This window comes from Acinetobacter sp. ABJ_C5_2 (assembly GCF_044538485.1).
GTDB classification, from domain to species: Bacteria; Pseudomonadota; Gammaproteobacteria; order Pseudomonadales; family Moraxellaceae; genus Acinetobacter; species Acinetobacter nosocomialis_A.
Genome location: NZ_JBIUCS010000003.1, coordinates 229,040 through 284,880 on the forward strand (window position 1 = coordinate 229,040; position 55,841 = coordinate 284,880).

Genomic DNA, 55,841 nt, shown 5'->3' on the forward strand with positions numbered 1-55,841 from the left:
CCCCATGTAAAATATATTTGTGTGCCACCCATTCAAATGCATTTGCAACCGCAATTCCGGCAATAAAACCTTTTAACATCACCTAACTCCTTTTTCTTTTTATTGAGCATATAAAATTCGTTATGCTAGGTATTGACCAGAATTTATGGTTTCATTGACAAATCACGACAAGAAAGAGGTGGTCACGGATGCCACAACTAAAAAATTATACAGGCTCGGTGTATGGAGGACTGGGACATCTATTAAAAGCTTATTGTGAAGCCAACCAGTTAACTATTCCTGAGCAATTAGAACAAATTCAAAATCTGGAACGCTTTGACTATGTGGTTTGGCGTGACTTGTTAGAAGTGATTTATAAACTGGACCCTAAGCCGGGATTAGGCCTAGAAATTGCCAAATATGTGCAACCCAAACACTTAGGAATTATTGCTTATCTAGCGCTCTCTTGCGATAACCTAGGTGAAGCCTTAATTCGCTATCATGACTTTCACCGTCTGATTTATGACGGTAGCCCATTAGTGGTTGAGCTATATGAACAATATGCTTCTATTCGCTGGGAGGCGACTGAACTACACCCTACTCAGCTTACTGATGAAATCGCAATTGCCCTGGTAATTCAATTCTTACGTCTTTTTATGTCTCATGAAGATGTACATGTACATGAGGTACATTTCTTAAATACTGCCCCTAAAAATATCAGGGTTTATGAACAATATTTTCAATGTCCTGTTCGTTTTAGCCAGCCGCGTACAGAGTTACTTATTCCAATTACCGAAATTCATAAACCACTTAGCAGCGCTGACCACACTCTACAACAGTTATTGGTTCAGCAAGCCCAAGCACTGTTAGAACAATTACCAAATTCGACTCAACTCGATCAGCGTTTACAGCACTCCATTTTAACTGGCTTACAAAAGAATCAATATCACATTGAATATATTGCTGCTCAATTAGGCCTATCTGTTCGCCAACTCCAACGCCATTTACAACAGCAAAACACCACCTTTCAGGAACGCGTGCAACAAGTGCGCTTTATGCTCGCAACCGAGTATCTAAAAGACCCGCATTTAAGCTTGCAAGAGATTGCACTTTTACTGTGTTACTCAGAACAAAGTGCTTTTCAAAGAGCATTTAAACATTGGACCAATCAAACACCCCAACAATGGCGAGTTCAATTTTTAGACAAAGAATAACCAACCAAAACTTACAAATCTTTTCTTGATTAAAACAACACTGAAAACAAAAATTTCATATAGTCACATGCTTAATTTTTTGTGACATATTTCACATTAATTAAAAAATAGATCAATAGATGAGTAATCACAATGAATAAATATTTTGCTGAATTCTTAGGTACGTTTTGGCTAGTCTTTGGTGGTTGTGGTAGCGCAGTGTTAGCCGCAGCTTTCCCTGAACTTGGTATTGGCTTTGCAGGTGTAGCCCTTGCCTTTGGTTTAACCGTACTCACTGGTGCTTATGCTCTCGGGCATATCTCTGGTGGCCATTTTAACCCCGCGGTCAGTGTCGGTCTTTGGGTCGGCGGCCGTTTCGATATTAAAGATTTAATTCCTTATATTGTTGCACAAGTGGTTGGTGCAACTGCTGCTGCATTTGTTCTCTATATTATCGCTCAAGGTCAAGCTGGCTTTACTGGTGTGGGCGGTTTTGCTTCAAATGGTTTTGGTGATTTATCTCCAAATAAATTTGGTCTAGGTTCTGCTTTTATTATTGAAGTGGTACTTACTGCGTTCTTCTTAATCATTATTTTAGGATCAACACATGGTCGTGCACCTGCTGGTTTTGCACCTATTGCGATTGGTCTTGCATTAACGCTTATTCACTTAATCAGTATTCCAGTGACAAATACTTCGGTGAACCCTGCACGTAGTACAGGTGTTGCATTCTTTGCTCAAACTGGTGCTTTAAGTCAGTTGTGGTTGTTCTGGGTAGCGCCGATTTTAGGTGCTGTGATTGGGGCAATTATTTATAAGGGGGTTGCTGGGGATAAGGATTAACTTTACCTAGATGTAATCTACTATCGCGGAGGGTGACATGGATGTCACCTGTTGAGCAGGGGTACATGGATGTACCCTCTGATCAACAAAGCCTTTTGTTTACTTTTGGGCTTTCAAAAGTAAAAAATGTCTATACACATTCAATAAAATTCAACGTGGTATTAAAGACTGTATGGCAGCATGATCATGCTAAATATCATGTATAGCATACATAAATTATAAAAACGGATTATTCACTTCTTGTTCAGCTGGTCGTTCAATTTTCTCAGGCAATTCTTCTTTTTCCAAAGCTGCAACCACATCGTTTAAAAAGCTCTGTAGTGCCTTTGCTTGCTCTAAGCCGACTTTGTCTTTGGTAATTTGCAAATTGCCATAAATGCTCACGCAATCGACATCATTTTCTAATGTTAAATCTTCAATTGAAGAAGACTCTGTACCCTTTTCAAATGGCTTAAACATAAGTATGGTCTCGTTGTTATATCTTCACAGTGTAATACGATCAATTTAAAAAAAATCAATCAAAATTAAAAGTGCCGATAAAATTAAAAAAGCGCCCATCAAGATATTAAAATATTTCAAACGGTTGCCTTGGTTTAGCACCACTGAAAATTTATCGCCGCAAAATCCCCAAAAGAACAAACATACATAACAGGTGAAAAAATAAATAACAATAAAGACTGGTAATGCCTGCGGGTTTTCAATACTGGTAAACATGGTAATACCCGATACACAAGCCAACCATGCTTTAGGGTTCAGCCACTGTAACAAGAACCCATCTTTAAAATTGGGAATAATCATCTGTTCTACAGGAACACTGGAAATAGAAATATTTGCAGCAGAAAGAATAATTTTAATCCCGATATAGCAAACAAATAGCGTTCCACAAACTGCAAGAATTTTTAAGACAACTGGAAATTGAGTTAATACACTTTGCAGGCCAAATGCCATAAAAATCAAAAGCAAGGTAAAGCCAATGGTGGCACCTGAAATATAGGGAAGCGATCTTTTTAGACCGTGATTTAAGCTGGTCGATAAAATAACGGTATTGACGGGACCTGGAGTAATAGACATGGCAAAAGAAAAAAGAAACATCGAGGCAAACATTGTTATTGTCCTTATTTGAATAAGATGAACAGACAGATCTGTATATTCATCTTATTGTATTGAATAAGAACTGCGCAATACTTCCTACAAATACTTATTTAATGATTTGCAAGAAATAGTTCACCAAAGCTTCTACCAATTGTTTCACAATGGCTTTTCTGGTTTCTTCATCAATACTTGGAACTTTTGATTCCATAGGTTCAGAAGAAGTACTTTTCTGCTTTTTAAACTGGTCTTGTAATGCGTGAATCTGATCTGTACTTAAGTCTCGTTCACACTGGCTTTCTCCATCCCAGTGTAAATAATCTAGCTTCTGGTTTGGCTTAACTTGGCTAGATGTTAACGGCAGACGATAGACATTACGCTTTTGTTGTTCGGTGAGTTGAGGGAATAGGTTAATTCCCAGCTTTTCTTCTAAATAACAAACACTCACGACCTTAACCTGCTGCGAGTTGTTATTTGGTGCGTAGTAAGCGCCAATTGCGCCAGTTTTAGGATAATAAACAGCCTTATACACTGCGCTTGGAACGAGGACACCACGACCAATCGTTTTGAGTCGTTGACCTTCGAAAATTGGTCCCGTCACGATATAAGCATCTTGCTTTTGCTTAGTAACCACAGCGCGCGTAGCATCTTCAAGCTTACGCCAAACTTCCTGATTATTTTTAGGTGCCTGCGGAACCATATTACTGAGCGAGAAGCTATCGTACTGAGAGTCCTTAGTCGGCATATCACCATTTGGTGACATGTGCCCGCGGTCATAGCCTGAACCACGATAATCGCTTAACAGTGAACGGTGACGCTCAGGAACGCGAGTTTCTTCGTGGAAATTATCTTCACGTTTAATTTTAGTGCTTAAACGTTCTGGACTTAGATATTCAGCTGACCATAACGGCGTTTTAGACATACCCGAGTACAAGACATTGAAACCATTAAAGCACAGCGGATAACTGTCTTTTTTTAAGCTGTCTTTATTTAAAGCAGGTGGAATTTCGCGATAAAACTGGTTTAGACAAGTCGAGTTGGTGCTTAAAGGCGAAAACCACTGTGAAATTTTTTCACCGCCAAAAGCGAAGGCAAAACTTCCTGCTGCCACTCCGGCAAGTACAATTTTGCCAAAATGCTCACTTAAAGAAAAATCACCGAAGATGCCTGAACTACTTTTTTTACTAGCCATGTTTCTATCAATACCACTGTCCACACGCAGCTTAACAATCCTGCTTTTTTAAGTATATCGCTTATCTTTCAAATGGTTAAAACATGGTCATCTTTTTTGTAACTCCATTTCTTGTTCGGTAACAGTTTGTTGGCATTGTGAGGAACTTTCACTATTGAATTGGGTTAATTGCGTATCTTTCATTGAAAAGCCCTCATGCCTTATGACATGGTTAGCTCCACAAATTTGGATAAAAATATAAACGGAGTCCATTTAATGATCCATTCAAAGATTATTGGTATTGGCGTAATTGCTGGACTGTGCAGTATGGCAGCCCTAGCTGAACCTGCTGTTCAACCAGGTGAAACTTTAGAAAGTTTGTCTAAAGTAAAAGTCACTACAACCGTCAATGGGCAACCTGGCTCTATTAGTGATTTAGTGAATAGTGGGAAAGTACAACCCGTTTCTGCTCCGCCAACAGGTGCAGCCCCTACTGGTGCCCCTATTCCAGCTGATGTCCCTCCTGCTCCTCCAGCAGATGTACCACCAGCACCTCCTGCGGGCGGTGAAATGGCTGCTCCAGCGCCACAAGACCCAAATACACCACCGCCACCAGCTGACCCAAATCAGTCAGCAGACCCAATGGCAAAAGATGGCGCATTGCCAGCAGATGCACCGATGTCACAAGCTCAATAATCAGAGCCATAAAAAAACCAAGACTTATGTCTTGGTTTTTTTTATTACATCAAATTTTTATATTTCGATTTGACTACCTAACTCCACCACACGATTGGTTGGAATTTGGTAGAAGTCGCTCACCGGACTGGTGTTACGCTGCATCGAAATAAACAGCTTTTCTCTCCACGGCGACATACCATCACCCACCGAGTGAACAATACGGTCACGAGAAATAAAGAAGCTGATATGCATTAAGTCATATTCAAGACCTAACTGCTCATAAGCTTGCATAAGCGCTTTTGGCACATTCATTTCATCTTTAAAGCCGTAGAAAATTTTAATACGGTAGAAATGTTCAGCTAAAGCTTCTGTCGTAATACGCTCTTCTGGTGGAACGAATGGCACATCTTCAATCACCACAGTCACCAAGATATTACGCTGATGCAGCACTTTGTTGTGCTTAATGTTATGCAGCATGGCATGTGGCACAACGTTTGGTGTACCTGTCATAAACACGGCATCACCCGGCACCCAGTGCACGCTATTACCAATACTTTTCACAAACAAATCTAAAGCTAAAGTGTCATGTTCAAGTTTGGCAAAAGTAAGCTCACGACCACGTTTCCATGTCATTAAGATGGTAACCGCAATACCACCAATGAGTAACGGCACCCAACCACCTGATAACACTTTAAGTGAAGTTGCTGCGACTAAAACCGATTCTAGAATGAAGAATGGAATAATCAGTAACACCACTTTTGGCCAGCTCCATTTCCACGCTGAGTAGATAAAGATGGAAACCAAAATCGTGTCACAGAGCATGGTTAAAGTTACTGCTAAACCATAAGCACTTGCCAAGTTTGAGCTGGTTTTGAAAATCAGAATTAAGATAATAATTGCGATTAAAAGTAACCAGTTTAAGAACGGTACATAGATCTGACCTTCTTCAGACTCAGAGGTATGTTTAATACTTAAACGTGGTAAATAACCCAATTGAATCGCTTGACGAGCAAGAGAGAATACCCCAGAAATTACGGCTTGAGAGGCAATCACTGTTGCCATAGTCGCCATAATAATCATTGGGTAAAGTGCCCACTGAGGAACCAGTAAATAGAACGGGTTTTCAATTGCCGCAGGGTCGCGTAGTAACAATGCGCCCTGTCCTGCATAGTTTAAAACTAGGCATGGCAACACCACAAAGAACCACGCAAGACGAATCGGAACTGGTCCAAAATGTCCCATGTCGGCATAAAGTGCTTCACCACCTGTCACGGTTAACACCACAGCACCCATCACAAAAAACGTCATGACTGGATGATGGTAGATAAACTGAATTGCCCAATGCGGGCTAAACATGCCGAGTACAATTGGTGTTTGAATAACGCTATGAAGGCCTAATGCGCCTAACGAGATAAACCACACAAGCGTAATAGGACCAAAGAACTTACCTACAAAGGCCGTACCATGTTTTTGCACTAAAAATAGCGTGATGATAATGGCAATTGCAATTGGCATAATGAACGGGTCAAAAACGTTGGTTGCAATGGACAACCCTTCGACCGCAGACAATACCGAAATTGCAGGGGTAATAATACCGTCACCAAAGAACAGTGATGCCCCAATAAAACCAATGGCAATCATGTAGATTTTTTTGTTGTCGGCAATTTTTGCTTTACGCAAATTCAATGCGAGTAAGGCCATAATACCGCCTTCGCCATTGTTGTCTGCACGCATGACAATTGCGACATACTTGATGCTGATGATCAGCATTAAGCACCAAAAAATAATGGATAAAATTCCTAATACGTTTTCAGGCTGAATTCCCAAACCATGGGCAGCATGGAAGGACTCTTTCAAGGCATAGAGCGGACTCGTTCCGATGTCTCCAAAGACCACCCCAAGAGCTGCCAAAGCCGTGGCAGGCAAGGTCGCTTTTTTGGCCGTATTTTGCATTGTGTAATTAAACCAATAGATTTTTAGCGCAATCTTATCACCTCTATTATTTTTTTTCTGTAATGCTCGTCTTAAATCTTGGCAGAACCTGATTTTTTAGTTACTATCGCACGCCTTGGTGAGGTGTCCGAGTGGCTGAAGGAGCACGCCTGGAAAGTGTGTATACGTTTGCGCGTATCGAGGGTTCGAATCCCTCTCTCACCGCCAGAATTCAAATTTAAAAAAGCTTAAACTTAATCGGTTTAAGCTTTTTTATTGGCTCAAACATTAAAAAATAGCCCAAAAAATATTGATAATTTTTACATCCATGACAACGCCTAAATTTTATTAAGCATTTAAATTCAATGAAGAATCTTATTTCTTTAGCTAAAAAAAGCCTGCTCGAACATAGCAACTTAAACCTGCCTTTTGCGGTCTATTCAGCTTACCAAGAGCAAAAAATCACAAACGTTCCGATTTCTAAACCCTTACTCATTATTGTATTAAGTGGATACAAAGAACTTGGAAAAACTGAAAATATTAAGTGTGATGCTGGTTCTTTTATTTTTTTAGCCAACAGCTCCAGCATTGATATGCGTAATATTCCAGATCAGGAAGAATATTTCGCTCTTCTTATCGAATTTGATTTTGAAGATTTTAATGACTTGCCTCAAAACGCGAGAGCTTCTCGAAACTATGTTCAAGGCCAGCTTAATTCTCTTTTAGAAAGTGCCCTGTATCAGTTTATAGCCTTCTCTTTAGTTGCCCCTCCTTCTGCGTTTAAATTTAGAAAAAGGGAGCTTTTAGAGCTTATTTATTATTCGGGCTATACCGATATTGCTAAACTCAATATGAATACAAGCTTGAGTGAAAAAGTTCAGGCTTTCATTTCTGATCATTTGTCTACAGAACTCACCGCTGAATTTATCGCGGCTCAACTTTTTATGAGTTCATCGACGCTACGAAGAAAACTAAAAAGCGAAGGAAACAGCATTCAAGACATTCGAAATAGAGTAAGGCTGGGACACGGATTACACTTACTTCAAACCACCAATGACAGCATTGGAAATATTGCTTTTGAATGTGGCTATCAATCTCAATCCCGATTTACTGAACAATTTAAAAACTTGTTTGGGATTACCCCACGTGAGCTACGCAAAACCAAAATGCTCACTTAGGGCGAATATATGGCAAATCTGCGTATAAAAAACTTTTAGAAGAAAACTTAAGATCTTTTGCACACTTTAAAAGGTCGTTAAGAAAGTAAATGAAAAAAGTAGCAGTAATTTTATCGGGTTGTGGTTATTTAGATGGTTCTGAAATTAGAGAGTCTGTTTTAACCCTGTTAGCCTTAGATACAGCAAATATTGAATATCAAATTTTTGCACCCGATGAGCCTTTGTTCCATGTTATTGACCATGTAAGCGGCGAAATAAACATGACTGAACAGAGAAATGTTTTACAAGAAGCGGCAAGAATTGCCCGAGGTGAAATTTCACTACTTCATAAACTCGATGCAAATGAATTTGATGGTCTTATTTTGCCGGGTGGCTTTGGTGTCGCAAAAAACTTATCAACTTTTGCGTTTAAAGGCGCAGAGGCACGTGTACATGGTACGGTAGCTTCAATTTTAAAAGCGTTTCATCAGAACAAAAAACCGATTGGGGCAATCTGTATATCCCCTGCGCTTTTAGCGCTTATGTTTGGAGAGTTACACCCAACTATTACGTTAGGGTCTGACTTTAACATTGCTAAGGAAATTGAAAAAACAGGCTCGATTCATCACGTCTGTCAAACCTCAGAATGTGTGGTCGATCAACAAAATTTATTTGTTACTACCCCTGCCTATATGGATGACCAAGCCCATTTAAAGGATATCTATACAGGAATTACAAGCTTGATTGATGCCATGACAGCTTTAGCAAATTAAGATGTTTGATGAGGGATAGAAATAGCTATCCCTTTATTTGATTGCGTTCTTTAAATCTAATCAACGATAAGTAACTTCGCACCATTCAAGCTAAAAGACTGATGGGGTTCCGAGTTATCACCTACTTGATAACTCATGCCTGAGGTTAAAGTAAATGTTCGCCCGTCTTTCAATCTGCTTTCTAGCTCACCTGCTAGGCAAAATAATATGTGTCCTTTTTCACACCAATGGTCTGCTAAATAGTTTGCTGAGTACTCGACAAGTCTTACTCTAATTTTATTTGTTTCTTCACCAAAAAATTGGGTTTTCCAATAAGCTTTTCCTGTTTCACCGCTATACTCAGTAACTTCTATTTCTTCCCAGTTTGTAATTTGAAATGGAAAAGGCGCGATATTCATAGTTTTTCCAAAGATGCATTATTGTATTTTCAACTTATAGACAAAATTGGGTTTTGCAAAGGATTTAAAAATAATTATTTATTAGGCCCCACTACCTAACTCAGTGACTAACCAATTAGATTTTGGATCCTTTTTTACAACAGTTACAAACACAATATAGGTTCCCGCAGGGTTACCAGCAAGATCCGCATGTACTGTTTTTATCTTTATGGTAAGTGAAATCATTTTATAAAATTGTTGATAGTAGTCAGGTCTATTTTTTGCTGAGTCGTAACGAACTTTTAGCACTTCTAAAATTTTTGAGTCTTTATAGACCTTAGCTATTTCAGCACTTCGAATATTTAAGTTCTCACCGGACCAAACATGTTTATATGCTGTGGCTAAATCTCCATTAGAAAGTGAATTAAAAAAGGAAATAGCCACTCGACTCGCTTGTTCTTTTTCAGAATTAACCTTTTTCTCGTATGCCTTAAAGGCTGCAAATAAACATAATCCTGCAAGAAGTAGTCCGATAGTTATAAAGATTCTAGACTTTAGCATTTGGCTTCCTTTTAATCTTAAAAATATTAAATTTATAAATAAAATTAATCACTTAATATATTTATTTTCTCTATGTAATATAGAGAATTTGTTACTTCATTTTTTCAAAATTCATCAATTACTCTTGATTTATATCTCTAAAATTTTTAATAGACTAACTTAAATAAAGATATTGTTGAAATTTCATCTAACATTACCTAATATAAAAAACAAACGTTTGTTTGTTTTTTATATTAGGTAATGTTATGGGTAAAAGCGCCGATAGAATTATTTCAGAATCAACCTCTATCTTTAAAAATAAAGGATTTAATGCAACAACTGTTGGAGATATTGCTACTGCAACTGGACTTCTAAAGGGAAGTTTATACACTCACTTTGCAAGCAAAGAGGAGATATTATTAGAAGTTATCGCTACAGTTGAATTAAATTTTTTTGAATATATTCAAATAAAAAATTCTAAAAAAATTTATGAAATTTTAATAAGAACAGCAGATTTTTTTATTAAGGAAGAGGCTTGTTTAATGGCCAATCTTTTATCAGAAAATCTTCCTGCCTCTGCACAGACTAAAGTTCTTGCCTTTTTTGAAAGTTGGAAAGAATTTTTAATCAATTCAATGGATGAAACTATCAATAACCATTCAAAGAATATTTTTGCTGAAGATGTAATTTCTTTATTTGAAGGAAGTGTAATTATGATGAAAGTTGTAAAAAATCCAAATCCCGTGAACAGATGCTTAAATCAGTTAATTAAAAAATATGATTCTCTAGTACTGTCCACAGATCTAAATAAACCACTTATAAAAAAACAAGATTATGATTACAGAGAAGTCTCAGACAATGGTAATGATGACACACTCGTTTGTGATATTTATGATTCAGATAACTTTGTAGAATCATCAAATAATGAGAAAAAACCATTATGAAATTTATAAATGATGGTTTACCCGATTTAATAAAAAAGATTAATTTCCTGTCAAAAAAAACAGTTCTAAGTATTGAGGACAGAAACCTAATATTAAAAAAAATTGCTGAGGCAATTCAGATAGAAAGACAGACAATTATTGATCTTAGTAAAGATGATTATGAACAAGCCAAAGCACAAGGCATAAACGAGTCCTTATTAGACCGCTTAGAGTTAAATGAGAATAAGATACAAAGCTGTATTCATGGCTTAGAAAAATTAATAAATCTTGATGATCCAGTTGGACAAATTGAGTTTGCTAAAGAATTAGATGATGATCTTCTTCTCATTAAAAAAACTTACCCAATTGGAGTCATAGGGGTCATTCTGGAAGCCAGACCTGATGCTTTTTTGCAGATTATTGGCATCGGCATTAAAACCAATAATTTTATGATTATAAAACCTGGTGTAGAAGCACAGAGTACATGTAACTATCTAATGTCAATTGTTCACCAAATTCTTTCAAAAAGACAGATTCCTCTAGAAATGCTCACCCTTTTGCATGCAAGATCTCAAATAGATATTTTATTGAAAGAGGATGAATATATTGATTTGATTATTCCTAGAGGCTCGAAAACATTAGTTGAATATATTCAAAAAAATACAAACATCCCTGTTATGGGCCATGCAGATGGAGTTTGTCATATTTATGTTGATGAGATTGGTGATATTGAGCAATCATTAAAAATGATCATAGACTCTAAAGTTCAATATCCAGCAGCATGCAATGCTGTAGAGACTGTTCTAATTAACCGATCTATTGCTGCTGAGTTTCTTCCTCTTTTAGCTTTAAGACTAGATCAGCTTCAGGTAAATATTTATGCATCTCAACAGATTTCCAGAATTTTAAACAGGGATTTTCCTTCACCTGAGTCGTGGTCAATTGAATATGGCGACCATAGTATCAATTTGAAGATTGTAAACAATCTGGATGAGGCTATTACTCATATCAATCAATATGGTTCACACCACACCGATTCAATCATTACAAAGAATGCTCAAAATGCTGAAATTTTTATGCAGCAAGTAGATTCCGCAAATGTGTATCACAACTGTTCAACCCGCTTTGCCGATGGTTATCGTTATGGCTTTGGAGCAGAAGTAGGAATAAGCACTAATAAAATTTTGCCACGGGGACCAGTCGCAATAGAAGGCTTAATGACCTATAAATATCATTTGGTAGGGCAGCTACATACTGTAGATGACTATGTCAATGAAACTAGGAAGTTTAAGCATTCAATATAAAGTACACCCAATAAATTGCTTCATTCTCGTATGAAGGAAATTATTTAAAGGCCTAAATCATATCGATTTAGGCCTTTCTATCTTTAAAGCTATTCAGACAACGCTAATAACTTCTGAACATACTCAATCGCATTATTTGCTACGTCTTGTTGAGTCGGAACATCATCATCTTCAGAAGGATTTGTGTCTATACCATAAAATGCATGAAGCGGTTGATAGTCTGCCCCAACATATAAAGCTGTTAGCTTAAATGGAGTAAAAATTTGCTCTAAAGAAAGCTTATATTCACCATACTCTGAATAAACTTTTTCTTTCACACCAGCAGACACAGCTAACATAAATTTCTTATTTTTAAGCTTGTCACCTGTTGAACCATAAGCCCAACCATATGTTAAAACTTCATCAAGCCATTGTTTCAATAGCGGCGGACAGTTAAACCAATACACTGGAAATTGAAATACTAGATTTTCGTGCTCTTCGACCAGTGCTTGTTCTTTGGCAACATCAATCACCCCATCTGGGTAGGCTTGATAAATTTGGTGAACCGTAAATTGGTCTGGGTGTTTTTCTAATTCTTCTACCCATCTTTTATTTACAACAGACTGGTCTATGTGAGGATGGGTAACAATGACTAATGTCTTTTTCATTATGAAAACACTCTTATCAGGAAGTTGATAAATCGATTATAGAAGTGTGCTTTCCTAAATATAAGTACGGTAATTTGTGTTATATACTATACTAAAAGATAGTGTAGATTTTAAAAATGGATGAATGCGTACCATCAAATACTTCATTAGAAGATACGGGTTTTGGCTACACCCTTTCTTTGATTAATGGCAAATATAAAATGATTATTATGTATTGGCTGTATGAAAAAAATGTCATGCGTTTTAATGAGATGCAACGCTGCATTGGCAATATTTCATTTAGAACACTCAGCAATACACTTAAAGAATTGGAAAGAGATGGACTGATTACCCGCAAGGAATATCCTCAAATTCCGCCAAAGGTTGAGTATCGACTTTCAGAAAAAGGGCAATCTTTAATTCCTTTATTAGATATGATGTGCCAATGGGGCGAGCAAAATAAGCCGTCTTAGTTTTATAGACTTGAAGTGATACTAAATATGAGAAATGAATTAAGAGAAATTTTTATTAAGGGATGCGACGATAAAATTGAAAAGAAGGGAGACAATGTCGGTCTATCTTTTTATGCTTTTTTTAAAAATAAGAATGATAACCCTGAGCTACTCATGGAAGCAGCGCATTGGTGGATTATGGAGCATAAATTAGATCACTTTGAGAAAGCTGTGAAGATTAAAGAATTGGTTTTGAGTGAACAATAATTAGAGTTATTCGAAAAGGCTTAAATTTAAATAGTTTAAGCCTTTTTATTATTTTAAAAGCATTTACTTAACATATGGCCAAACATCAGGATCTGTATATTCTTCATCGATATGATAGCCCTCAGTCTTAGCTTTTCTCTCTTCCTTTTCCCGATATTTTTGATTTTCAATTACTCTCTTTTTAAATGCTTGCTCGAATTCATCAGGTGTCATTTTATCAGAGTCAGGAATTGAGTCTCTTTCATTGTAACGAACACTCTGAAAGCTAAATCTAAGCATATATTGCTCTTCATTCCGCTCATTTTTAGCTGTTCTTTTTAAACTTATATCTAAAATAACTCCATTAGCATATAGACGATATCCTAATGATTTTGTAGGAATATTATTTATTATATTTTTCCATTCTTCAAAACTAAAAATATAGCTTGGATCAATAACATCACGACTTTTCGATAGATGCTTAATATTATCTTCTTTAGCGATACGCGGAGCATCTGTGAAGAAATAGTTTTTCCAACCAGCCTGATTAATACGTTTCATTAAAGCCACATAGTTTTGATAAGCTTGTTCTGGAGTATTAAATTCTTCTTTTGTTAAGCCAGCATCTATATCTAAAACTTGAATACCTTCATTCTTATCATATTGAGTACCTAATACAGAAAAAACATGCTCAATTAGCAAACTGTTAGGACCATTATCTATAGTTAATTTTCCTAAGTTAGGAGGAGAAAACTGAAGTTCTCTAAAGCTAACGCCAGCTGGGTGATTATCGACATTGCCATCATTATAATTTGAAAAATTTTGAATACCTTTTTCACCCATATACAAAGTGTAGGCCTGCTGATTCATAATCAAATTCTCATTATGTTCTAATGTTGGCTGACAAGCCGATAGTAATAATCCAAAAATAACAATTAAGAAATGTTGTCTAAATTTTTCCATCATTACAATCTTCTCTACTTTGCCATTTCCCTACTCTGCGATATTTTTTAGTTCTTTTCTAAGGATTCTTTACATTAAATGAAAATATTTTAAATACCTTAGCTAAACCCTGAATTAATTTTAATCCTGGACAATAAGGTTATATATCTTGTCAATTTCAGCACCACCCCCTCCAAAAAAATCGGCCCTGATATGAATGGTATATTCTCCTTTGTGCTTGGGAATACCTTTGATTTGTATAACATTGTAGCCATCTAAATCATTAGGCTTGACTATTACGCCTAGATCTTCAGGAATATCAGTTTCTAATTTAGCGTACTGGTCGACAACCTTGCCACCAGAAATCTTAATAATTTTTTGATATTCTTTATTAATATATGCAACTGGTAATTCCTCTGGAGTAATCGTATATTTTTTCCCACAACCTGTAAGTATAAGAATAATTGAAAAAATAAATATTAACTTGTGTTTCATTACAAACTTTCCTTTTAAGGAGAAAGCAAAATACTTTTACTTCTGTTCCAAAGATAGAATATAACTTTTAGAAAACAATAAGCTTTGATTAGTTATCAAACATGATAGATAAACCAGAACAGTATATTATGTTAGTTTATAAAAATTGAAAGAATAAACATGTTTATAAATGCTTTATCTAGTTTTCTTGAAAAATTAGCCTCAAAAGAAGAATTGGATGAATGGTATTTATCTACTTTCATTGATGAAAAAGTTTATTCACTATCAGCCGCAGAAGCTTTTGAATTTTCTTCCCATGTTATAAAGCTTCTTAAAAATGACGCTCAACCAGACTATACATATGAATTACTAACTATTTTATTAGCTCTACAACGTCAGTCTGACACAACTCAGGTGTCTGAAATTCTAAAAATAGTCCTAATTTTTTTGATGAAATTATTAAAAAGAATCCTGAAAAATATATTCTAAATTTAGCTCATGAGTTGGCTCAAAATTATCGAATCATGAGCTCCCCACCTTAAAATAAACAATCATCCTCTTACACCAAATAAAATTATCTCGATTTAAGCCATCCACCAATTTCTTTTAATACATCTACTAATTTTTCTAGTTTTCGGCCTTCCTCAGTTAAAGAATATTCAACCTTAACAGGAACTTGTGCATAGACTTCTCTTAAAATAAAGCCTTCTTCTTCTAAGAAACGTAGCTCAAAAGTCAGCATTCTTTGAGAAATATTAGGAATTGCTCTGCGTAACTCATTAAAACGCATGGTTCTTTCTAATAAAAAAGAAATAATGAGCATGCGCCAACGACCACCTAAAACAGTCATGGCTTCTTCGACTGTACAGCCTGAAATGTTATCTTTCATAGATGATTACTAAGTATAATAAATATACCTACATAACAAAAAAATGCCTAATTTACAACCTATACCTAATTATAAATAATGCTTCTATCTAACTAATCACGGATATTTACTGTGGAATATAAAGAAATTTCAAAGAAAACTATCGGGCATTTATATTCAGCTCATTCTTCTATTAGATCTTCAGATTTAGACCCAAAACTGACTGCTTTAGCCGAGTTGTATGTATCTCAAATCAATGGTTGTGCGTATTGTTGTGCTTTTCATTCCAAGGAGTTAAGAGACTTTGGCATAGCTCAAGAGGTTATCGACCAAATACCGGGGTATAAACATTCAAAAGCTTTCTCTGAAAAACAAAAAGTCGTACTGGAATTTGCATCTGCAATTACCTCTTTAAATGACCCGAAACAAATTGAGGTGACTCGAGAAAGTTTGGCTCAGCATTTTAGTGAAAAAGAGATTGTAGATTTAACGGCGAGTATTTCTTTAATGGGGGCATTAAACAGACTTCGAATTACTTTAGGCGATTAAGCCCCATGAAATATATGCTTGAGCATTCAAATTTTTAAGTTTAAAAAAGGCCTAAAGGTAGGCCTCCCCCCATCAAACCCTTTTTAAAAAATACTCAAGCAAAGCATCTCTTTCCCTTTCTTCATCTGAACTTAACAGGCCCAGAATTGCACCATCCATCATAAATACAAATATCTCCGCTTCTGAATAGGAAACCGTTTTTTTGGTTTCCATAAGCAAGCAGAAAATTTCATTTTTAAGCCACCGCCTATATCTGAGAGCAGTTTGGTACGCATTTGGATAAAGCTTTTTAATTTCAAAAATCGCCTTAAACAACAAGTAATAAGTGCTTTTTAAGTCAGCATGTAAAAGATAAATTTGCCTGAGTTGATCAGACAAATCTGCATTTTGGTAAAGCTCACTCACCACACTCACTTTTTCTTGTAACTGCTCTTTTTGCGTGACCAAACACCGTTCAATAAATCTTTCTTTAGAGTGAAAGTAGTTGTAAAAGGTGCCTTTATTTATTTGAGATTCGGCAATAATTTGGTCTACCCCGACCTTATTAAAGCCATATTGTTTAAATAAATCTGTTGCTGTATCAATCACGTGTAATGCTCTACGTGAAGCTTCTAAATTTTTCATATATACCGCTTAAAATAATTTTTTGTTGTAAATAAAAGAGATAGAAATGCCGTCGCTCTTAAATTGAGCGCTAAAAACAGGCATGCAAAAGCCGCACAAAATGGTGTGCTCGCCTATCTCAGGTTTTATTGTTGCTATGATTTTTTAGTCGTAATGACCTATGGCTTAAAACCTAGAGTCGGTTAAACCGTTTTAAAGACCAGTTGGGTATAGAGTCAAAGATTTTGGCGAAGGTTGCCAACCAGAGAGATGAAATAGTACGCATGTGCGAACTCCTGTATGTATTAGAAGCTCTACCACAATTACTGCTAAATAATGGTGGCAGGACGAAAAGAGGTTAGCAGACTGGACATACAGAACCAGCACACCCGAAGGTGTCCCCCTTCCGCCCTACCGCAACGTGAGGGGGACGGTGGTTTTTTTACACATAGATCTCCCCCTCAGAAGGAGCAAATCTGATGCGCTGTATGTGTACTCGGCCTGCTACAACCGGCTGGCAATGTGGGCCAGCAGGCAAAGGATAATCCGCGTTTTTTTGGGTGTCAATGTAAGGTTGAATAGAAATTGGTTAAATAATTATTGTTGTTTATTCAATTAGATATTTAAGCTAAAAAGACCTTCAACTTAAATTTAACGATGTCATGATAATAAAAATATAGGATAGTGAATTATGATTGAGTTCATGATTTGAATAGGTAATTAATAATGATAATAAAGGGACCTCCCACCAGTTCAGAAGAATACCAACTTATCTTTCAATGGCTTGATGAACGGTCCAATTATTCTATTGGGGCGATGGCCTTTCTTACTCAAACACAACCTACGAATGCCGAGTGGCAACTCTTGCGGTTGTATGATTCGCAAAACGCCAAGCAACTGCTAGGAGTCGCTGTCATCATTGCTGGCAGTACCTGTTTTTGGGTTCCATCAGAGGCATCATCTGGATCATTACTGTGTACATCAATTTTACAGCTTCAACCGCGTCGGATCGTAACGACCGCAATTGGGCGGGACTTATTACATGCCGAGATAAAACAAAAAGGACGCATTTTAAGAGAATATGATCAATGGATCATGATTTGCTCACGCCAATTTTCTGAAGCTCAAGACCGCTTGGCTGAAATTTCGGATATTGCCCGCCTTAATGAATATCAACATCAATACAATAAAGAGCGATCCGTAAATGAAACACCTGACTGGGCATCTCTAATTCAGCAAGAAAAAATTATTGTGCTTGAAGCAGAACAACAGATCGTTTCGGTTGTGCGTTTAGGCATAGAAACTGCTCGACTCGTTTCTATTGGTGGCACATATACCTTCCCTGGTTATCGTCGAAAAGGTTTTGCCGAACGCATCTTAAAATTTGCAGTTAACCAGATTGTTGCAACGGGACGAATTGCCCACTTAATTGTCGACGTTGATAACACCCCAGCGGTTACCCTTTACCGCCAAATGGGTTTTGAATGCGTAGAGTCGTCTTACATTGCTTACCCAGAGTATTTATAAAAAATTATTCATTTTCAAACCGCCTAAATGAACAGATTGATCCCGCTATAAATAAAAGCTACAGTAAATAAAGTTTGAATTTTATAACTTTAAATAAATTGATAACGCATGCAGGCAAAGACATGGAAACCATACATGATTTTTATCGCCGCTTTTCTTTAACCAGAGATAGCGATTACTCGGTTCCATCGACTTCGTTTGGACATTTTAACGTGTTCCAACGCGATGCCTGCTCGTTCCTCACACCTTATAGCCGCCGCGATTATTATAAAATTTCACTGGTTTTAGGCACAGGTGAACTTCACTATGCTAACCGCTGGATACGAGTCGACCGCCCTGCTTTACTGTTTTCAAACCCAATGGTTCCCTACGCATGGGAAATTAATTCGCCCGAACAGGCAGGCTGGTTTTGTCTATTTACCGAAGAGTTTGTAAACCAAGAATCGCGACAAAGCTTTTTAAAAGACTCACCGCTATTTAAAGTCGACGGCGACCCGCTATATTTTTTAAACAAACAACAGGTTGAAGAAATTTCATTTATTTTCAAAAAGATGATGAGTGAAATAAATTCAGACTACATTCATAAATACAATGTTTTAAGAAATTATTTGCACCTGATTGTGCATGAAGCCATGAAAATGCAACCGACCCAACAGTTTGAAAAACATAGTAATGCTTCGGTGCGCATTTGCCATTTGTTCTTTGAATTATTAGAGCGCCAGTTCCCAATCGACTCGCCACATTTTCAGCTTAAACTCAAAACTGCAAATGATTTTGCCTATGGCTTGTCGGTACATGTGAACCATTTAAACCGCGCTGTAAAAGAAGCCACAGGTAAAACTACGTCTGAACATATTAGCTCGCGCATTACGCAAGAAGCCAAAGCCCTGCTACAACACACCAGTTGGAATATTTCCGAAATTGCCTATAGTTTAGGCTTTGAATATTCAGCATATTTCACCAATTTCTTTAAGAAAAATACCGGATTTTCGCCTAAAAAATTCCGCGAAGACTGTGTAGCTTAAAAACAGATTGTTTGAATTTTATAATTATTGGTTTGAATGTTATACGTCAGTTTGAGCCAAAGCATTTTATAGTTTTTCTACTCAAGTGATTTTGCAAAAAGAGTGTGAAAAATGAAATATAGAACTTTAGGACAAACAGGCGAAAAAGTATCAGCACTTGGTTTAGGTTGCATGGGAATGAGCTTTGCCTATGGTGCCTCAGACGACACACAAAGCATTGCAACTCTAGAAAAGGCCTTAGACCTCGGCATTAACTTTTGGGACACCGCCGACATGTACGGCAACGGCGCAAACGAAGTTTTGCTTTCAAAAGTTTTAGAAAAACATCGCGACAAAGTGTTCTTGGCGACCAAATTTGGCTTTCGTTATAAAGAAGACAACCTTAACCCACAAAACTCGTTAGAGTCTTATATCGACGGCTCACCTGAGTGGATTAAAGTCGCGGTCGAAAACAGTTTAAGACGCTTAAATACAGATGTGATTGATTTGTATTATGCGCACCGCATAGACCCAAATGTTCCGGTTGAAGATACCATTGGTGCAATGGCGGACTTGGTCAAACAAGGTAAAGTGCGTTATTTAGGGCTCAGTGAAGCGTCGGCTGAAACTATTCGTAAAGCCCATGCAATACACCCGATTGCAGCGGTTCAACATGAATATTCGCTACTTACCCGTGAGTTTGAGCAAACCCATTTGCAAACCATTCGTGAGTTAGGTATTAGCCTTGTGCCGTATTCTCCGTTATCACGTGGTTTAATTACCAATACGCTTGATGTGAATAACCTAGATGAAAATGATTTCCGTCGCCAGTTACCACGTTATCAGGGCGATAACTGGAAAAATAACCAAAGCTTGGCGCAAGCATTTAGCGAGTTTGCTCAAAGTAAAAATGCAACAGCGGCTCAACTGGCTTTGGCTTGGATTTTGGCACAAGGTGACGACATTATTCCAATTCCGGGTACGCGTAAAATCGAGCGACTTATAGAAAATGTGGGTGCTGTAGACCTTCATTTAACAACGGCAGATTTAGCAGAAATTGAAGCGATTATTGCAAGATATCCAAACTTGGGCGCACGCTATAACGCTCAGCAACTTGCTGCGGTCAACCACTAAAATATAGGCCATAAAAAAGTCCGACTCAGTGTCGGACTTTTTTATTTAGTCTTTGCTATATGTGCCTTGCTGGCGTCCACCTTCCCAGATTACATCTAAGGATTTATCTGAAATCGTTAGGCTTTCAGGGAAAATGCTTAAATCCTTTTTAAATTTAGCCTCTGGTTTTAAGCCAATACAGTCTCCATTTTTCCACCATGTGCCTTCGGCATATTGGTCTAAAGCACCCACAGCAAGCATCCATTGAAACTTGCCATCTGGCTGAAGTAAAAGCTCTGAACCGACTTCCATCACACCATGTAAATAATAGTGCCCACTCCACGCCTGATCGGCCTTTTGGAATTTTACTTCCTTACAGGTGCTAGTCGGCTCTGCATAAATGTGAGCAGAAAAAATAACCGTAGAAACAAGCAGTAAAGATGCAAATATATTTTTCATTATTGTATTCCTATAATTTTTAAGATTATTTTCCAGACTCAACTTTTAAATACGTTCCATCGGCATAAACGTTATGTCCAAAGCCACAACCCGACTCACCTTCGCTTTGTTTGACCTGAATATAATTGCCTAACTTCTCATTGGTTTTAAAATCGAGCTGAATACGGCAGTCTTCATTTTTATAAACCGTTTGCTTTTTATTAGACGGCATTTTGGTGTCAAACTCACCCATATTTGGACCGTAAATTAAGCTTCTAAGTCCCATGTAAACGCCCGAATAGCCAATGGCATATTGGCCCTGTTTACGACTTACCGTGATGTGATCCCACTCACCAAAACCTGAGTAACGGACGTACTCACCCGACAAATCATTTGATGCTTTAGGTTGAGGCAACTGCTTAAGGTTAAATTGACTAGATTTTGATTTTTCATCGAGCATAAACCATGCTCTTGCCCAAAGTGGCTGACCCAATTTGGCATAGGCTAAGCCCACGTTATTGTTGGCAACTTCAATATCACGGTCGGTAAATTTAACTGTGGTTTCGTCTGCATTGGCCTTACAAAAAGCAGTCCAAGAGGCTTGGTTTTGGAAATTTTCGAGCGCTTTTTTATATTGTTTTTGATCGTAGAATTTCTTACCTAAGCTCGCGTATTGCTTCACTTTATTACAGCCTTGTTGTAATTCTTGTTCATAAGAAAACTCTGCATGGGCCACCGCCAAAGCTGAAAGTGTAAGAACCGCGCAACCTGAAATAATCGATTTAATCATTTTAAAATTCTTTAATAATTAACTAATTATATAATATGAGCTGGCGCTATAAATCACAATTCTCTGAAACAAAAGTCTATTAGAAGAGTTTAGGTTTTTATAAAAATAGTTAAATCCATACAAAATAAATTTTTGAAAATATTGAACCTTAACCGGTTATTTTAATTGAATATTCAACCAAAAAATAATGTAGACTGCATGCGTAAAAATTAGGAAAAATTATAAGAGTGAATAATTTAATTATTGGAACCCTATTTGCACTGTGTGCAGCGGCTTTAAATGCATCTATTGGTGTAATTAGTAAATTACTCATGCACAGTGGTTTAAACCCGCAAGACATTGCCTTTTTAAAAACCATTATCGCCTTTTTCTTTTTAAGTGTGTTTTTATTTAAAGTGCCTGTTAGCCAAAAGATTGCTTTTATTAGCAGCACGCCAAGTAAACTCAGCGTTTTTGCTCAAATTGCCATATGTGCTTTTTTAGGAATTTTCTCGCTATTCTTTTTTGAGACTATTGCCTATAACCACGGCGCTGCGGCCAATGTGGTAGTGGTACTCATGGCTTCGGCTGCCATCTCTGCCCTATTTTTTGGTCGATTCATTTTAAAAGAAAGTATCTACATTCATTCGCTTATTGGAACATTATTGGCGGTTGCTGGGATTAGCATTATTTCGTGGAAAGGTGAAAATAGCCTTTTAATGCTGATTAATGCCTCTATTGCCGGTACGGGTTATGGCTTATTTTCGGTTTTAGTGAAAAAGTTCAAATTAAATGGCGGGCTGTTTCTGACTAAATACTTACTGCTGTTTGGTAGTGTTTATCTTGCAGTTCCGTTTTTAGTAAACTTGCACAGCATTAATTTTAATAGTGACATCATTTTAGGTTTGATTGGTTTAGCTGTTCTACCGACCATACTCGGCTTTTTCTGTACCACCAAAGCGTTGTCTTATATGAGTGCCGCAAAGGTACAAGTGACCGAGCTTTCAGAACCTATTTTTGCAGCGCTTATGGCTTGGGTTTTTATTCATGAACAGCCAACTTTATCGTTTTTATATGGTGCGATTTTTATTATTTCAGGCATCTTTTTAATGAATAAAGCACCTAAAGCCTAGTGCAAATTTAATTTTGATAATGGAACAAAATCTAAGCTCTCTTTAAAACCCAATTTATCTATTTTGAAAAATATAATTGAGAAACTTTAGAGAGCTTTATTTAATTTAGACACAGTTCTACTTTAAGTTGGGCAAAGAATTTTAGACACAGAAAGTAGTAATATTTCGATTTGCTGTAAGTCTAAACCTGCCCTAGCACGAATTCCAATACTATGCGCGGCAGAAGTCATTAAGAAAGCTAATGCATCAATATCAGTATTATGAGGCAATTCTAGATTTTGTTTAGCTAGACTCAATCGTTGATAAAGCTGTTCATTCATTTCTGTTAAAACTTCTTTTAATACAGCTTGGATTTCATTATCAGCCAATGCATCAGCCATGGCTGTTGATATAACTGCACATCCACTCAAATCGATATCTTCATGATATCCATCTACTTCGAGAGCTGTTCGCAAATATCTCAAAATAACATCGGCAAACGACCTATCCGTATCTTTATGTTCCAATGCTTTGCCAAATTCTGTCTGGGCATATTTTTGGAAATAATGCATCGCTTTAATATAGATTGTGCGTTTATCTCCTAAGCCAGCATAAAGACTTGGTCGATTTAAACCTGTGGCCAAAGCCAAAGTATCAAGAGAAGTTCCTGAAAATCCACCTTTCCAAAATGCATGTAATGCCCGCTCTAATACTTGCTCAGGGTCATAAGAGCGCGGTCTGCCTCGAGATTTAATTTCCATTTGCGATCTCCATAAAAAATTTATTGACTATTTTATACAAAACAGTACAAAATTCAAATATTTTGCGAACCAGTACAAAAATATTCCTCTGAAAACTTTAATTGTTTAAAAATCCCTTTAAGGATCTACGAAATGCCTCCGATTGAGTTTAAAAATCAATTAAAATCATTAGAAATAAATATCTACATGATTTTTATAATTTTATTTCTTGTAAGTATTCTCCCCCTAGTTGGTTGTAGTAATAAAACCGAAGAGTCAGAAAAGGTTATTGCTGTTCAACTCGCCACAGCCCATCCTGCCAGTGAGCTCTCTAATTTATCTTTTTCAGGAAATATTGTACCTAGAGTTGAAAGCCAACTTTCTTTTCGGGTAGCAGGTCGTATCATTAAACGTCTAGTAGATACAGGAGCTTCTATTACAAAAAATCAAGCCTTGGCCCAGTTAGACGATACTCCGTTTAGACTTAGTATTCAGGAAGCATCTGCTGAATTGCATCAAGCACAAAGCACTCTCACAAGACTACAAAGAGATCTTCAACGTAATCGTAGTCTGGTTAACATAGGCGCTATTTCGCGATCCGATTTTGATAGTCTTGAAAACTTATATCAAAACACTCAAGCGCAAGTAAATGCAGCACAAAGTCGCCTTGATCGGGCACAAAACGATTTAAGTTATACGACTTTACGTTCCCCAGCAGTAGGAACAATTGCAGAAGTTCAAGCAGAAAGTGGACAGGTTGTTTCAGCTGGCACCCCTATATTTAAATTAGCTCAAAATGGTGAAAATGAAGTACAAATAGATGTTCCTGAAAGCCAGATTAATGAAATCAAAATAGACCAACCGGTCAGCATCAAATTACTTAGCTTATCTGACCATACTTTTACGGGTCATGTTCGTGAAATAGCGACTGTTGCAGATCCAAATAGTCGTACTTATCGTGTTCGAATCTCTATATCAAATTTACCGGCTGCAGCTAAATTAGGTATGACAGCAACGGTCCATTTTTTAAATAAGAATATAGATCAACAGATTATTTTACCTATTGGTGCTCTCTTTCAAAAAGGACAGCAAACAGCCGTTTGGATATTACCCCACGGTGCAAAAAATCTTCAGCTTCGTCCAGTTAAACTTAGCAAAATCAATACTGAAACTATTACGGTTGCCAATGGTATTCAGGTGGGTGAACAAATTGTTACGGCTGGTGTACATCGTCTCGATAGCAAGATGACTGTAAAAGCATGGGATGGGAGGTTACCGTGAAAGGATTTAACTTATCCAGTTGGGGACTCCAGCATCGAACATTAATTATTTTCGCGATGCTACTTTCTCTTCTTTTAGGTACTGTAGCTTATTTTAAATTAGGGCGCGCTGAAGATCCAAATTTAACGATAAAGGTCATGACAATAGATGTAAATTGGCCAGGCGCTACTACACGAGATTTAGAACAACAGGTTGTTGAAAAAATTCAGCGTACACTTCAAGAAGTACCTAATTATGATTATGTACAAAGTTATGTACGCCCAGGACAAGCAACCATCTTTTTAGTTCTGAAAGACTGGACACGTAAAAGTCAAATTGAAGAAAGTTGGTATCAAGCACGTAAACGAGTAAATGACATACGGCAAAATTTGCCTAAAGATATCCAAGGACCATTTTTTAATGATGACTTTGGAGATACCTTTGGGTCTATTTACGCATTTCATGCTGATGGATTTGATGATGTCCAAATGAAGCAGGTTCTTCTTTCTACAAGAGACCATTTACTTCAGGTTCCCGATGTTTCCAAAGTCATTCTATTAGGTGTTCAAGAACCTCGCTTTTATATTGAATTCAATTATGCCAAGTTAGCTCAATTGGGTATTTCTTCCTTAGACTTAGTTAATGAATTACAAAAACAAAATGCAGTCGAACCAGCAGGAACTTTTGAAGGTCCTCATGCCCGTATATATGCTCGTGTTGATGGAGATGTAAAAAGCGTACAAGACTTAAAAAATATCGTGGTTCAAGTCGGAACACACAATATTCATTTAGGGGATGTTGCTCATATTGATAAAGGGTTTATCGATCCCCCACAAATGTCTATGAGACGAAATGGTGAACGAGTCACTGGTCTTGCTGTTTCAATGACAGAAAAAGGCGATATTCTTTCTTTGGGCAAACATCTAGATCAACGTATTAAAGAGGTACAAGAAAACTTACCTGCGGGTATTTTTATTGAAAAAGTAGTGGATCAACCTAGTCTCGTTGAGCATTCAGTTAATGAATTTCTCGGACACTTTATTCTAGCTTTAGGCATTGTTCTTGCCGTCAGTTTATTTGCTTTAGGCGTGCGGACAGGGATTGTTGTTGCTTTATCTGTTCCTCTAGTTTTGGGTATTACCTTTTTCTTTATGTGGCGCCTAGATATCAACTTACAAAGAATCTCCTTAGGTGCACTTATTATTGCCTTAGGCTTGTTAGTCGATGACGCGATTATTGCTGTTGAAATGATGCAAGTCAAAATGGAAGAAGGTCTGAACCGTTTTAAAGCTGCGAGTTTTGCATGGAGTAATACAGCTTTTCCCATGCTAACAGGTACTTTAATTACAGCGGCGGGCTTTGTTCCAGTTGGCTTTGCCTTATCTTCAACAAGTGAGTTTACCGGATCAATTTTTTGGGTGGTTGGGATTTCTTTAATTGTATCTTGGTTTGTAGCAGTACTGTTTACTCCTTTTTTAGGCACAATTTTACTTCCCAAAGTACAGCCACATCATTCTCATTCCTCGAAAAACTCATACAGAGATAAGCTTTCTCAATGGTTTAGTCGCAAAATTGCATGGTGCGTCAAAAAGAGGAAATGGGTTTTACTGACCACTGTTCTCAGCTTTGTTCTCGCTTTAGTTGCATTTCAATTCGTTCCTAAACAATTCTTTCCAGATTCACCGCGTGCAGAAATTCTAATTGATGTACAGCTCGAAGAAGGTGCTAGTTACACGGCAACGCTAAACGCAACGAAACAGGTTGAAAAATTACTTTCCAGTGATCAACGGGTCCGAGATTACACAGCTTATGTAGGAAGTGGTTCTCCTCGTTTTTATCTATCTCTTGATCCAGAAACACCTAAAAATAATTATGCACAGTTAATTGTTTATCCAAAAGATATTGAACAAGCGAGTCAATTAACTTCTGATTTACATAATCGTCTCATTCAGCAATTCCCTCATATTCGAACACGGGTTTATCGTTTAGAGCTAGGTCCCACTGTTGGTTACCCTGTACAGTTTAGGGTACGTGGTAAAGATCCTGAAAAAGTTCGTGAAATTGCTGCTGAGGTTCGCGACATTATGCGTCAGCATCCAAATGTACGTGATGTCAATTTTCAATGGAACGAACGTAGTAAAGCCATCAGATTTATCATTAATCAGGAACGTGCCCGTAGTTTAGGAGTAAGCTCGCAAGATATTTCACGTACCTTACAAATGTTATTAAGTGGTTATACAGTTACCCAGATACGAGAAGGCACAGAGTTAATTGATGTTGTAGCAAGAGCCAAAGCAGATAATCGGCTTGATACAGCTCAAATGGGCCAAATTACGATTCGTGCATCAAATGGAAAAAATATTCCTCTAGATCAAGTCGCTGAACTCAGACCTGTATTAGAAGAAGGAGGAATCTGGATACGTAACCGTTTACCAACTCTCAGCGTCCGTGCTGACGTGTCTGGTGCTCAAGCACCAGATGTCTCAAAGCAAATAGAACCGATGCTAAATGATCTTCGTAAAATGTTACCCATTGGCTACAGTATTGAAACTGGAGGAACTATTGAAGAAAGTGCTAAAGCAGATGCAGCTATTCAATCTGTTATGCCGGTGATGTTATTACTTTGGGCAATATTCTTGATGTTACAACTGCAAAGCTTCAGTCGCATGTTTATGGTGGTATTAACAGCTCCACTTGGCATGATCGGAGTAAGCCTAGCCTTATTGATTACTCGTGCACCATTCGGTTTTGTGGCCACATTAGGAGTAATTGCTCTAGCTGGTATGATTATGCGTAATTCGGTTATTTTAGTTGATCAGATAGATAGAAATATTTCTACCGGTCAAACTCCAGAACAAGCGATTATTCAAGCCACTGTAGGTCGTACTCGTCCTGTTCTATTGACAGCTTTAGCCGCAATTTTAGCAATGATTCCTCTTACACTTTCCACATTATGGGGCCCAATGGCAATTGCAATTATGGGTGGTTTAGCAGTAGCAACGGTACTTACTTTATTCTTTGTCCCAGCACTGTATGCTGCGTGGTTTCGAGTGAAAAGCTAGGTTTATTTAGCTCGATAGAACTAAAAATTTATAGCTTAAAAGCACAAATAGATTTTTCTATTTGTGCTTTTTAATGGTTTGTAAAATTAGGGTTTAAGTATTTCTAAAATATATAAAACGATCAATACTTCTCTTTAAAACTCCAGTTGCCGATTATCAAAATGACAAGCCACTTGCACCACACTGGCAAAATTAATTGCCATTTGTGAAGGGGCATGTTTTTTATAAGCAAGCCCTAAACCCACCGTAGGTACAGGTGCTTTCAAAGAACGATAAGCTACACCTTGTATTTGCAATTGCTTGGTCGACTCCGGCACTAAAGACACCCCTAAATTTGCAGAGACTAACGATAAAATTGATACAATTTGCGGTGCATTTTGTCCAATTTTTGGTTCAAAACCACGCTCATGACAGGCTTGTTTAATCGCATCGAAAAGCCCTGCGCTAATTGAAGGTGGCGAGACAATAAAATCAAGTTCTCGCAGTGCCGTTAAATCAATTTCTTGCGTTGAATCATCTAAATTAAAAGACTCAGAAGGCAAAGCTGCAATGAGTGGTTCAGCCAATAACTTTTGAATAATTAAACTGTCTGGAATATTGCGTGGTGACCTTATAATCGCAACATCCAAACGGTCTTCGAGTAATAAATCGATGAGCAGCAAGGTGTTCGCTTCTTCAAGTTTTAAATCCACTTTAGGATATTGCTGCTGAAAATAGCGAACGCATTTAGGAATGAGAGGGTTCAGCATTGAAGTGCCTGTAAAACCCAATCGTAATTGACCAACTTCACCATTTGCCACTTGCTTAACAAGGTTTGCTGCATCTTCTACACGCTGCTGTACTGGCTGAATCGCATTTAAAAAGGCAAGCCCCGCTTCGGTCAGCTCCACCCCATGTGGTGAACGAATAAATAAATCTGCGCCTAATTCTTCTTCTAAGTCACGTATTTGCATACTTAAAGGCGGCTGGCTCATGTTTAAACGATGCGCCGCTTTAGTAAAATTTTTTTCTTCTGCTACCGCTAGAAAGTAGCGTATATGTCTGAGTTCCATTGCTATATATAAAACATATTATGACCTATTGTTAAATATATTAGAAAAATACCCTCTAAATTGCTAATTTTAATTTATCGAATTTTCTCGATGCAGTATGCCCCAAAGCACTGCTCTTTCTTTCTGTCATGGTCATGATATGAGCTCTTCATCTACACCCAACACTTTAAACACTGAAGCAACTTCTGTGCTTTCCCGCGAGTGGATTCACAAAGGAACTAAAGCCTATAAACATGCAGGTTTCGCCTTATTCCTCGTAGGTTTTGCCAGTTTCTCCCTCATTTATTGTGTACAGCCGCTGTTGCCTGCATTTAGCCAAAGTTTCCAGATTAGCCCAGCGAGTAGCTCTTTGGCACTGTCGTTAACGACTGCTTTTTTAGCGATTTCGATTGTGCTATCAAGCGCGTTTTCACAAGCCATTGGCCGTCGCGGTGTAATCTTTACATCTATGCTATGTGCAGCAGTTCTTAATATTGTCTCGATGTTTACTCCTAACTGGCACAGTTTACTCATGGCGCGTGCGTTAGAAGGTTTACTGCTTGGTGGCGTACCCGCAGTGACGATGGCTTGGATTGCTGAAGAAATTGCACCGGAACACCTCGGTAAAACCATGGGGTTGTATATTGCAGGTACAGCCTTTGGTGGCATGATGGGCCGTGTCGGCATGGGTATTTTGGTTGAATATTTTTCTTGGCGCACAGCTTTAGGCTTGCTCGGAGCAATCTGTTTTATTTGCTCAATTGCCTTTTTAAACTTACTCCCTGCTTCGCGTAATTTTGTCCAGAAAAAAGGGCTCAATTTAGGCTTTCACATGCAAATGTGGCGTGCTCATTTAAGCAATACTAAATTATTACGCCTGTTTGCTATTGGGTTCTTGCTCACCAGTGTATTTGTGACCTTATTTAACTACGCGACTTTCCGTTTAAGCGGCGCGCCTTATTCACTGAGCCAAACACAAATTAGCCTTATTTTCTTGTCGTATAGCTTCGGTATGGTGTCTTCATCGTTGGCAGGTAGCTTAGCCGATCGCTTTGGTAAAAAAACCATGATGATGAGTGGTTTCGCGCTCATGATTGTGGGTAGTCTCATGACCCTGCTCAGCTCTCTTTTCGGCATTATTATTGGTATTGCATTTATTACCACGGGTTTCTTTATTACCCATTCACTTACCAGTAGTTCCGTTGGCGCCGAAAGCAAACAAGCCAAAGCTCACGCCAGTTCCCTGTACTTACTGTTTTACTACATGGGGTCAAGTATTGTTGGCTCAGCGGGCGGATGGTTCTGGTTACACGGCGGCTGGAGTGCGATTGTAGGCTTAACCGTTGTACTGTCGTTACTTGGAATATTTTTAGTCGTTTATACATCCCACGCAAAAGCTCATTAATTTTTAAGTTAAAGGAAAATCACATGTCGAGTTTATTTGTTTATGGCACTTTAGGCCCAGGTCGTCCTAATGCACATATACTTGAAAATATTGGCGGACAATGGGCAGAAGGTTGGGTCAACGGAACCTTACATAATCAAGGTTGGGGAGCTGATTTAGGCTATCCGGGAATTGTGCTTGATGAAAGTACCAATCAAGTTCAAGGCTTTGTTTTTAGCTCAGAACATTTAAATGCTAACTGGAAATTACTTGATGACTTTGAAGGCGAAGAATATGAAAGAGTGCATGTACAAGTCACTCTAAATAGCGGTGAACGTATTGATTCATTTATTTATACGCTGAAACCTTAAGTTATTTCTAGAGCTTAACTAGATGAGTATTTAAAATTTGAGAGAAAAAATTTAACTGCTCATTTTTTGGCTTGTGTTTTTTTTAAGAAACTGTAAAATTCATTCCATATAGCCGACATAGCTCAGTTGGTAGAGCAACTGACTTGTAATCAGTAGGTCCACAGTTCGAATCCGTGTGTCGGCACCATCATTAAACCTCATGAATATTTGATTTATGGGGTTTTTTGTTGTCTGTATATTTTGAATGGCAAAATTTTGTCTAAAAATAAAAAGTGCTATAGCGATATTATCTCTATAGCAATTCAAAAATGAATAAAACTTAAGTTTAAAAACGATTAAGTATTTTTTGCTTAAGATTTATTTTACATACTGCCAAACATCTGGATCCTGATATGACTCATCAATATGGAAACCTTCTTTTTTAGCTTGGTTTTCAACTTTAGCTCTTTGCTTTTCAGTGTATTTAATTCTTTCAGCAAAGGTAGTTTTAAGTTCTTGACCTGATAGTTTATAACCATCTTTAATTGAATTTTTTGTACTATAACGAATCATCTCAATAGAATATCTAAGTATATATTGTTTTTTATCATTTTCTGATTTTGTTTTATCTATACTAATTTCTAAAGATATACCATGAGTATATAAGCGCACTGCTACTGTTGGTCTTTTATTAAAAAAATCACTCCACTCTGTAAGTGTTAAATAATTATAAGGGTCTATAATAAGGCCATCTTCAATCATAGACTTAATGTTATCTTGTTTTGCAATTCGAGCAGTACTTGGATAAAAATACTGTTCCCACCCTGCTTTTTGTAGCTGACCAAATAGCTCTTTATAAGCCATATAAGCCTGTTCTTGACTAACAAACTCTTCTTTATTCAACCCTGCTGTCACATCAATAATTTGGATACCTTCATTTTGCTGTGCATAGTCAATCCGCGTACCCATTGCCGAGAATGCATTCTTAATAACAAAACTATTCTCACCTAAATCTATTTTTATATTTGCTAAATGTGGAGGTTCCCACGTAAGGTCAAAAAAAGACATCCCCGCTGGTTGCTGATCTACCCCTGTTTGCATATAAGATTTAAACTTTTTTTCACCCTCTACACCAAAATCCAATGTGTAAAGTTCAGGTTGAGAAAATACTTTTTTATTGTTTGTATCAGTATTACATCCTTGTAAATTTAAAAGAATAAAAAATAAAAAGAAATAACTAACTATTTTTTTCATCAACTAGAAAATCCAGATTTTAGTTTTATAGATTTAAATTCAGCAATCTGATTATCTTACATACTGCCAAACATCTGGGTCCTGATATGACTCATCAATATAGTAACCTTCTTTTTTGGCTTTAATTTCAGCTTTGCTTCTTTCCTTTTGATCTACTAATACCATTTCATCGAAAGCTCTTTTTAACTCAGGCCCTGTTAATTTATATCCATTTTCAATTGAGTTTTTTGTTACGTATCTAATTGTTTGTACAGAAAATCTTAACAAATACTGTTTTTGATCTTCTTTAGATTTTGTTCTCGACATACTTAATTCTGCTAATATACCATTTGTATATACTCTAATTACCGCTAGCGATTTACTATCAAAATATTCTTTCCATTGTTTTAAAGTTAAGAAATTATAAGGATCAATAATAACTCCATCTTCTTGCATAACTTTAAGATTATCTTTTTTATTAAAACGAGTATCTGATGGATAAAAGTATACTTTCCATCCTGCATTTTGTAACTGTTCAAATAATTCCTTGTAAGCGTTATAAGCCTGCTCTTCACTAACAAACTCTTCTTTATTCAAGCCTGCTGTCACATCAATAATTTGGATACCTTCATTTTGCTGAGCATAGTCAATCCGCGTTCCCATTGCCGAAAATACATTCTTAATAACAAAACTATTCTCACCTAAATCTATTTTTATATTTGCTAAATGCGGAGGTTCCCACGTAAGGTCAAAAAAAGACATCCCCGCTGGTTGCTGGTCTACATCTGTTTGCATATAAGATTTAAACTTTTTTTCACCCTCTACACCAAAATTCAATGTGTAAAGTTCAGGTTGAGAAGACATTTTTTGTTCCTTTTGCTGGGCATGACAGGCCTGTAAATTTAAAAAAATAAAAATTAGGAATATATAACTAACCACCTTTTCCATCATTTGACTCTTTTCCTATTTTAATAAATAACTTATCGAATCGACTTAGACCATCATCCCATTTACTAGTATTCCATCCAGCAATTGTATGTAACTCTTTTTCTAAATAAGGTCGTCCAACTTCACTCAACATCAAACGATGATACTTTTGAGCTGCTAAATTAATCCAACGCATACGGCTATCTTGATTCTCAACTTGGGTACCACTCGGTGGTGTACTGATTGGAGATTCAGGTAAAGATTTTATCTTTTTTCCAAATTCGGTTTCATACGAATAAACATTGCCACGAACAGCATGTATTTTTTTTATTGTTCCATCATATTCACTGGAGAGAATCAGTTCAGCCTTCGGAATTCCAGCCTTACGTTGAACATCTGCACCATTTCGCACAATAGGATCATTCCATACGATTTTTTGCAAGATGTTGATTTGTTCTTGATTTGCAATTTGCAAAAGATGTTCTAATAAAAGATTAGATGCTTTCTTGAATTTATTATTCTTATTTGTATTCGCTTTAAATATTTTTTCTATATCAGGTAATATTCTAAAAGCATTACGAATTTCGTCTGTCGCTTGCAAATTACTCACTGTTGTTAAGCAATTAGACCATGGAAAATTATATAAAGAGCTTTTAACTTTTTTATAAGTTGCTGTATCTCTGCTACCTACGCAAATTTTAAAATCTTCAGAAGACTTGGCCCAAACAAAATGCCAGACACTAATATCCATATAGAGCCATAGATTACCTTTTGCAAAGGTATGAATACCGGCAACGCCAATACCATTTAAATTAAAACGATCAGAACTAATCGATTTAATTAAAGCATCTGCATTTGACCCAGTCTTAGAAACAATATGATCAAATACAGCAGCAACTGTTTTTGATGCAAAAGCACCTAAGCCCATCCAATAGAAACGCCCACTATAGGTTGCTGCAGTAACAGATTGATTTGATGTAAAAGGAAACATTTCTAAATAAATACGAGCGTAAATCGATGCAATTCGTCTAGCACGGGCCTCATAACCAGGTTCTATACGGTAATTTTGATTATCTTTTTTATTAGATAATAGGGTCATTGCCATCTGTTGGTAATATTCCCATATCGTAGTACAGTCGCAATTTACTGATTTACAACTATTTTCAATATTATTTGTTGTCCCAGACCAATCAAGAGAACCAGCCATTTTAAAATTTATCCTTTTAAATGATGAATAAGAAATAGTTATTTCACAGGGTCATTTTCGTCAGGTTCAAAATGCAACCAATTTAAATCAACATCAAGTTGTTCAGCTTCTTTGGTATTTATCCTTTTAGTTTTCCCTTTCACATCAGTTTCTGACATAAAGCTTTGATTGTTAGATTGAATGTTATAACTCACATTAGTTAAAGGCTTGCCAGAAGGGAGGAATAAATTAAACTTTTCATCATACTTTTCATAAGCAGGCAAACCTTGCAGATTTACTCCCACTTCTGCACCACCTTTAAAGATATGCTGTCCCGCTTTTACTTCGAACTTTGCGGGTGTAATAACCGTAATACCACTCTTATTAATAATGATTTGTGAACCACCAGCCATGATTTACCTATTATTTTATGAAAACTAATCTATAATTAAATTAATATTTTAAACTGTTTAACTTATTTACACATGACTTTTATTGTTGCTATTCAATTAAACGATAGCATTATTGTTGCATCAGATAATAAAAAAGTTAGCCAACAAAAAGATGGAATAATTAAATTTTCACCTGAAAAAATCTTGAAAATGCATTCATGGCAAAATGGAATAATTACAGGGTCTGGTGAATATCAAGTTATAAGCCGAGCTGTTAATCTTTTTAAAAACCTACCCACTCCCTCAATAGAAGATCTGCCACATTGCTTAGTTATTTCTAAAATTATTAGAGAATCAGAAATCGGAAATGATCTCTATCAAGTAGAGAATAGTAAACTGCTATGTTCAAGCTATAATGACAATGGAGCACAACTCTATAAAATTGAAAAATTTTCGACCCAACAAGATTATTTTTCTATACCCTTAGAATCTAATGAAATTATTATTTGGCTTGCTCACCACAACATTGATGTGATCGCAAGTAATCTACAATCATTATATGTAGGCCTTAAAGATTATTCAGTTTTTTCAAGTAAAACTGACTGGATGAATTACTACATTAAACAACTTTCTCCTATTTTTAAGATACAAAGCCAAATTGATCCCTTAATGAGCCAAAGTTTTGATATTTTCTTGCAATCAAGAAGTGAATTCCTTCTTAATCATGTGCCGAATACATGAAATTTCAAATAGTATCTAGTCAAAGATAATTTTTTTTAATTTTAATAAAAGCTATTATAAACCTGAGCTTCAAAATGATTTTATTAAACGAATTTATTTCCTCCAAAACACAAATCTTACTTTCTTAATTTTTTTAAAAAATAGATTTAAAAATAAGAAATATTAACAAGATACGATTATAATGCGCCCCCAAATAAGGTCATGATAATAAGCCCTATTTTATAAACTTTAATTCATTAAGATACCAATACGGAAAAGTATGAAACTTCGTTTTATTTTACCTGCTTTATTTCTAACGTTGCCTTTAACAACATATGCTCAAGACACTACACCTCAAGCTCAAATGCAAACTACTGCAAACCCACCCATTTGCTTAATTGAGGGGACTCCTTCAGCAGAGCACTATAAATCTATTAAACGAATTAAAGCCGCGAAAGGAACCTATGGTGGTTTTGAAGAAGTAAAACCTAAATTAGCAAACGCAGCACGTAAATATGGTGCAGATGTAGTGATTGATTATGAGCAGAGACAAAGATTTGGTTTCTGGCCATGGCGTATTGTTCGTCCAGTACTTACAGGTATTGCGGTAAAATGGAATACACCATTTGATTGTGCTGCCTTAGGCGGAAAAGAAATTCGTTAATAAGAAATGAAAAAAGCCCAACATCCTGTTGGGCTTTTTTCGTATTTCGTTACTAGGTATACATCCTGTAATACCTCACGTCCTGATGCTTAAACTTATTATTGTTGTTTTACGTTTCGGAACTTCCTGTTCCTGATGAGTTCATCATAGGTAATTAATAGAGTTCTAAAAAGACGCCAATTTCCCGAATGTCTGTACGAAAAAGCGTACATAGTGCTTTTAAATTTAAAGCTTAATTTGCCTATATTTGAAAATAAAAAAAGAAAATATGAATTTATGAAGAAGTTCAGTTTATCAATTAAATAAGAAAACACTATAATGAATCTATTAATTTACTTCTAAAATATATTTAAAAATAACAAGGAACGAGATGTCTACTCTACCATCAAATCTTTTTCAACCTTTAGTGATCATACTTGCATGCCTTATTATCATTGTAAGTAAAATGCCTCAGCTAAAATTTAGAAAAACTATATTATTTTTAGCCCTTGGCAGTCTTACTTTAATCTGTGCTTTAGCAATATTTAGCTTCTTTAATTAAGCCTTATTTCTTGCTCTTTTCTATCATTTTTTCAAAGTGTTTAAGGTTCGGGTTTAGCATATCCCAAGCATAGGCTTGGCTTACAAAGACTTCCGCTTTAGGTTGATAAAGACTTGGGTCATCCAGCGTACCTGCACGTATTGAAATCATTTCAGGGGCAATTTCAGGTAAACCAAAAAGCTGGGATCCACACGTTGGACAAAAGGCTCTTTTAATTGCTCGGCCAGAAGAACCTAGGGTCTCAAAATATTTAAGTTCGCCCGTTATTTTTAATTCAGATTGGTGAAAAAAAGCGATTGGTGCATAGGCCGAACCTGTTGCCTTTTGGCAATCACGGCAATGGCAATTAAAGCTATAACGTGGCTCTACTTCGCTTTGGTAGCTCACCGCTCCACATAAACACGATCCCTGATATTTGGCTGACATGGCTCATCCTATTTTTTTATTGCTGTTATTTGAATATAACGTACATATCCACTTTGGTAGAGTTGCTGGCATAACTTTGCAGTCATTTGAATTTTAAAATTTGCCAACCCTCGGCTCTGAAATTGTCCTTGCTGTTTTTGAATATACTCTGAAAAACCTAATAATACTTGTTCAGATAAATCTTCAATTTGAATATCTGCATAACCTTGCTGTTGCAAAGTCGTTCTTATAGTTTGTTCAGTTGGTACCGCATCCCAAGTGACATCGGCTGCTTTGAGTAAATAACGATGCTTTTGTTCTTGTAGCATGGTCATGTTTTGGCATGACTCTGCACGCATTAAGTAATGAAAACCTAATCGACCTTTTGAATTTAAAACTGGGGTGACCGAATCTAGAAATGAATTTAAATGACTGTGATAAGCCGCATCAATACACAACACCACATCGAATGGTTGTTTGAATTCAAATTGTTTTAAATTTAAAAATGAACCACAAAAAATCTGGCTTATTTCAGGAATAAGTTTTTGAATTTTATTCACACATTGAGCTTGTAGCTCAACGGCACTCATACTTTTGGGCTGATAGTGTTGTAACCAGTGCAATAAACTTGCGCCCTGTCCACAACCTAAATCGAGTAAATAATCTTTTGAATTTAAATTGACAGCTTGTGCCAAATGGTCGGCCAATTGGCGACAAGCTTCAGGGTAGTTTTGGGTATTTTTCCAAAAACCCAAATTTGTCCAAGCTAGCTCTCCATCATCCCCCAAACTTGATGCATCAATGGCATATTTATGAGGAATGAGTCGAGAAAGAGCTGCTCGAACTTTTGTTTTCACAATTTTAGTAACCGAGTTCTGGGGCAACTTCAACCTGAGGTTTTAAACCTACAAATGGTAAAGGAGCACCTAAAATTTCAGCAATGTGCATTGCAGAAGTCACGGCTGACTCTAAAATTGGCAAACCATCACATGACCATGAACCGCAGTAAAATACTTTACGGTTTGGTTCTAAATGGCGTTGCTGTAACTCTTTGTTTAGAGCAATTGTTTGCGAGTCTACAACTGCACGCGTTAAGGTCACTTTTGAAATGATTTTTTTAGGGTCAATATCAGTCACTGGACGCCAAGTTTGGAATACTGGATTTTTGCCCACAAGTGATGGCTCAACAGCGTTCATCCAAACCGTAAACTGCTGACGAGTAAACTTACGATCCATCATATAGCTCAGCACTGACCAATCCTTACGGCGTGGTGGCATGACTGTCGCATCTGTATGAATAACCAAGTCACCTTGCTCAAAACGGAACTGTTTAAGCAAATTCATATCATCTGCAAACTGCTCAGGGTTTAAGAACTCTTCAATCTTAGATGTTGGTGTCGCCACAATAACGCGGTCAAATGAGCCCTTATCGCCCTGCGCATTTTCAACCAGTACTTTTTCGCCTTGTTGCTCAACTTTCTTAATTGCCGAACCGCTATGGATATCAATGCCTTTAATTAAGCTGTCTACAAATGCAGGTGTACCGCCTTTCATACGCAATAGCATGTCGCCATCAGTTAAATGACGCAAAAACTCAAGAAGGTTTTTTGCAGGCCAGTCACCAATTGTTTTTGGGTTACATGTACAAATGGTATAGAGCACTGGCATAACTACGCCATGCCAGAATACTTCTTCTATGTCGTTCTGATTAATAAATTCAGCGAGAGTAATATCTTGATTTTTAGATTTGAAAAACTGGTGAATCGCAGTTTTTAATTGCAACATCCCTTTCACAAGACGCCAGCCATACTGCTGGATGCCTTTACGGTTATTGATAATTGGAAAATTACCAATACGGCTACGAGATGTGGTTAACCATGTTTCAGTACGATCTTCAAATAACCAGCTACAAGACATATAGGTACGAACTGGGAAAGTTTTAATACCTAAGTGTGCAGCAAGGCTGAGTGTATTTTTCCATAGATGCGGGTTCATAACACGCAATGGCGCATCAATAATCCCACCATCGAACTCAATGCTATGGCTATCCATTCCCCGGCCAGGAAGTGCTTCAAATATCGTGATTGTATGTCCTGCATCTTTCAGAATTCTTGCTGCTGCAAGTCCTGCCATTCCACTGCCAATAATTGCGATATCCAAAATGATGTCCCATTTTTCGAGAATTTTTTTGATTATCACTCATACCCTAAAAAAACACCGTATTAAAAACTACCAGATTTTTATTTTTTGCATCAATTTATATAGAAAAAATTTAAAGAACGCGTGCAAATGATTTTCATAAAATTTTACAAAAGAGGATAAGTGTATAAAAATCTATATTTTTTAAAAATTTAAAAAAATTCTTTTAAATAAAATAAGATAATTTAACTATATTTATATCATTCGTTTTACAAGAAAAACTTTTTGCGGTATCATGGGGTCATAATAATGAGAACTAAATCACACAAAACAATGCCGACACAATAACGATGTCCATCATAAAACTAGAAACTTTACAGCGAAAAAGCCCGCTATTCACACTTGATAGCGGGCTTTTTATTACTTTGTTTTAAAGGTTCATTAAGCGCAGCTTAGCAATTTATGCTTCTTGCATGATTGAACCGAATTTTCCACGATTAAAGTCATCAATCGCTTCCATAATCTCGGCTTTGGTATTCATGACAAATGGACCATAACCTTCGATTGGCTCATTCAGTGGTTGGCCAGTCAACACTAGGAATTTAGTATCTTCTTCAGCATTTAGACTAAACTCAACACCTTCACGAGACAAAATCGCAACAGTTTTACCTTCAAGACGGTTTGTATCATTAATCACAACCGCACCCTCTAACACCACCACAAGTGTGGTATGTCCTTCAGGCACATACAGGGTATGTTTTTGGCCTTTAGCCAATTTACCATCCCACACGTTTAATGGGCTAAAGGTCGTTGCTGCACCTTTTGCATCTGCATATTCACCTGCAATCACACGTAAATGACTACCGTGCTCGTCTAGCGCGATGTCTGGAATATCTTTGGCTTCAATCGCTTGATATTTTCCAGGAGTCATTTTTGAATGTGAAGGTAAATTTACCCACAATTGCACCATTTCAAACAGACCGCCATGCTCTGCAAATTCAGGAGAATGGAACTCTTCATGTAACACCCCTGCACCCGCAGTCATCCATTGTACGTCACCGGTTTTAATGGTTCCGCCGCCGCCACTTGAGTCTTTATGTGTTACTTCACCTTGATAGGCAATCGTCACAGTTTCAAAGCCACGGTGAGGATGCGAACCTACACCTTGTTGTTCGGTGGTTGGTGAGAAGTTATAAGGCGCTGCATAATCCAGTAACAAAAATGGGCTTAGGGTTTGGCCTAAACGGTCATAAGAGAACAGGTTATATACAGGGAAACCATCACCAACCCAATGCATGTGGTTATTTTGATATGCACCAAGAAATTTCTTCATCTGATCTCTCCTATATATGTAGGATTTTCTTGAACTGAGATTGATTTTACGCCTCAATAATTGCAGTTTATAGATCAGGTTTAGCAACACATTATTTCATATATGAGACAATCTTAAAGTTTGAGGTACTCTTTAAAAGATCGTCCTATTTTTAAAATTCTTAATCCTATTTTTTAGACTTAATCACGACAACAAACTCAACTAGCATAATTTTAGGCACTAACGACCTACTTAATAATTTTTGATTATTTATTTTGATAACATGAGGATATAAAAATGGCTCAAGATTACGTACGTTTAGACAAGGATAATGCTGCGGTTCTTTTAGTTGACCACCAAGCTGGTTTACTTTCTTTAGTTCGAGATATCGATCCTGATAAATTTAAAAATAACGTTTTAGCGCTTGCAGATGCAGCAAAATATTTTAACTTACCGACTATTTTAACGACCAGTTTTGAAAATGGTCCAAACGGTCCTTTAGTTCCAGAACTAAAAGAACTTTTCCCAGATGCACCATTTATTCCACGTCCTGGTCAAATCAACGCTTGGGACAATGAAGACTTCGTAAAAGCGGTCAAAGCGACAGGTAAAAAACAACTGATTATTGCAGGTGTGGTAACTGAAGTTTGTGTGGCATTCCCTGCACTATCTGCACTCGCAGAAGGCTTTGAAGTGTTTGTAATTACTGATGCATCTGGTACTTTCAATGAATTAACACGTGATGCTGCTTGGGACCGTATGTCAAAAGCAGGTGCTCAGCTGATGACTTGGTTCGGTATGGCATGTGAGTTACACCGCGACTGGCGTAATGACGTAGAAGGCTTAGGTGCTCTCTTCTCAAATCATATTCCTGATTACCGCAACCTGATGACCAGCTATAGCTTTAATACATCGCAAAAATAAGCTGAATTGCCAAGATTAGAGTGCTTAAGCGCTCTAATCTTGAATTTAAATGGATTGATCTGACATTGATAAGCTCTTTTGATGATTTTTATTATTTCTATTTGGTCGTAAAGCACGGCGGCTTTAGTGCGGCCAGTGAAGCTGAAAATATTAGTAAATCCAAGCTCAGCCGACGCATTATTGACCTTGAAAATAAATTTAATGTCAGCCTGATTCAAAGAACAACCCGCCATTTTAAAGTGACCGACTTAGGTCAAGAGTTTTACGAGGAATGCTGCAAAGTCATTGCTCAAGTTGAATGCGCAGAAAATGTTTTGTTAAAACAAAAAAGTGAGCCTCAAGGACTAGTAAAAGTAAGCTGCCCACCTTTAATGATGCATTTTCAAATTAGAAAAATTTTAAATCAGTTTTTAAAAACTTATCCTAAAGTTGAAATATCGCTTGAGCTGACCAGCCGTCGAGTAGATATCTTGCATGATGACATAGACCTTGTGATTCGAACCAATTTCGAACCGAATGAAGATTCGAATTTAATTGTTCGGGATGTGATTAAAACCGATCACTGTCTAGTGGCTTCGCCTGAATTATTGCAAGGCCGAACTATTGAACATTATTCTGAATTACAAGACTTTCCAAGTATTAGCTTAGGCACTCAAAAGCAAAATTATATTTGGCATTTATGCAATATTCGTAACGGCGAATCGGTTGATGTGCCTTATCAACCACGAATCAAAAGTAATGACTTGGCAGGTGTTTACTATGCAGTGATGGACGGATTAGGCATTGCCGACCTTCCCTTTTTAACTGTTGAATCGGAAATTCGTAAAGGCACACTGGTTCATATTCTTCCTGACTGGAAGTCGAATATTGGCATGCTACAACTGGTTTATGTGTCTAGAAAAGGCCAACGTCTGGTGGTCGAGAAACTCATTGAAACGCTGATAGGAGAACTCAGGCGTTTACCCGAAAGCCATGAAGGATATTTGCCGACTTAAATAAAAAACCGGTCATGAATGGGCATGACCGGTTTTTGTGAAACATCACATACAGCATAACTGCATGTTTTCGTTCAGAACAAAACGAACTCGCTTTGTTCCTTACTCAGATAAGTCTACGCAGAGGTATTTCATTTCGACATATTCTTCGATGCCGAATTTTGAACCTTCACGACCTAGACCTGACTGTTTTACGCCACCAAACGGAGCAACTTCGTTTGAAATCGCGCCCGTGTTAATGCCGACCATACCGTACTCAAGTGCTTCTCCCACACGCCATTGACGCGCTGTGCTTTGAGTAAATAAATAAGCAGCTAAACCAAACTCTGTGTCGTTTGCCATTGCCACTGCTTCGTCTTCAGTTTTAAAGCGGAATAGTGGTGCAAGCGGACCAAAAGTTTCTTCTTTAGACACTTTCATGTCTTGCGTTACCCCAGTTAAAACTGTTGGCTCAAAGAATGTACCGCCAAGTGCCGAACGCTGACCACCAATACGAACTGTTGCGCCTTTCTCAGTTGCATCTGCAATATGAGACTGAACTTTTGCAATCGCATCTTCATCAATTAAAGGCCCTTGAGTTGAACCTTCTTGACGGCCGTCGCCAACTTTCAGCTTAGACACAGCTTCAACCAGACGCTCTGCCAACGCATCGTAAATACCGTCTTGAACATAAATACGGTTAGCACAAACACAAGTCTGACCGCTGTTACGATATTTACTTGCCATAATGCCCTGAACAGCTTGTTCAAGATTGGCATCGTCAAATACCACAACTGGTGCATTACCACCGAGTTCAAGTGAAAGCTTTTTAATAGTTGGCGCACATTGTTGCATCAAGATACGGCCAACTTGGGTTGAACCTGTAAAGCTTAACTTACGAACAATATCGCTTTCGCATAGAGTTTTACCAACTTCAACCGCATCACCACTAATATTAATTAAAACATCAGCTGGTAAGCCTGCCTGTAACGCCAATACTTCAAGTGCATAAGCAGTTAACGGTGTTTGCTCTGCTGGTTTAACCAACATTGAACAACCCGCAGCAATCGCTGGACCTGCTTTACGCGTAATCATGGCAGCTGGGAAGTTCCACGGCGTAATGGCAGCAGTAACACCAATCGCTTGTTTAATCACGAGCAAACGTTGGTTTGGTAACGTAGGTGTTAAGACTTCACCATCAATACGTCGCGCTTGCTCAGCAAACCAGCGTATGAACGATGCTGCATAACCAATTTCACCACGTGCTTCTGCCAATGGCTTACCTTGCTCAGCCGTTAAAATCTGAGCCAGGTTTTCTTTGTGCTCAAGCATGAGGTTGTACCATGCCAATAACACATCAGCACGAGCCAAGGCAGTTTGCTTTTTCCAAGCAGCTTGCGCTTTTGCTGAACGATTAATTGCGGCTTCAACCCCTGCACGGTCATAGGTTTTTACCCATGCCAAAGTTTCACCCGTAGCAGCATCATTAACCTCGATATAGTCATTTGATGCAGGTGCTTCTAATGAAATATCAGGATGTTTTAATAAATACTGCAAATTATTTTGAATCATGCAGATTGCTCCATTGCTTTTGCACTACCTGCTTTTAGAGTTGCAAAACCTTGTTTTAAGATATCAAGGCCTTGACGGAATTGTTCAGCAGGAATGGTTAATGGATATAAGAAACGAATTACATTACCGTATTTACCACAAGTAAGAAGTAACAACCCGTTTTCCATTGCATAGTTTTGTACAACTTTTGCTTGTTCAGCCGTTTCAAGCTCTACTGCAACCATTGAACCTAAAGCACGAATATCAGTTACAACGTCGCCTGTTGCTTGCTGAATATCTTTAAGGGTAGCGACTAACTCAGCACCTAATTCATTTGCACGGTCGCATAAGTTTTCTTCTTCAATCGCATCAATTACCGCGTGCGCAGCTGCAACCGCAATCGGGCTACCTGCGTAAGTACCGCCTAGACCACCTGGGTTTGGTGCATCCATGACTTCTGCACGGCCTACAACACCCGAAATAGGGAAACCACCGCCCAAGCTTTTCGCCATCGTGATAAGGTCTGCTTTAGTCTCGTAATAGTTCATTGCAAACAATTTACCAGTACGCGCAAAACCAGATTGCACTTCGTCAGCTACAAGTAAAATGCCGTGCTTATCGCAAATTGCGCGTAAACGTTTTAAGAATTCAGCCGGTACCACATTGAAACCGCCTTCACCTTGTACTGGCTCAAGTACAATTGCTGCAACATCATGTGGTGCAATATCTTCACTGAAAATATCTTCAACGCTTTCAATTGCTGCGTCTACTGAAATACCTTTAGCAGGTACAGGGTAACGTGCGTGGAATACACCCGCTGGCATTACACCAAAATCACGTTTGTAAGGTGCGGTTTTACCTGTCATTGCCATCGTCATAAATGAACGACCGTGGAAACCGTTACCAAAAGTAATAATGCCGTGACGACCTGTATAAGAGCGAGCAATCTTCACCGCATTTTCAACTGCTTCTGCACCTGTTGTGAAAAACGCTGACTTCGCAGGACCAGCAATTGGTGCGCGCTCATTAATACGTTCAGCCAAAGCCACATAGCTTTCATAAGGTGTTACTTGATAGGCAGTGTGAGTAAATTTAGTAAGTTGCTCAGTTACTGCTGCAATCACTTTAGGGTGGCGATGGCCTGTATTTAAAACCGCGATACCACCAGCAAAGTCGATAAATTGGTTGCCTTCCTTGTCCCAAAGCGTGGCATTTTCAGCTTTTTCCGCATACCACTGACACATCACGCCTACGCCACGTGGAGTTGCTTGCTGTTTACGTGCGTTAAGTGCAGAATGTTGATTATCCATTTGATTCCCTCATATTTTCATCATCAGTTGCAGCTTTGGTTTCTTGCATCCTGTGCTTAATTTTCAGGGTGCTTTACAACGACTGCCTATGCATGTAATTTCGCTCGTCTGATGCCAACTGACGAGAGCCACTTTTTAACTGTAGGAGAGAGCCAATTGCGTAGTTTACTTGGAGATCATTTGCTGCAACGACTCCAACAGGACACTGAAGGGAAACTACATCAACGCCTTTTCCGTTGCCTGCGTGGTGCCATTATTGATGGAGTCATCCAGCCCAAGACTCGTCTACCTGCTTCACGCGATTTAGCCAGTGAAATTCATGTTTCAAGAAATACAGTGCTCACTGCCTATGAACAGCTACAAGCTGAAGGCTATTTAGAAGCCCGTACAGGCCATGGCACATGGGTTGCCGAAAAATTACCAGAGAGTTTTTTAAATACACAAAACAAGAAAAAAGTGGTTTCAAGCCCTAAAGTTCAAAGCTCTTATGCGCTCTCAAATCGAGGCTCAAACTTATTAGGCTATGCCGCAGCATCGCCGCATCAATGGGGAGCTTTTGTGCCGGGAGCACCAGATGTGACTGAGTTTCCGCATCATATTTTTAGTCGTATTCAAGCACGCTTGAGCCGCGAACCCGACATTAATCGCCTGATTTATAGCAATGCTGGTGGCTGTATCGAGCTTCGAAGTGCATTGGCAGATTACTTACGTGTTGCGCGTTCAGTCCAGTGCGATGCTGACCAAATTATTATTACCGAAGGCATTCACCAAGCGATTGATTTAGTCTCACGTGCGCTCAGTGATATGGGAGACAAAATCTGGATTGAAGATCCTGCTTATTGGGGAATGCGTAATACATTGCGTATTAATGGCCTTGATATTCAGCCAATGCCTGTCGATGCTGAAGGCATTATTCCTGAGGAAAATCCGGCCAAGCCTCCTAAACTCATTTTTGTCACGCCTTCACACCAATATCCGCTTGGCTCTCATTTAAGCCTAAACCGCCGACGTAAACTGATTGAGATTGCACGTCAGCACAATAGCTGGATTGTCGAAGATGATTACGACAGTGAGTTCCGTTTCTCAGGCCAGCCTTATCCATCTTTGCAAGGCTTAGAAAATGATGCGCCTGTGCTGTACATGGGCACGTTTAGTAAGACCATTTATCCATCTTTAAGAATTGGGTATTTGGTGGTACCTAAACCACTCTTTTCCCCCCTACGTATTGTTGCAGCCGAACTGTATCGTGGTGGACATTTGCTTGAGCAAAAGGCCTTAGCAGAATTTATTCGTGAAGGGCATTACGAAGCGCATATTCGTCGTATGCGTTTACTTTATGGAAAGAGACGCGATTATTTAGTCAGTCTGATTAAACGCTATCTTGGCCCCGAATTTATTCATGAATATGACGAAGCAGCAGGGTTACACTTAGTTTTAAAACTACCAAACTCTTGCGATGACGTCGCGATTGCAGCAACCGCACTTGAACGTGGTGTCAAAGTTCGACCACTTTCACAGTACTATATGCAATCGCATGCACATGCAGAGCGTGGACTGCTCATGGGCTTTGCCTGTGTAAATGAAAAAGATATGGTGATGGCTTTCGGTGTCTTGCTTCAATGCTTACGTGAAGCAGGCGTACCTACGCTGAATTAACTATTCTTCCGTATTAAGACAAACAAAAAGAGCCTCACAGTGAGGCTCTTTTTTATTTAAAAATTTAAACTAACTTTTCTTCATGGCTATGAGTTAAATGAGTCGCTCTACGCTCTTTCCCCCATCCCAGTTTTTCAGACAGCAAACCGAAGAACACAATAATGCCGAATAGAGCTGTAGTGTAAATCACTTCTTTAAAATAGGTGCCTTCAATCAACATGGTAAGAATTGCACCAATAATTGCAAAGATCACCACGTAAGTTAAGTAAGGGAACATCCACATTTTAAAGTCAATTTTCACGCCTTCAGCTTCTAACTTTTTACGCATACGAAGCTGAGAATAAGCAATGGTTAAGTACACATATAGTGTTGCCGCGCCTGTTGTTAGCATGAAAAAGTCATACACATCCATACTCTTGGTTGCAGTTAAAATTACCGCAATTACAGAGAAGAAGCATGACACAATCACGCCCACCCACGGGCTGCTTTTACTGTTTACAGAACCAAAGCTTTTCGGTGCATCACCACGTTTAGATAATGAGAACAACATACGTGAACACGTATAAAGCGCTGAGTTAAAGCAGCTACATACCGAGGTTAGAACCACAAAGTTTACGATATGGCGCGCACCCGGAATACCAAGTGCAGACAACGTAACGCTATAAGTTCCCCAAGTCGAATCTTTCAAAAGTTCATTGTTGTGAGGGATGAGACATACCGCCACAAACATTGAACCTACATAGAATAAAATAATTCGCCAAACTACCGAGTTTGAAGCTTTACGAATTTCTTTAGATGGATTTGCAGACTCTGCCGCTGCTACAGTCACAATTTCAGCGCCAATATAGGCGAACATCACCCCAAGTAAGGCGGTAATAACGGATGAACCACCATTAGGCATAAAGCCTTGAGAGGTTAAATTACTGATACCAGATGCAGCCGGATTGCCCCAAGGCCACAAATGCATGATGGCTAAACTACCAATCACCAAGAAGATCACAATCGCAATCACTTTGATGAGTGCAAACCAGAACTCGAATTCACCATAGTTCTTTACGTTCTGCAAATTGACTGCAACCAGTGCACCAATCACAACGGTCATATAGACCCAAATCGGTATAAACGGGAACCAATTATTTAAAATTTTACCTGCCACATAAGCTTCCCAGCCCATGAGCATTGCGAGCGTACACCAATACAACCAGCCAATTGAGAAACCTGCCCAACGACCAATCGCACGGTCAGCATATGTTGAAAAAGAGCCACTGTCGGGATTTAAAACGGCCATCTCGCCTAGCATACGCATGATGAACCAAACGAGTAGTCCACCTAAAGCATAGGTTAAGAAAACCACAGGACCTGTGTTGTAGATGATACTGCCTGAGCCAACAAAGAGAGAGCCACCAATAACCCCTGCAATCGAGATCATGGTCAAGTGGCGTGATTTAAGTCCATGTTTTAAACTTTGGGAGTGATTGGCTTCAGAACCATTTTGATGAGCTGCCATATCATTTTCCTTAATATATGGAGGATATCGGCTAGACTCGGAAATCCTCCGAAGCCAAAAAATATCCCCTAAAAATTTAGCCGTTTTGCTCAATTCCTAAAACAGAAAATTCACTGAGCTTATCCGGCGCTTCCGTATGCATACTTCCAATGGCTTTAATTTGTCGTTTCGGCACTCAAGAAACGAGAGCCATTTTTGTAATAAAAGAGAGAGCCAATTGCAAAATTTATACGCAAAATTGGCCCTTTTTGTAGAAGATGCTGGTAAATGGCTTTTTGTTTTTATTTTAATCAGATTGAATTTCTTTAGTTTTGTTCAGAAATTAATAACGCTTTTGTGCCAGTTTCCAAAGCTCTAAATATATGTTTTTGATCGGCGGGATAACAAATATAGTCTCCAACACCCAGCTCAACCGCCTCATCAATTAAACCCACTAAAGCTCGCCCCTCCACTACAATAATATGTTCTACCGAACCAACTGGATGTGGTTCTGAAAGTCGATCTTCGCCTGGTTCAACAATCAATAAATACACATCTCGGCGCGCATGGGGTGGACAGGTCGCCAACAAAATTGCTTTGTAATTGGCAATCTCCGAACTCACCGTTGGCCCATCGCCACAGCGAATGACTTGCACTTGATTGCTCGGTTCTTCCATCAAACGTGCAAATGGAATATTGAGTGCAACACAAAGTGCCCATAAGGTTTCAATACTTGGATTACCTTGCCCTGCCTCTAATTGAGAAAGTGTAGATTTGGCAACACCTGCACGGCGCGCAACCTCTGCCAATGAAAGCCCTGCTCTTTGGCGTTCACGCGTTAAACCTTTGGCAATAATTTCGATTGGCTGAGACATTCATTCTATCCGTTCTATAAAAAAAACGATCGTTCGTTTTGACAAAACAATCAGACTTATTCATTATAATGGAAAATCGTTCGCTATATCATGCTATGACTACATACGCTCTTATTAAAAAACTTAGTAAAGATACTACTCGCTCGATTTTCTTTGTGTGCTTAGCAACGAGTGTCGTTGGTATGTCCTTAGGTTCACTCGCCGCAAGTTATGGCTTAGCACTTTGGATCCCACTTTGCCTGTCCATATTTGTGCTCGCTGGAACTGCTGAATTTATTTTTATTGGATTCTTGGCGGTAGGTGGTAGCCCGATTGCGGCTGCAATTGCAGGACTACTCGTCAATTTAAGACATCTGCCTTTTGGCATAGCGGTCAATGAAATGATTCGAGGCAAATTCTCTCAATATTTTGGGTCTCATATCATGAACGATGAAAGCGTTTTGTTTGGTATGGCACAGCCTGATTTCGACACCAAAAAGGCTGCTTACTGGCTATGTGGTATAGGCATCATGCTCAGTTGGCCGCTCGGTGTCACTGCTGGTTATTTTATTGGGAGCGCTATTCCAGACCCAAAAACATTCGGCTTAGATGCCATTTTCCCCGCGATTTTAATTGCACTTACTTTTAATGCTTTAAAGAATAAAACCACTCGAAAAGCTGCATTTGCCGGATCAACTTTAGCGTTGATAACCACACCCTTTTTAGCCGCAGGACTTCCGATTCTGATTTCACTTTTTGGCTTGATATGGGGTAGAAAAAAATGAGTCAACAGTTACTGATTATTGTAGGAATAGCTCTACTCGCACTGGGTACGTACAGTATTCGTTTTGCTGGCTTTCACTTAGGTGCCAAGTTTTCATTTTCTGAAAAATACCAAGTTTTACTCTCAAACGGCGCAACCGTTTTGCTCTGTGCCATTGCTGTGACCACTACATTTTTTGAAGGCCAACATTTCGCGGGTTTCGCACGTATATTTGGGGTGAGTTTGGCACTTTTCTTAGTTTGGAAAAAAGCCCCGCTTTTATTGGTGATTTGCTTGGCAGCTGCGGGCACGGCACTGGTACGTTTACTTGGTATTGAATAATAAAAAAGGCGAGATAAACTCGCCTTTTTTGAAACTTTGATTAGAACGGTAAATCGTCGTCTAAATCAGCTGGTGCAGATGCTGGTTGTTGTGGCGCTTTAGGAGCGAAACCACCACCTTGCGGGCTATTGCCACCATTACCGAAACCGCCTTGGCCACCATAACCACCATTGTTTTGGCCGTAGCCACCACCTTGGTTGTTATTTTGATAGCCGCCACCTTGTTGAGGCGCGTTAAAACGTGGTTGGTTAAAATCATTACCGCCAGCAAAACCTTGTTCACCTTGTTGACGAGCATCTAACATTTGCATCTGGTCGCCACGGATTTCTGTAGTGTAACGTTCTTGACCATTTTGGTCTGTCCACTGACGTGTACGTAATGAACCTTCGATATAAACCTTAGAACCTTTACGTAAAAACTGCTGAGCAATTTCCCCTAAACGGTTATGCAAAACAATACGGTGCCATTCTGTTTGTTCTTTACGTTCACCTGTATTTTTATCGGTCCAAACTTCACTTGTTGCGATAGAAAACTGGGTCAACGAGCCCCCATTTGGAAAAGTTTTTGTTTCAGGATCACGACCCAAAGTACCAACCAAAATAACCTTATTTACACCACGCATTAGCTGTCTTCATCCTATACATTTCTATGTTTTACTTTATAAGAGTTATGCTTAAATGGCTACCTCTTTACCGAACAACTGCGTTAAATCACGTCGCGAAGCGTCATCAAGAGACTGTTTATCGACTTTAATATAAGCAACTTGCTGGTCAGGCATCACCACAACTTCTTCGATACCACGAATTGCCAATAGTTGTGTGGTCCACTCATTCACCTGTTGCACTTGCGGTAATGGCAACACAATAGATGACAGATACCGCGGCTGAGCTAAACCAAAACTAATTAGCAGCCATATTATAGCAATCCCTGCTAAGACACTCCATCCAATCGCAGTATTATGTAACATCAATAATTGACCACCTAGCGTGCCACCAAAAAAAGCACCTAAGAACTGGCTACTGGCATTTACACCCATAGCGGTGGCCTTCGACTGAATTGGAGCCGACTTTGACAACCAAGAAGGCAATAAAGCTTCCATCACATTAAAAGCAATAAAGAAAATACCGAGGCCTGCAAGCAGGACATATTTAGACTGATAACCAAATATGAGAAGCAGCAACCCCACAATAATGCCTGTAATTGCCGTTAAGAAAATGCCTCGCATTTTGCGATATTTTTCAGCGATGATAATGCTTGGAAATGCAAAAAATAAACTAATCACCAACAGTGGCAAATACACCAAGCCGTGGCTCGCAAGAGGAATATGCGCAAACTCGATCAGCTGTGAAGGCACATAAATAAACATGGCTGTCAGCAATAAATGCAATGCAAAAACCGAAACGTGTAAACGGTTTAAATCACCCATTTGAATGACTTGCTTAAGCTGCGCCATATAGCCTTGCTGATAATTACGATGATGGCGGGTCACTTTAGGTACAAGCAATAGCATCGAAATCGCGATTAAGCCCATAATTGTGGTCACAAAGAATAGACCAGAAATACCGACAAGACTTGTGAGCCAAGGCCCAAGGCTAAACGCGACAACAAAAGATAAACCAATACTCATGCCCATAGCAGCCATGGCTTTAGTACGCTGCTCTTCACGTGTGACATCGGCTAAAAGTGCCATGACCACTGCTGAAACAGCGCCAGCACCAGCGATGGCACGGCCAATAATGACGCCATAAATCGTGTCAGATAAACCCGCAATTGCACCACCAATAGCAAACAGCAATAAGCCAAAGACTACAAGCGGTTTACGGCTAAAACGGTCAGCCAGCAAGCTAAATGGAATTTGTAAAATCGCCTGACTTAAACCATATACACCTACGGCCAAACCAATAAGTGCCGGAGTCGCATATTGATATGACTGCCCGACTACAGAGAAGACAGGAATAATCATGAACAAACCCAACATGCGTAGCGCAAAAATACTACTTAAAGCAAAAGTTGAGCGGCGTTCCAAAGCATTCATCATATCAATACACGTTATCAAACTAGGCAAATTATAAGCCGATTCGTTTCTAAAAATACGGGAGAGATGATTTAAAATAACGATTTCGGCTGAAAAAAATAAAGAGGCATTTAGCCTCTTTATTCTATCGAACTTTACTGAAAATTAGCTTAAGACGACTCTTGTTCGCGTTTCGCATATTGGATAGATGCAATCACTGCCCATGCAATAAATGCAACACCAATGAGGCCTGTCACGACTTCCGGTATATGTAAACCTGTACCACTTGCAATCATAATGAAAGCCAAAGCACCAATCGCATAATGGGCACCATGCTCTAAGAACACATAAGCGTCTAATGTGCCCTTTTCAACAAGATAAACCGTCATTGAACGAACGAACATCGCACCAATTGCAAGACCCAACATAATCACGACAACGTCGCTGGTAATGGCAAATGCACCAATTACACCATCAAAACTAAATGATGCATCTAACACTTCAAGGTATAAGAAACCGCCCAAACCGGCTTTAATCACACCAGAAGCAGCGCCTGAACCATCTTGCATGACTGCATTACCATCTTCATCAATTTCAGGTTCGCCGCCCAATAAATGGCTAAGAACTTGCACACCAATGTAAACCACAATGCCCCAAACACCAGCCATGGTTACAGCTAAACGCTCATGATCTTCAACATAACCAGCCATTACAATTAAAGCGATGAGTGCAATAAAAACAGACATTGCCGGTACGTTAGCCAAGTCAGATAATTTGACTTCAAGCCATCTAAACCAATGCGTTTCTTTCTCTTCGTCAAAGAAGAAGTTTAAGAAAACCAACAATAAGAATGTTCCACCGAAAGCTGAAATTTCAGCGTGGTGAGCCATTAAACGTTCAGAGTAAGTTTTCGGATCATTGAGTGCCATTTTAGCGACTTCAATAAAGCCCATATCGGCAGTCATAGAAACGATCAAGACAGGGAAAATCAAACGCATACCAAAAACGGCGATTAAAATACCGACTGTCAAAAAGATCATTTTCCAGAAATGATCCCACCCACGAAGTACCGATGCATTTACGACAGCATTGTCAAAAGATAATGAAACCTCCATTACAGCTAAAATTGCAGTAATGGTTAAAGCTTTAAGCATGGTAGACACGCCTGCTTCAGGTCCATGGGTAAAACCCCAGTAAGCGGCGAGTGCTAAACACACCACCGTAAAAAATATCGAAAATCGGAAATGCTTCATGGATCAGACCTATACCAAGAACTAAATTTAATCTTTCTTAAAAACCGCGGCTATTATATCGATAATTAACCACAAAACGATGTTGTTTTATGCCGTTATTACCTTTACTTTATCCCTATGTTTAATAAAGAAATTTATAATATTTAATTAACTTATTAATCGTATTAAATATTTTCTTGCGATATATCTACCATTATTATTTTTGTATTTTAAAATTGATTTAAAATCCGCTTCAGCTGTCTTATTTTAAATGGAATGATTTTATGCTTTTTTCTCAAGAACTCTGGCAACGTAATTTAAATTTATATCAAAAAATTCTCGACCTGCCTTTTAATCAGGAACTTGCTAACGGTACTTTAGATAAAGAAGCTTTTTGTCATTATGTCATTCAAGATGCTCAATACCTCGTAGCTTATGGTCGCGTACTGGCTGTTGCGGCAGCTAAGGCGTTTGAAGCTGACGATATTATGCAATTTTCAGATGCCGCTAAAATTGCAATTGTGGTTGAACGCAGCTTGCATGATGACTTCATGAAGAACTTTGGTGTCACCAAAGAAGAATTTAAAAATACACCATTAACTTTAGCAGGCCATCATTACACTTCATTTTTAACCGCAACGGCTTGGTCAGAAAGCTACCCTGTTGTACTTGCTGCACTTTTACCTTGTTTCTGGATTTACGCTGAAGTTGGTAAAGATATTGTAAGCAAATCAGTTGCTAATAATCCTTACCAAGCATGGGTTGATACCTATGCAGGCGAAGAGTTCCATACCGCTGTTCGTAATGTGATTGCGACGGTAGACAAGGTTGCCGCACGTTGTGATGCAGACACTTTAGAGAAAATGCATGCCGCGTACACCATGGGTGCAAAACTTGAGTGGTTATTTTGGGATAGTGCCTACCATCAAAGACAATGGTTAGGTTTAGACCATATTTAAAACTTCAAAAGAATCGGTCAGATGCTTCATACCTGATCGATTCTCAATAAAATGCGAGATAAGTATGTATATCGGCGAATTAGCATCTTTAACTGGAGCTACTCCTAAAGCCATTCGGCATTATGAGAAATTAGGCTTACTGCCAGTCGCAAAAAGAAAAGGTAATTATCGTATTTATGAAGAGATTGATGTCAAATCAGTTAAGATGATTCGCCTTGCACAAGCAGTAGGATTTAGCCTTTCTGAGCTTTATGAGTTATCAGCTTTAAAATATAAAAATAATCGCTTTCCGGTAGAAATTGCGCAGCAGCTTATTCAAAAAAAGAATCAACAAATTATTGAACAAAAAGAAGCATTAAATCGTTTGCAAGTAGATTTAAAACAACTGGAAGATGAGATTATTGAAACTTATATTACCAGTAAAATTTCTGCTTAAAATGATGCATAAAAATCTAAAAATAGCTTTTGAATTTAACGCTTGACTCTGCCCTTAGGGACAAGGTTTATCGTAAGGACTTCATGTATTACGGATAAATAAAATGAGCGCTCATCTTTCTACATTTAAAAATTCAACAGCATTAATAACAGGAGCATCTTCAGGAATAGGTAAAGCGTATGCTAAAAAAATTGCATCTTTAGGAATCCACCTGATTTTAACGGCACGTTCCGAACAAAAATTAAATGACTTAGCAGATGAACTTAGAAAAAAATATAGCGTAAATGTTGAGGTGATCGTTTTAGATTTAGCTCAACCCGATTCAGCTCAGACCTTATTTAATGAAGTGCAGGCAAGAAAATTATCGGTAGAAATTTTAATTAATAATGCAGGGTTTGGGAAATGGACTAAGTTTCTAGATCAATCCATTTCTACCTATCAAGAAATGATCACGCTAAATATCAGCAGTGTAACGTCTTTGTGTTATTTATTTCTGCCACATATGCTTTCGAACAAAAAAGGCATCATGATTAATATTTCGTCGACAGGTGCCTTTCAACCTCTTCCTTATATTGCTGTCTATGGCGCAACTAAATCTTATGTATTGCAGTTTACTGAAGCGCTTGCAGGGGAATATGGCTCTTCGGGTGTTAAGTTTATCGCTGTTTGCCCAGGCAATACCGAAACCAATTTTACTCAAGTCGCAAATGCCGATACCAGCGGTATGAAAAGCTCTACGGTAGATGACGTTGTCTCTGCAACAGTTAGAGCGTTAGATAAAAATAAAGCAACGGTTGTGGTGGGTTGTAGCAATTATTTAACGTCTCAATTGCCCCGCATTCTTTCCCGCAAAAAAATGATTAATTTAGTCGAAGGCATGCTCAGAACGCGTATTGTTGAGCAATCATAAAAAATGCTTCAATTTAAAAGATTAAGGGATTTCTCTTAATCTTTTAATGCTGAAATAGCTGCCAGCCATAAATTAAACCTGCCGCAGCGACCACCCAACAAAGGGTTGCCAACCCAAGACACGACCACATCGACATGCGTGTTGCGAGCATATAAACAGCCACTAAATAAATGGCATAAGGAATAAGTGACCATAGACCAAACAGAGCCGTTTTTTGTAATGCCTCGGCCCCTTTTTGCTGATAGACAATCACATGAGCAATCAAAGCAAAGGTAGGAAAAAGCGGGACTAAACCAGCAATATAAAATGCCTTACTTTTCGATAAAATCGAAATAATGAGGACAACCCCTGCCCCCAACATACATTTTAAAAATAACGCCCACATGCGCTGATCCTATCTGG

The 55,841-nt window shown here is 38.2% G+C and carries 61 protein-coding genes, 2 tRNA genes and 1 pseudogene (1 of these 64 cut by a window edge); 32 read left to right on the forward strand and 32 right to left on the reverse strand.

Annotation, left to right across the window (positions count from 1 at the left end; genetic code table 11):
- On the reverse strand, positions 1 to 79 hold the start of the coding sequence (locus tag ACH8JV_RS06195; RefSeq protein WP_396520198.1) for a hypothetical protein. Its footprint begins 560 nt before the window's first position; the window shows 79 of its 639 coding nt (coding positions 1-79); it begins with the start codon at positions 77 to 79; the stop codon falls past the left edge of the window.
- A 109-nt stretch (positions 80 to 188) separates the two neighbouring features.
- Between ACH8JV_RS06195 and ACH8JV_RS06200 the strand changes: the two genes are divergently transcribed.
- The 3 genes from ACH8JV_RS06200 to ACH8JV_RS06210 all read left to right on the forward strand — a co-directional run bounded on the left by ACH8JV_RS06200 (position 189) and on the right by ACH8JV_RS06210 (position 2,221).
- On the forward strand, positions 189 to 1,193 hold the full coding sequence (locus tag ACH8JV_RS06200; RefSeq protein WP_396520200.1) for an AraC family transcriptional regulator ligand-binding domain-containing protein: 1,005 nt from the start codon (positions 189 to 191) through the stop codon (positions 1,191 to 1,193).
- 132 nt (positions 1,194 to 1,325) lie between these two features.
- Positions 1,326 to 2,015, forward strand: a complete 690-nt coding sequence (aqpZ, locus tag ACH8JV_RS06205; RefSeq protein ID WP_396520202.1) for an aquaporin Z — start codon at positions 1,326 to 1,328, stop codon at positions 2,013 to 2,015.
- A gap of 41 nt (positions 2,016 to 2,056) precedes the next feature.
- A complete protein-coding gene (locus tag ACH8JV_RS06210) occupies positions 2,057 to 2,221 on the forward strand; it encodes a hypothetical protein (RefSeq protein ID WP_233930294.1) in 165 nt (54 codons plus the stop codon).
- A gap of 10 nt (positions 2,222 to 2,231) precedes the next feature.
- On the opposite strand, the gene ACH8JV_RS06215 is transcribed toward ACH8JV_RS06210, so the two are convergent.
- The 3 genes from ACH8JV_RS06215 to ACH8JV_RS06225 form a co-directional block, all read right to left on the reverse strand.
- Positions 2,232 to 2,474 (reverse strand): hypothetical protein, encoded by a 243-nt coding sequence (locus ACH8JV_RS06215; protein ID WP_000476056.1) that lies wholly within the window; start codon positions 2,472 to 2,474, stop codon positions 2,232 to 2,234.
- A 45-nt stretch (positions 2,475 to 2,519) separates the two neighbouring features.
- Positions 2,520 to 3,119, reverse strand: coding sequence for a LysE family translocator (locus tag ACH8JV_RS06220; RefSeq protein WP_039246060.1), 600 nt, complete (start codon positions 3,117 to 3,119; stop codon positions 2,520 to 2,522).
- 94 nt (positions 3,120 to 3,213) lie between these two features.
- Entirely contained in the window at positions 3,214 to 4,296 is a 1,083-nt protein-coding gene (locus ACH8JV_RS06225) for a DNA/RNA non-specific endonuclease (protein ID WP_016803782.1), read from the reverse strand.
- Positions 4,297 to 4,551: 255 nt separating this feature from the next.
- On the opposite strand from ACH8JV_RS06225, the gene ACH8JV_RS06230 reads away from it, so the two are divergent.
- Entirely contained in the window at positions 4,552 to 4,971 is a 420-nt protein-coding gene (locus ACH8JV_RS06230) for a hypothetical protein (RefSeq protein WP_396520204.1), read from the forward strand.
- A 57-nt stretch (positions 4,972 to 5,028) separates the two neighbouring features.
- Here ACH8JV_RS06230 and ACH8JV_RS06235 read toward each other — a convergent pair whose 3' ends face one another.
- Positions 5,029 to 6,906 carry a potassium transporter Kup gene (locus ACH8JV_RS06235; RefSeq protein WP_396520206.1) on the reverse strand — a complete coding sequence of 626 codons (1,878 nt, stop codon included), beginning with the start codon at positions 6,904 to 6,906 and terminating at the stop codon, positions 5,029 to 5,031.
- Between the two features lie 117 nt (positions 6,907 to 7,023).
- On the opposite strand from ACH8JV_RS06235, the gene ACH8JV_RS06240 reads away from it, so the two are divergent.
- The 3 genes from ACH8JV_RS06240 to elbB all read left to right on the forward strand — a co-directional run bounded on the left by ACH8JV_RS06240 (position 7,024) and on the right by elbB (position 8,815).
- Positions 7,024 to 7,113 (forward strand) — tRNA-Ser (locus ACH8JV_RS06240).
- 137 nt (positions 7,114 to 7,250) lie between these two features.
- The gene (locus ACH8JV_RS06245; protein WP_396520208.1) at positions 7,251 to 8,063 is read left to right on the forward strand and encodes a helix-turn-helix transcriptional regulator; all 813 of its coding nucleotides are present in this window, start codon (positions 7,251 to 7,253) and stop codon (positions 8,061 to 8,063) included.
- Between the two features lie 89 nt (positions 8,064 to 8,152).
- Complete coding sequence (gene elbB, locus ACH8JV_RS06250; RefSeq protein ID WP_396520210.1) at positions 8,153 to 8,815, forward strand: isoprenoid biosynthesis glyoxalase ElbB; 663 nt, start codon at positions 8,153 to 8,155, stop codon at positions 8,813 to 8,815.
- 56 nt (positions 8,816 to 8,871) lie between these two features.
- Here the strand turns inward: elbB and ACH8JV_RS06255 are convergent, their stop codons facing one another.
- On the reverse strand, positions 8,872 to 9,213 hold the full coding sequence (locus ACH8JV_RS06255; protein ID WP_396520212.1) for a DHCW motif cupin fold protein: 342 nt from the start codon (positions 9,211 to 9,213) through the stop codon (positions 8,872 to 8,874).
- Between the two features lie 81 nt (positions 9,214 to 9,294).
- Entirely contained in the window at positions 9,295 to 9,753 is a 459-nt protein-coding gene (locus ACH8JV_RS06260; protein WP_396520214.1) for a hypothetical protein, read from the reverse strand.
- A gap of 245 nt (positions 9,754 to 9,998) precedes the next feature.
- On the opposite strand from ACH8JV_RS06260, the gene ACH8JV_RS06265 reads away from it, so the two are divergent.
- A complete protein-coding gene (locus ACH8JV_RS06265) occupies positions 9,999 to 10,676 on the forward strand; it encodes a TetR/AcrR family transcriptional regulator (protein ID WP_396520216.1) in 678 nt (225 codons plus the stop codon).
- Entirely contained in the window at positions 10,673 to 11,959 is a 1,287-nt protein-coding gene (locus ACH8JV_RS06270) for a glutamate-5-semialdehyde dehydrogenase (protein ID WP_396520218.1), read from the forward strand. The genes ACH8JV_RS06265 and ACH8JV_RS06270 overlap by 4 nt, the downstream gene beginning before the upstream one ends.
- Positions 11,960 to 12,048: 89 nt before the next feature.
- On the opposite strand, the gene ACH8JV_RS06275 is transcribed toward ACH8JV_RS06270, so the two are convergent.
- Positions 12,049 to 12,606: an NAD(P)H-dependent oxidoreductase gene (locus ACH8JV_RS06275; RefSeq protein ID WP_396520220.1), complete on the reverse strand. Its 558-nt coding sequence runs from the start codon at positions 12,604 to 12,606 to the stop codon at positions 12,049 to 12,051.
- A gap of 116 nt (positions 12,607 to 12,722) precedes the next feature.
- Between ACH8JV_RS06275 and ACH8JV_RS06280 the strand changes: the two genes are divergently transcribed.
- Positions 12,723 to 13,058: a helix-turn-helix domain-containing protein gene (locus ACH8JV_RS06280; RefSeq protein WP_104919217.1), complete on the forward strand. Its 336-nt coding sequence runs from the start codon at positions 12,723 to 12,725 to the stop codon at positions 13,056 to 13,058.
- Between the two features lie 27 nt (positions 13,059 to 13,085).
- Entirely contained in the window at positions 13,086 to 13,304 is a 219-nt protein-coding gene (locus ACH8JV_RS06285; RefSeq protein ID WP_057106933.1) for a DUF6500 family protein, read from the forward strand.
- 63 nt (positions 13,305 to 13,367) lie between these two features.
- Here the strand turns inward: ACH8JV_RS06285 and ACH8JV_RS06290 are convergent, their stop codons facing one another.
- Entirely contained in the window at positions 13,368 to 14,249 is an 882-nt protein-coding gene (locus tag ACH8JV_RS06290; protein WP_396520223.1) for a hypothetical protein, read from the reverse strand.
- Between the two features lie 117 nt (positions 14,250 to 14,366).
- Positions 14,367 to 14,720 (reverse strand): hypothetical protein, encoded by a 354-nt coding sequence (locus ACH8JV_RS06295; protein ID WP_162282643.1) that lies wholly within the window; start codon positions 14,718 to 14,720, stop codon positions 14,367 to 14,369.
- 159 nt (positions 14,721 to 14,879) lie between these two features.
- Here ACH8JV_RS06295 and ACH8JV_RS06300 point away from each other — a divergent pair.
- Positions 14,880 to 15,241: pseudogene (locus tag ACH8JV_RS06300) on the forward strand (hypothetical protein).
- A gap of 32 nt (positions 15,242 to 15,273) precedes the next feature.
- Here the strand turns inward: ACH8JV_RS06300 and ACH8JV_RS06305 are convergent.
- A complete protein-coding gene (locus tag ACH8JV_RS06305; protein WP_396520225.1) occupies positions 15,274 to 15,588 on the reverse strand; it encodes a winged helix-turn-helix transcriptional regulator in 315 nt (104 codons plus the stop codon).
- 111 nt (positions 15,589 to 15,699) lie between these two features.
- Here ACH8JV_RS06305 and ACH8JV_RS06310 point away from each other — a divergent pair, with 111 nt between their 5' ends.
- Complete coding sequence (locus ACH8JV_RS06310; protein ID WP_272354573.1) at positions 15,700 to 16,116, forward strand: carboxymuconolactone decarboxylase family protein; 417 nt, start codon at positions 15,700 to 15,702, stop codon at positions 16,114 to 16,116.
- Positions 16,117 to 16,188: 72 nt separating this feature from the next.
- Here the strand turns inward: ACH8JV_RS06310 and ACH8JV_RS06315 are convergent, their stop codons facing one another.
- Positions 16,189 to 16,740 (reverse strand): TetR/AcrR family transcriptional regulator, encoded by a 552-nt coding sequence (locus ACH8JV_RS06315; protein ID WP_396520227.1) that lies wholly within the window; start codon positions 16,738 to 16,740, stop codon positions 16,189 to 16,191.
- A gap of 705 nt (positions 16,741 to 17,445) precedes the next feature.
- Here ACH8JV_RS06315 and ACH8JV_RS06320 point away from each other — a divergent pair.
- The 3 genes from ACH8JV_RS06320 (at position 17,446) to ACH8JV_RS06330 (ending at position 20,384) form a co-directional block, all read left to right on the forward strand.
- Positions 17,446 to 18,246: a GNAT family N-acetyltransferase gene (locus tag ACH8JV_RS06320; protein ID WP_396520229.1), complete on the forward strand. Its 801-nt coding sequence runs from the start codon at positions 17,446 to 17,448 to the stop codon at positions 18,244 to 18,246.
- A 122-nt stretch (positions 18,247 to 18,368) separates the two neighbouring features.
- The gene (locus ACH8JV_RS06325; protein WP_057065525.1) at positions 18,369 to 19,271 is read left to right on the forward strand and encodes an AraC family transcriptional regulator; all 903 of its coding nucleotides are present in this window, start codon (positions 18,369 to 18,371) and stop codon (positions 19,269 to 19,271) included.
- Positions 19,272 to 19,382: 111 nt separating this feature from the next.
- A complete protein-coding gene (locus ACH8JV_RS06330) occupies positions 19,383 to 20,384 on the forward strand; it encodes an aldo/keto reductase (RefSeq protein WP_396520231.1) in 1,002 nt (333 codons plus the stop codon).
- A 45-nt stretch (positions 20,385 to 20,429) separates the two neighbouring features.
- On the opposite strand, the gene ACH8JV_RS06335 is transcribed toward ACH8JV_RS06330, so the two are convergent.
- Both ACH8JV_RS06335 and ACH8JV_RS06340 read right to left on the reverse strand, forming a co-directional pair.
- Positions 20,430 to 20,822 (reverse strand): hypothetical protein, encoded by a 393-nt coding sequence (locus ACH8JV_RS06335; protein WP_396520233.1) that lies wholly within the window; start codon positions 20,820 to 20,822, stop codon positions 20,430 to 20,432.
- Between the two features lie 25 nt (positions 20,823 to 20,847).
- A complete protein-coding gene (locus ACH8JV_RS06340; RefSeq protein WP_396520235.1) occupies positions 20,848 to 21,591 on the reverse strand; it encodes a hypothetical protein in 744 nt (247 codons plus the stop codon).
- Between the two features lie 227 nt (positions 21,592 to 21,818).
- On the opposite strand from ACH8JV_RS06340, the gene ACH8JV_RS06345 reads away from it, so the two are divergent.
- Positions 21,819 to 22,703 carry a DMT family transporter gene (locus ACH8JV_RS06345; protein WP_396520237.1) on the forward strand — a complete coding sequence of 295 codons (885 nt, stop codon included), beginning with the start codon at positions 21,819 to 21,821 and terminating at the stop codon, positions 22,701 to 22,703.
- Between the two features lie 122 nt (positions 22,704 to 22,825).
- On the opposite strand, the gene ACH8JV_RS06350 is transcribed toward ACH8JV_RS06345, so the two are convergent.
- Positions 22,826 to 23,443 carry a TetR/AcrR family transcriptional regulator gene (locus tag ACH8JV_RS06350; protein WP_151988721.1) on the reverse strand — a complete coding sequence of 206 codons (618 nt, stop codon included), beginning with the start codon at positions 23,441 to 23,443 and terminating at the stop codon, positions 22,826 to 22,828.
- Between the two features lie 132 nt (positions 23,444 to 23,575).
- Here ACH8JV_RS06350 and ACH8JV_RS06355 point away from each other — a divergent pair, with 132 nt between their 5' ends.
- Both ACH8JV_RS06355 and ACH8JV_RS06360 read left to right on the forward strand, forming a co-directional pair.
- Positions 23,576 to 24,703 (forward strand): efflux RND transporter periplasmic adaptor subunit, encoded by a 1,128-nt coding sequence (locus tag ACH8JV_RS06355; protein ID WP_396520239.1) that lies wholly within the window; start codon positions 23,576 to 23,578, stop codon positions 24,701 to 24,703.
- Positions 24,700 to 27,744, forward strand: a complete 3,045-nt coding sequence (locus tag ACH8JV_RS06360; protein ID WP_396520241.1) for an efflux RND transporter permease subunit — start codon at positions 24,700 to 24,702, stop codon at positions 27,742 to 27,744. Before ACH8JV_RS06355 ends, ACH8JV_RS06360 begins: the two co-directional genes overlap by 4 nt.
- Positions 27,745 to 27,878: 134 nt before the next feature.
- Here ACH8JV_RS06360 and ACH8JV_RS06365 read toward each other — a convergent pair whose 3' ends face one another.
- The gene (locus tag ACH8JV_RS06365; protein ID WP_396520243.1) at positions 27,879 to 28,796 is read right to left on the reverse strand and encodes a LysR family transcriptional regulator; all 918 of its coding nucleotides are present in this window, start codon (positions 28,794 to 28,796) and stop codon (positions 27,879 to 27,881) included.
- Between the two features lie 139 nt (positions 28,797 to 28,935).
- Here ACH8JV_RS06365 and ACH8JV_RS06370 point away from each other — a divergent pair, with 139 nt between their 5' ends.
- The 3 genes from ACH8JV_RS06370 to ACH8JV_RS06380 all read left to right on the forward strand — a co-directional run bounded on the left by ACH8JV_RS06370 (position 28,936) and on the right by ACH8JV_RS06380 (position 30,717).
- Positions 28,936 to 30,180, forward strand: a complete 1,245-nt coding sequence (locus ACH8JV_RS06370) for an MFS transporter (RefSeq protein WP_396520245.1) — start codon at positions 28,936 to 28,938, stop codon at positions 30,178 to 30,180.
- Positions 30,181 to 30,203: 23 nt separating this feature from the next.
- The gene (locus ACH8JV_RS06375; protein WP_396520247.1) at positions 30,204 to 30,530 is read left to right on the forward strand and encodes a gamma-glutamylcyclotransferase; all 327 of its coding nucleotides are present in this window, start codon (positions 30,204 to 30,206) and stop codon (positions 30,528 to 30,530) included.
- A gap of 111 nt (positions 30,531 to 30,641) precedes the next feature.
- A tRNA-Thr gene (locus ACH8JV_RS06380) sits at positions 30,642 to 30,717 on the forward strand.
- 170 nt (positions 30,718 to 30,887) lie between these two features.
- On the opposite strand, the gene ACH8JV_RS06385 is transcribed toward ACH8JV_RS06380, so the two are convergent.
- From ACH8JV_RS06385 to ACH8JV_RS06400, 4 genes are all read right to left on the reverse strand, one after another.
- Positions 30,888 to 31,763 (reverse strand): hypothetical protein, encoded by an 876-nt coding sequence (locus ACH8JV_RS06385; protein ID WP_396520249.1) that lies wholly within the window; start codon positions 31,761 to 31,763, stop codon positions 30,888 to 30,890.
- A gap of 51 nt (positions 31,764 to 31,814) precedes the next feature.
- Positions 31,815 to 32,606 (reverse strand): hypothetical protein, encoded by a 792-nt coding sequence (locus ACH8JV_RS06390; RefSeq protein WP_396520251.1) that lies wholly within the window; start codon positions 32,604 to 32,606, stop codon positions 31,815 to 31,817.
- Positions 32,607 to 32,673: 67 nt separating this feature from the next.
- Positions 32,674 to 33,876, reverse strand: a complete 1,203-nt coding sequence (locus ACH8JV_RS06395) for a DUF2515 family protein (protein ID WP_396520253.1) — start codon at positions 33,874 to 33,876, stop codon at positions 32,674 to 32,676.
- A 38-nt stretch (positions 33,877 to 33,914) separates the two neighbouring features.
- Positions 33,915 to 34,268, reverse strand: a complete 354-nt coding sequence (locus tag ACH8JV_RS06400; RefSeq protein ID WP_396520254.1) for a hypothetical protein — start codon at positions 34,266 to 34,268, stop codon at positions 33,915 to 33,917.
- Positions 34,269 to 34,340: 72 nt separating this feature from the next.
- Here ACH8JV_RS06400 and ACH8JV_RS06405 point away from each other — a divergent pair, with 72 nt between their 5' ends.
- Positions 34,341 to 34,988, forward strand: a complete 648-nt coding sequence (locus ACH8JV_RS06405; protein WP_396520256.1) for a hypothetical protein — start codon at positions 34,341 to 34,343, stop codon at positions 34,986 to 34,988.
- Positions 34,989 to 35,247: 259 nt separating this feature from the next.
- Positions 35,248 to 35,631, forward strand: a complete 384-nt coding sequence (locus ACH8JV_RS06410) for a hypothetical protein (RefSeq protein WP_396520258.1) — start codon at positions 35,248 to 35,250, stop codon at positions 35,629 to 35,631.
- A gap of 544 nt (positions 35,632 to 36,175) precedes the next feature.
- Here the strand turns inward: ACH8JV_RS06410 and ACH8JV_RS06415 are convergent.
- The 4 genes from ACH8JV_RS06415 to ACH8JV_RS06430 form a co-directional block, all read right to left on the reverse strand.
- Complete coding sequence (locus ACH8JV_RS06415; protein ID WP_263614785.1) at positions 36,176 to 36,598, reverse strand: GFA family protein; 423 nt, start codon at positions 36,596 to 36,598, stop codon at positions 36,176 to 36,178.
- 8 nt (positions 36,599 to 36,606) lie between these two features.
- On the reverse strand, positions 36,607 to 37,434 hold the full coding sequence (locus ACH8JV_RS06420; RefSeq protein WP_396520260.1) for an SAM-dependent methyltransferase: 828 nt from the start codon (positions 37,432 to 37,434) through the stop codon (positions 36,607 to 36,609).
- 4 nt (positions 37,435 to 37,438) lie between these two features.
- A complete protein-coding gene (locus tag ACH8JV_RS06425) occupies positions 37,439 to 38,737 on the reverse strand; it encodes an FAD-dependent oxidoreductase (protein ID WP_343568903.1) in 1,299 nt (432 codons plus the stop codon).
- Between the two features lie 439 nt (positions 38,738 to 39,176).
- Positions 39,177 to 40,049 (reverse strand): pirin family protein, encoded by an 873-nt coding sequence (locus tag ACH8JV_RS06430; protein ID WP_227062560.1) that lies wholly within the window; start codon positions 40,047 to 40,049, stop codon positions 39,177 to 39,179.
- A gap of 276 nt (positions 40,050 to 40,325) precedes the next feature.
- Here ACH8JV_RS06430 and ycaC point away from each other — a divergent pair, with 276 nt between their 5' ends.
- Both ycaC and ACH8JV_RS06440 read left to right on the forward strand, forming a co-directional pair.
- Entirely contained in the window at positions 40,326 to 40,952 is a 627-nt protein-coding gene (gene ycaC / locus ACH8JV_RS06435; RefSeq protein ID WP_002052204.1) for an isochorismate family cysteine hydrolase YcaC, read from the forward strand.
- Positions 40,953 to 40,972: 20 nt separating this feature from the next.
- Entirely contained in the window at positions 40,973 to 41,947 is a 975-nt protein-coding gene (locus ACH8JV_RS06440; protein ID WP_396520263.1) for a LysR substrate-binding domain-containing protein, read from the forward strand.
- Between the two features lie 102 nt (positions 41,948 to 42,049).
- Here the strand turns inward: ACH8JV_RS06440 and ACH8JV_RS06445 are convergent, their stop codons facing one another.
- Together ACH8JV_RS06445 and gabT are read right to left on the reverse strand one after the other, a co-directional pair.
- On the reverse strand, positions 42,050 to 43,498 hold the full coding sequence (locus ACH8JV_RS06445) for an NAD-dependent succinate-semialdehyde dehydrogenase (protein WP_000615686.1): 1,449 nt from the start codon (positions 43,496 to 43,498) through the stop codon (positions 42,050 to 42,052).
- Positions 43,495 to 44,787: a 4-aminobutyrate--2-oxoglutarate transaminase gene (gabT, locus tag ACH8JV_RS06450; protein WP_004705036.1), complete on the reverse strand. Its 1,293-nt coding sequence runs from the start codon at positions 44,785 to 44,787 to the stop codon at positions 43,495 to 43,497. Before gabT ends, ACH8JV_RS06445 begins: the two co-directional genes overlap by 4 nt.
- A 156-nt stretch (positions 44,788 to 44,943) precedes the next feature.
- Between gabT and ACH8JV_RS06455 the strand changes: the two genes are divergently transcribed.
- Positions 44,944 to 46,443 carry a PLP-dependent aminotransferase family protein gene (locus ACH8JV_RS06455; protein ID WP_396520265.1) on the forward strand — a complete coding sequence of 500 codons (1,500 nt, stop codon included), beginning with the start codon at positions 44,944 to 44,946 and terminating at the stop codon, positions 46,441 to 46,443.
- 64 nt (positions 46,444 to 46,507) lie between these two features.
- On the opposite strand, the gene ACH8JV_RS06460 is transcribed toward ACH8JV_RS06455, so the two are convergent.
- Positions 46,508 to 47,950: an amino acid permease gene (locus tag ACH8JV_RS06460; protein WP_004705034.1), complete on the reverse strand. Its 1,443-nt coding sequence runs from the start codon at positions 47,948 to 47,950 to the stop codon at positions 46,508 to 46,510.
- Positions 47,951 to 48,255: 305 nt separating this feature from the next.
- Positions 48,256 to 48,804, reverse strand: coding sequence for a helix-turn-helix domain-containing protein (locus ACH8JV_RS06465; protein ID WP_000081859.1), 549 nt, complete (start codon positions 48,802 to 48,804; stop codon positions 48,256 to 48,258).
- 68 nt (positions 48,805 to 48,872) lie between these two features.
- Between ACH8JV_RS06465 and ACH8JV_RS06470 the strand changes: the two genes are divergently transcribed.
- Positions 48,873 to 49,568, forward strand: a complete 696-nt coding sequence (locus ACH8JV_RS06470; RefSeq protein WP_252434465.1) for an AzlC family ABC transporter permease — start codon at positions 48,873 to 48,875, stop codon at positions 49,566 to 49,568.
- A complete protein-coding gene (locus ACH8JV_RS06475; protein WP_000082715.1) occupies positions 49,565 to 49,888 on the forward strand; it encodes an AzlD domain-containing protein in 324 nt (107 codons plus the stop codon). Before ACH8JV_RS06470 ends, ACH8JV_RS06475 begins: the two co-directional genes overlap by 4 nt.
- Before the next feature lie 40 nt (positions 49,889 to 49,928).
- Here the strand turns inward: ACH8JV_RS06475 and ssb are convergent, their stop codons facing one another.
- The 3 genes from ssb to ACH8JV_RS06490 form a co-directional block, all read right to left on the reverse strand.
- A complete protein-coding gene (gene ssb / locus ACH8JV_RS06480; protein ID WP_001215080.1) occupies positions 49,929 to 50,510 on the reverse strand; it encodes a single-stranded DNA-binding protein in 582 nt (193 codons plus the stop codon).
- A gap of 51 nt (positions 50,511 to 50,561) precedes the next feature.
- A complete protein-coding gene (locus ACH8JV_RS06485; protein WP_396520268.1) occupies positions 50,562 to 51,926 on the reverse strand; it encodes an MFS transporter in 1,365 nt (454 codons plus the stop codon).
- Positions 51,927 to 52,072: 146 nt separating this feature from the next.
- Positions 52,073 to 53,155 (reverse strand): DUF475 domain-containing protein, encoded by a 1,083-nt coding sequence (locus tag ACH8JV_RS06490; RefSeq protein ID WP_304391371.1) that lies wholly within the window; start codon positions 53,153 to 53,155, stop codon positions 52,073 to 52,075.
- 263 nt (positions 53,156 to 53,418) lie between these two features.
- Between ACH8JV_RS06490 and tenA the strand changes: the two genes are divergently transcribed.
- The 3 genes from tenA to ACH8JV_RS06505 all read left to right on the forward strand — a co-directional run bounded on the left by tenA (position 53,419) and on the right by ACH8JV_RS06505 (position 55,439).
- Positions 53,419 to 54,093, forward strand: coding sequence for a thiaminase II (gene tenA / locus ACH8JV_RS06495; protein WP_396520270.1), 675 nt, complete (start codon positions 53,419 to 53,421; stop codon positions 54,091 to 54,093).
- Positions 54,094 to 54,157: 64 nt separating this feature from the next.
- Complete coding sequence (locus tag ACH8JV_RS06500; RefSeq protein ID WP_019458498.1) at positions 54,158 to 54,529, forward strand: MerR family transcriptional regulator; 372 nt, start codon at positions 54,158 to 54,160, stop codon at positions 54,527 to 54,529.
- 103 nt (positions 54,530 to 54,632) lie between these two features.
- Entirely contained in the window at positions 54,633 to 55,439 is an 807-nt protein-coding gene (locus tag ACH8JV_RS06505) for an SDR family NAD(P)-dependent oxidoreductase (protein ID WP_396520272.1), read from the forward strand.
- A 43-nt stretch (positions 55,440 to 55,482) separates the two neighbouring features.
- Here the strand turns inward: ACH8JV_RS06505 and ACH8JV_RS06510 are convergent, their stop codons facing one another.
- Entirely contained in the window at positions 55,483 to 55,824 is a 342-nt protein-coding gene (locus ACH8JV_RS06510) for a GlpM family protein (RefSeq protein ID WP_004704995.1), read from the reverse strand.
- Between the last annotated feature and the right edge of the window lie 17 nt (positions 55,825 to 55,841).

Bases quoted from the DNA above. Each gene is read 5' to 3' on its own strand.
- ACH8JV_RS06200 (WP_396520200.1), top strand. From the start codon at position 189: ATGCCACAACTAAAAAATTATACAGGCTCGGTGTATGGAGGACTGGGA.
- aqpZ (WP_396520202.1), top strand. From the start codon at position 1,326: ATGAATAAATATTTTGCTGAATTCTTAGGTACGTTTTGGCTAGTCTTT.
- ACH8JV_RS06210 (WP_233930294.1), top strand. From the start codon at position 2,057: ATGTCACCTGTTGAGCAGGGGTACATGGATGTACCCTCTGATCAACAA.
- ACH8JV_RS06215 (WP_000476056.1), bottom strand. From the start codon at position 2,474: ATGTTTAAGCCATTTGAAAAGGGTACAGAGTCTTCTTCAATTGAAGAT.
- ACH8JV_RS06220 (WP_039246060.1), bottom strand. From the start codon at position 3,119: ATGTTTGCCTCGATGTTTCTTTTTTCTTTTGCCATGTCTATTACTCCA.
- ACH8JV_RS06225 (WP_016803782.1), bottom strand. From the start codon at position 4,296: ATGGCTAGTAAAAAAAGTAGTTCAGGCATCTTCGGTGATTTTTCTTTA.
- ACH8JV_RS06230 (WP_396520204.1), top strand. From the start codon at position 4,552: ATGATCCATTCAAAGATTATTGGTATTGGCGTAATTGCTGGACTGTGC.
- ACH8JV_RS06235 (WP_396520206.1), bottom strand. From the start codon at position 6,906: ATGCAAAATACGGCCAAAAAAGCGACCTTGCCTGCCACGGCTTTGGCA.
- ACH8JV_RS06245 (WP_396520208.1), top strand. From the start codon at position 7,251: ATGAAGAATCTTATTTCTTTAGCTAAAAAAAGCCTGCTCGAACATAGC.
- elbB (WP_396520210.1), top strand. From the start codon at position 8,153: ATGAAAAAAGTAGCAGTAATTTTATCGGGTTGTGGTTATTTAGATGGT.
- ACH8JV_RS06255 (WP_396520212.1), bottom strand. From the start codon at position 9,213: ATGAATATCGCGCCTTTTCCATTTCAAATTACAAACTGGGAAGAAATA.
- ACH8JV_RS06260 (WP_396520214.1), bottom strand. From the start codon at position 9,753: ATGCTAAAGTCTAGAATCTTTATAACTATCGGACTACTTCTTGCAGGA.
- ACH8JV_RS06265 (WP_396520216.1), top strand. From the start codon at position 9,999: ATGGGTAAAAGCGCCGATAGAATTATTTCAGAATCAACCTCTATCTTT.
- ACH8JV_RS06270 (WP_396520218.1), top strand. From the start codon at position 10,673: ATGAAATTTATAAATGATGGTTTACCCGATTTAATAAAAAAGATTAAT.
- ACH8JV_RS06275 (WP_396520220.1), bottom strand. From the start codon at position 12,606: ATGAAAAAGACATTAGTCATTGTTACCCATCCTCACATAGACCAGTCT.
- ACH8JV_RS06280 (WP_104919217.1), top strand. From the start codon at position 12,723: ATGGATGAATGCGTACCATCAAATACTTCATTAGAAGATACGGGTTTT.
- ACH8JV_RS06285 (WP_057106933.1), top strand. From the start codon at position 13,086: ATGAGAAATGAATTAAGAGAAATTTTTATTAAGGGATGCGACGATAAA.
- ACH8JV_RS06290 (WP_396520223.1), bottom strand. From the start codon at position 14,249: ATGATGGAAAAATTTAGACAACATTTCTTAATTGTTATTTTTGGATTA.
- ACH8JV_RS06295 (WP_162282643.1), bottom strand. From the start codon at position 14,720: ATGAAACACAAGTTAATATTTATTTTTTCAATTATTCTTATACTTACA.
- ACH8JV_RS06305 (WP_396520225.1), bottom strand. From the start codon at position 15,588: ATGAAAGATAACATTTCAGGCTGTACAGTCGAAGAAGCCATGACTGTT.
- ACH8JV_RS06315 (WP_396520227.1), bottom strand. From the start codon at position 16,740: ATGAAAAATTTAGAAGCTTCACGTAGAGCATTACACGTGATTGATACA.
- ACH8JV_RS06320 (WP_396520229.1), top strand. From the start codon at position 17,446: ATGATAATAAAGGGACCTCCCACCAGTTCAGAAGAATACCAACTTATC.
- ACH8JV_RS06325 (WP_057065525.1), top strand. From the start codon at position 18,369: ATGGAAACCATACATGATTTTTATCGCCGCTTTTCTTTAACCAGAGAT.
- ACH8JV_RS06330 (WP_396520231.1), top strand. From the start codon at position 19,383: ATGAAATATAGAACTTTAGGACAAACAGGCGAAAAAGTATCAGCACTT.
- ACH8JV_RS06335 (WP_396520233.1), bottom strand. From the start codon at position 20,822: ATGAAAAATATATTTGCATCTTTACTGCTTGTTTCTACGGTTATTTTT.
- ACH8JV_RS06340 (WP_396520235.1), bottom strand. From the start codon at position 21,591: ATGATTAAATCGATTATTTCAGGTTGCGCGGTTCTTACACTTTCAGCT.
- ACH8JV_RS06350 (WP_151988721.1), bottom strand. From the start codon at position 23,443: ATGGAAATTAAATCTCGAGGCAGACCGCGCTCTTATGACCCTGAGCAA.
- ACH8JV_RS06355 (WP_396520239.1), top strand. From the start codon at position 23,576: ATGCCTCCGATTGAGTTTAAAAATCAATTAAAATCATTAGAAATAAAT.
- ACH8JV_RS06365 (WP_396520243.1), bottom strand. From the start codon at position 28,796: ATGGAACTCAGACATATACGCTACTTTCTAGCGGTAGCAGAAGAAAAA.
- ACH8JV_RS06370 (WP_396520245.1), top strand. From the start codon at position 28,936: ATGAGCTCTTCATCTACACCCAACACTTTAAACACTGAAGCAACTTCT.
- ACH8JV_RS06375 (WP_396520247.1), top strand. From the start codon at position 30,204: ATGTCGAGTTTATTTGTTTATGGCACTTTAGGCCCAGGTCGTCCTAAT.
- ACH8JV_RS06385 (WP_396520249.1), bottom strand. From the start codon at position 31,763: ATGAAAAAAATAGTTAGTTATTTCTTTTTATTTTTTATTCTTTTAAAT.
- ACH8JV_RS06390 (WP_396520251.1), bottom strand. From the start codon at position 32,606: ATGTCTTCTCAACCTGAACTTTACACATTGAATTTTGGTGTAGAGGGT.
- ACH8JV_RS06395 (WP_396520253.1), bottom strand. From the start codon at position 33,876: ATGGCTGGTTCTCTTGATTGGTCTGGGACAACAAATAATATTGAAAAT.
- ACH8JV_RS06400 (WP_396520254.1), bottom strand. From the start codon at position 34,268: ATGGCTGGTGGTTCACAAATCATTATTAATAAGAGTGGTATTACGGTT.
- ACH8JV_RS06405 (WP_396520256.1), top strand. From the start codon at position 34,341: ATGACTTTTATTGTTGCTATTCAATTAAACGATAGCATTATTGTTGCA.
- ACH8JV_RS06410 (WP_396520258.1), top strand. From the start codon at position 35,248: ATGAAACTTCGTTTTATTTTACCTGCTTTATTTCTAACGTTGCCTTTA.
- ACH8JV_RS06415 (WP_263614785.1), bottom strand. From the start codon at position 36,598: ATGTCAGCCAAATATCAGGGATCGTGTTTATGTGGAGCGGTGAGCTAC.
- ACH8JV_RS06430 (WP_227062560.1), bottom strand. From the start codon at position 40,049: ATGAAGAAATTTCTTGGTGCATATCAAAATAACCACATGCATTGGGTT.
- ycaC (WP_002052204.1), top strand. From the start codon at position 40,326: ATGGCTCAAGATTACGTACGTTTAGACAAGGATAATGCTGCGGTTCTT.
- ACH8JV_RS06445 (WP_000615686.1), bottom strand. From the start codon at position 43,498: ATGATTCAAAATAATTTGCAGTATTTATTAAAACATCCTGATATTTCA.
- gabT (WP_004705036.1), bottom strand. From the start codon at position 44,787: ATGGATAATCAACATTCTGCACTTAACGCACGTAAACAGCAAGCAACT.
- ACH8JV_RS06460 (WP_004705034.1), bottom strand. From the start codon at position 47,950: ATGGCAGCTCATCAAAATGGTTCTGAAGCCAATCACTCCCAAAGTTTA.
- ACH8JV_RS06465 (WP_000081859.1), bottom strand. From the start codon at position 48,804: ATGTCTCAGCCAATCGAAATTATTGCCAAAGGTTTAACGCGTGAACGC.
- ACH8JV_RS06470 (WP_252434465.1), top strand. From the start codon at position 48,873: ATGGAAAATCGTTCGCTATATCATGCTATGACTACATACGCTCTTATT.
- ACH8JV_RS06475 (WP_000082715.1), top strand. From the start codon at position 49,565: ATGAGTCAACAGTTACTGATTATTGTAGGAATAGCTCTACTCGCACTG.
- ssb (WP_001215080.1), bottom strand. From the start codon at position 50,510: ATGCGTGGTGTAAATAAGGTTATTTTGGTTGGTACTTTGGGTCGTGAT.
- ACH8JV_RS06485 (WP_396520268.1), bottom strand. From the start codon at position 51,926: ATGATGAATGCTTTGGAACGCCGCTCAACTTTTGCTTTAAGTAGTATT.
- ACH8JV_RS06490 (WP_304391371.1), bottom strand. From the start codon at position 53,155: ATGAAGCATTTCCGATTTTCGATATTTTTTACGGTGGTGTGTTTAGCA.
- tenA (WP_396520270.1), top strand. From the start codon at position 53,419: ATGCTTTTTTCTCAAGAACTCTGGCAACGTAATTTAAATTTATATCAA.
- ACH8JV_RS06500 (WP_019458498.1), top strand. From the start codon at position 54,158: ATGTATATCGGCGAATTAGCATCTTTAACTGGAGCTACTCCTAAAGCC.
- ACH8JV_RS06505 (WP_396520272.1), top strand. From the start codon at position 54,633: ATGAGCGCTCATCTTTCTACATTTAAAAATTCAACAGCATTAATAACA.
- ACH8JV_RS06510 (WP_004704995.1), bottom strand. From the start codon at position 55,824: ATGTGGGCGTTATTTTTAAAATGTATGTTGGGGGCAGGGGTTGTCCTC.